Source organism: Prevotella ihumii, from assembly GCF_900155655.1.
Lineage (GTDB): Bacteria > Bacteroidota > Bacteroidia > Bacteroidales > Bacteroidaceae > Prevotella > Prevotella ihumii.
On the sequence record NZ_LT706987.1, the window covers coordinates 1,199,507 to 1,257,177 of the forward strand.

46 protein-coding genes (1 of these 46 cut by a window edge) are annotated in these 57,671 nt (G+C 39.3%); 30 read left to right on the plus strand and 16 right to left on the minus strand.

The genetic code is table 11. The features are described 5' to 3' along the window. Nucleotides 1–144 precede the first annotated feature (144 nt). The 16 genes from CZ367_RS05660 (at nt 145) to CZ367_RS05735 (ending at nt 21,423) form a co-directional block, all read left to right on the plus strand. The gene (locus tag CZ367_RS05660) at nt 145–765 is read left to right on the plus strand and encodes a sugar transferase (RefSeq protein ID WP_077195984.1); all 621 of its coding nucleotides are present in this window, start codon (nt 145–147) and stop codon (nt 763–765) included. Nucleotides 766–771: 6 nt separating this feature from the next. After that, entirely contained in the window at nt 772–3,399 is a 2,628-nt protein-coding gene (locus tag CZ367_RS05665; RefSeq protein WP_077195985.1) for an SLBB domain-containing protein, read from the plus strand. 40 nt (nt 3,400–3,439) lie between these two features. Further along, nucleotides 3,440–4,699 (plus strand): Wzz/FepE/Etk N-terminal domain-containing protein, encoded by a 1,260-nt coding sequence (locus CZ367_RS05670; protein ID WP_084793485.1) that lies wholly within the window; start codon nt 3,440–3,442, stop codon nt 4,697–4,699. 1 nt (nt 4,700) lies between these two features. Beyond that, nucleotides 4,701–5,663, plus strand: a complete 963-nt coding sequence (locus CZ367_RS05675) for a GumC domain-containing protein (protein ID WP_077195986.1) — start codon at nt 4,701–4,703, stop codon at nt 5,661–5,663. Then, a complete protein-coding gene (locus tag CZ367_RS05680; RefSeq protein WP_077195987.1) occupies nt 5,660–6,982 on the plus strand; it encodes a lipopolysaccharide biosynthesis protein in 1,323 nt (440 codons plus the stop codon). Before CZ367_RS05675 ends, CZ367_RS05680 begins: the two co-directional genes overlap by 4 nt. Before the next feature lies 1 nt (nt 6,983). Next, nucleotides 6,984–8,189 carry an O-antigen polymerase gene (locus tag CZ367_RS05685; RefSeq protein WP_077195988.1) on the plus strand — a complete coding sequence of 402 codons (1,206 nt, stop codon included), beginning with the start codon at nt 6,984–6,986 and terminating at the stop codon, nt 8,187–8,189. A gap of 22 nt (nt 8,190–8,211) precedes the next feature. Next, entirely contained in the window at nt 8,212–9,066 is an 855-nt protein-coding gene (locus CZ367_RS05690) for a glycosyltransferase family protein (protein WP_077195989.1), read from the plus strand. Next, a complete protein-coding gene (locus CZ367_RS05695; RefSeq protein WP_077195990.1) occupies nt 9,063–9,932 on the plus strand; it encodes a glycosyltransferase family 2 protein in 870 nt (289 codons plus the stop codon). Before CZ367_RS05690 ends, CZ367_RS05695 begins: the two co-directional genes overlap by 4 nt. Beyond that, complete coding sequence (locus CZ367_RS05700; RefSeq protein WP_084793486.1) at nt 9,904–10,749, plus strand: glycosyltransferase family 2 protein; 846 nt, start codon at nt 9,904–9,906, stop codon at nt 10,747–10,749. Before CZ367_RS05695 ends, CZ367_RS05700 begins: the two co-directional genes overlap by 29 nt. Then, nucleotides 10,736–11,533: a LicD family protein gene (locus CZ367_RS05705; protein ID WP_077195991.1), complete on the plus strand. Its 798-nt coding sequence runs from the start codon at nt 10,736–10,738 to the stop codon at nt 11,531–11,533. Before CZ367_RS05700 ends, CZ367_RS05705 begins: the two co-directional genes overlap by 14 nt. A 25-nt stretch (nt 11,534–11,558) precedes the next feature. Beyond that, on the plus strand, nt 11,559–13,373 hold the full coding sequence (locus CZ367_RS05710) for an aminotransferase class I/II-fold pyridoxal phosphate-dependent enzyme (protein ID WP_077195992.1): 1,815 nt from the start codon (nt 11,559–11,561) through the stop codon (nt 13,371–13,373). A gap of 74 nt (nt 13,374–13,447) precedes the next feature. Next, nucleotides 13,448–14,554 carry an MraY family glycosyltransferase gene (locus tag CZ367_RS05715; protein WP_077195993.1) on the plus strand — a complete coding sequence of 369 codons (1,107 nt, stop codon included), beginning with the start codon at nt 13,448–13,450 and terminating at the stop codon, nt 14,552–14,554. A gap of 167 nt (nt 14,555–14,721) precedes the next feature. Continuing rightward, nucleotides 14,722–17,178, plus strand: coding sequence for an endopeptidase La (lon, locus tag CZ367_RS05720; protein ID WP_077195994.1), 2,457 nt, complete (start codon nt 14,722–14,724; stop codon nt 17,176–17,178). Nucleotides 17,179–17,180: 2 nt separating this feature from the next. Continuing rightward, nucleotides 17,181–18,308 carry a tRNA guanosine(34) transglycosylase Tgt gene (gene tgt, locus CZ367_RS05725; protein WP_077195995.1) on the plus strand — a complete coding sequence of 376 codons (1,128 nt, stop codon included), beginning with the start codon at nt 17,181–17,183 and terminating at the stop codon, nt 18,306–18,308. A gap of 15 nt (nt 18,309–18,323) precedes the next feature. Further along, nucleotides 18,324–19,547, plus strand: a complete 1,224-nt coding sequence (locus tag CZ367_RS05730; protein WP_077195996.1) for an LptF/LptG family permease — start codon at nt 18,324–18,326, stop codon at nt 19,545–19,547. Between the two features lie 67 nt (nt 19,548–19,614). Continuing rightward, nucleotides 19,615–21,423 carry a DEAD/DEAH box helicase gene (locus CZ367_RS05735; RefSeq protein WP_077195997.1) on the plus strand — a complete coding sequence of 603 codons (1,809 nt, stop codon included), beginning with the start codon at nt 19,615–19,617 and terminating at the stop codon, nt 21,421–21,423. Nucleotides 21,424–21,639: 216 nt separating this feature from the next. Here the strand turns inward: CZ367_RS05735 and CZ367_RS05740 are convergent, their stop codons facing one another. The 13 genes from CZ367_RS05740 to gyrA all read right to left on the minus strand — a co-directional run bounded on the left by CZ367_RS05740 (nt 21,640) and on the right by gyrA (nt 39,394). Continuing rightward, a complete protein-coding gene (locus CZ367_RS05740; RefSeq protein ID WP_077195998.1) occupies nt 21,640–22,083 on the minus strand; it encodes an RpiB/LacA/LacB family sugar-phosphate isomerase in 444 nt (147 codons plus the stop codon). 59 nt (nt 22,084–22,142) lie between these two features. Then, complete coding sequence (locus CZ367_RS05745; protein WP_077195999.1) at nt 22,143–24,158, minus strand: transketolase family protein; 2,016 nt, start codon at nt 24,156–24,158, stop codon at nt 22,143–22,145. 246 nt (nt 24,159–24,404) lie between these two features. Beyond that, nucleotides 24,405–25,718 (minus strand): MFS transporter, encoded by a 1,314-nt coding sequence (locus CZ367_RS05750; RefSeq protein ID WP_077196000.1) that lies wholly within the window; start codon nt 25,716–25,718, stop codon nt 24,405–24,407. 573 nt (nt 25,719–26,291) lie between these two features. Further along, nucleotides 26,292–27,134: a hypothetical protein gene (locus tag CZ367_RS05755; protein ID WP_077196001.1), complete on the minus strand. Its 843-nt coding sequence runs from the start codon at nt 27,132–27,134 to the stop codon at nt 26,292–26,294. A 419-nt stretch (nt 27,135–27,553) separates the two neighbouring features. Then, nucleotides 27,554–28,144: an IMPACT family protein gene (locus tag CZ367_RS05760; protein WP_077196002.1), complete on the minus strand. Its 591-nt coding sequence runs from the start codon at nt 28,142–28,144 to the stop codon at nt 27,554–27,556. Between the two features lie 44 nt (nt 28,145–28,188). Further along, nucleotides 28,189–29,436, minus strand: coding sequence for a DUF1015 domain-containing protein (locus CZ367_RS05765; protein ID WP_077196003.1), 1,248 nt, complete (start codon nt 29,434–29,436; stop codon nt 28,189–28,191). A gap of 90 nt (nt 29,437–29,526) precedes the next feature. Further along, nucleotides 29,527–30,444 carry an NAD(P)-dependent oxidoreductase gene (locus CZ367_RS05770; protein WP_077196004.1) on the minus strand — a complete coding sequence of 306 codons (918 nt, stop codon included), beginning with the start codon at nt 30,442–30,444 and terminating at the stop codon, nt 29,527–29,529. A gap of 82 nt (nt 30,445–30,526) precedes the next feature. Next, a complete protein-coding gene (serC, locus tag CZ367_RS05775; protein WP_077196005.1) occupies nt 30,527–31,597 on the minus strand; it encodes a 3-phosphoserine/phosphohydroxythreonine transaminase in 1,071 nt (356 codons plus the stop codon). Nucleotides 31,598–31,804: 207 nt separating this feature from the next. After that, nucleotides 31,805–33,121, minus strand: a complete 1,317-nt coding sequence (locus CZ367_RS05780; protein WP_077196006.1) for a DEAD/DEAH box helicase — start codon at nt 33,119–33,121, stop codon at nt 31,805–31,807. Then, nucleotides 33,108–34,313, minus strand: a complete 1,206-nt coding sequence (locus tag CZ367_RS05785; RefSeq protein WP_394334157.1) for a tetratricopeptide repeat protein — start codon at nt 34,311–34,313, stop codon at nt 33,108–33,110. The genes CZ367_RS05780 and CZ367_RS05785 overlap by 14 nt, the downstream gene beginning before the upstream one ends. Continuing rightward, nucleotides 34,309–35,421, minus strand: a complete 1,113-nt coding sequence (locus tag CZ367_RS05790) for a tetratricopeptide repeat protein (protein WP_077196008.1) — start codon at nt 35,419–35,421, stop codon at nt 34,309–34,311. Before CZ367_RS05790 ends, CZ367_RS05785 begins: the two co-directional genes overlap by 5 nt. A 75-nt stretch (nt 35,422–35,496) precedes the next feature. Next, nucleotides 35,497–36,753 carry a hypothetical protein gene (locus CZ367_RS05795; protein WP_077196009.1) on the minus strand — a complete coding sequence of 419 codons (1,257 nt, stop codon included), beginning with the start codon at nt 36,751–36,753 and terminating at the stop codon, nt 35,497–35,499. Nucleotides 36,754–36,820: 67 nt separating this feature from the next. Then, nucleotides 36,821–39,394 carry a DNA gyrase subunit A gene (gyrA, locus tag CZ367_RS05800; protein WP_077196010.1) on the minus strand — a complete coding sequence of 858 codons (2,574 nt, stop codon included), beginning with the start codon at nt 39,392–39,394 and terminating at the stop codon, nt 36,821–36,823. Between the two features lie 807 nt (nt 39,395–40,201). On the opposite strand from gyrA, the gene CZ367_RS05805 reads away from it, so the two are divergent. Then, nucleotides 40,202–40,657: a NanQ anomerase/TabA/YiaL family protein gene (locus CZ367_RS05805; RefSeq protein ID WP_077196011.1), complete on the plus strand. Its 456-nt coding sequence runs from the start codon at nt 40,202–40,204 to the stop codon at nt 40,655–40,657. Between the two features lie 79 nt (nt 40,658–40,736). On the opposite strand, the gene udk is transcribed toward CZ367_RS05805, so the two are convergent. The 3 genes from udk to CZ367_RS05820 are packed head-to-tail and all read right to left on the minus strand — an operon-like array spanning nt 40,737 to nt 43,041. Then, nucleotides 40,737–41,372, minus strand: a complete 636-nt coding sequence (gene udk, locus CZ367_RS05810) for a uridine kinase (RefSeq protein WP_077196012.1) — start codon at nt 41,370–41,372, stop codon at nt 40,737–40,739. 31 nt (nt 41,373–41,403) lie between these two features. Then, a complete protein-coding gene (locus tag CZ367_RS05815) occupies nt 41,404–41,994 on the minus strand; it encodes a uracil-DNA glycosylase family protein (RefSeq protein ID WP_077196013.1) in 591 nt (196 codons plus the stop codon). Further along, nucleotides 41,995–43,041 (minus strand): endonuclease/exonuclease/phosphatase family protein, encoded by a 1,047-nt coding sequence (locus CZ367_RS05820; protein ID WP_077197377.1) that lies wholly within the window; start codon nt 43,039–43,041, stop codon nt 41,995–41,997. Between the two features lie 209 nt (nt 43,042–43,250). Here CZ367_RS05820 and CZ367_RS05825 point away from each other — a divergent pair, with 209 nt between their 5' ends. The 13 genes from CZ367_RS05825 to CZ367_RS05885 all read left to right on the plus strand — a co-directional run. Next, nucleotides 43,251–45,830, plus strand: coding sequence for a TonB-dependent receptor (locus CZ367_RS05825; protein WP_077196014.1), 2,580 nt, complete (start codon nt 43,251–43,253; stop codon nt 45,828–45,830). Nucleotides 45,831–45,846: 16 nt separating this feature from the next. Further along, a complete protein-coding gene (locus CZ367_RS05830; RefSeq protein WP_077196015.1) occupies nt 45,847–47,085 on the plus strand; it encodes a DUF5689 domain-containing protein in 1,239 nt (412 codons plus the stop codon). A gap of 25 nt (nt 47,086–47,110) precedes the next feature. Then, nucleotides 47,111–48,487, plus strand: coding sequence for a choice-of-anchor J domain-containing protein (locus CZ367_RS05835; RefSeq protein ID WP_077196016.1), 1,377 nt, complete (start codon nt 47,111–47,113; stop codon nt 48,485–48,487). A 140-nt stretch (nt 48,488–48,627) separates the two neighbouring features. Then, complete coding sequence (locus CZ367_RS05840; protein ID WP_077196017.1) at nt 48,628–48,879, plus strand: type B 50S ribosomal protein L31; 252 nt, start codon at nt 48,628–48,630, stop codon at nt 48,877–48,879. 357 nt (nt 48,880–49,236) lie between these two features. Next, nucleotides 49,237–50,169, plus strand: coding sequence for a DNA/RNA non-specific endonuclease (locus CZ367_RS05845; RefSeq protein WP_077196018.1), 933 nt, complete (start codon nt 49,237–49,239; stop codon nt 50,167–50,169). Nucleotides 50,170–50,753: 584 nt separating this feature from the next. Further along, nucleotides 50,754–51,266 (plus strand): hypothetical protein, encoded by a 513-nt coding sequence (locus tag CZ367_RS05850; RefSeq protein WP_144005942.1) that lies wholly within the window; start codon nt 50,754–50,756, stop codon nt 51,264–51,266. A 272-nt stretch (nt 51,267–51,538) separates the two neighbouring features. After that, the gene (gene rlmN, locus CZ367_RS05855; RefSeq protein ID WP_077197378.1) at nt 51,539–52,579 is read left to right on the plus strand and encodes a dual-specificity RNA methyltransferase RlmN; all 1,041 of its coding nucleotides are present in this window, start codon (nt 51,539–51,541) and stop codon (nt 52,577–52,579) included. After that, nucleotides 52,566–53,495 (plus strand): DUF4837 family protein, encoded by a 930-nt coding sequence (locus tag CZ367_RS05860; RefSeq protein WP_077196020.1) that lies wholly within the window; start codon nt 52,566–52,568, stop codon nt 53,493–53,495. Before rlmN ends, CZ367_RS05860 begins: the two co-directional genes overlap by 14 nt. A 105-nt stretch (nt 53,496–53,600) precedes the next feature. After that, entirely contained in the window at nt 53,601–54,710 is a 1,110-nt protein-coding gene (locus CZ367_RS05865; RefSeq protein WP_077196021.1) for a PdxA family dehydrogenase, read from the plus strand. Between the two features lie 12 nt (nt 54,711–54,722). Further along, nucleotides 54,723–55,718, plus strand: a complete 996-nt coding sequence (locus CZ367_RS05870; RefSeq protein ID WP_077196022.1) for a lysylphosphatidylglycerol synthase transmembrane domain-containing protein — start codon at nt 54,723–54,725, stop codon at nt 55,716–55,718. 62 nt (nt 55,719–55,780) lie between these two features. Further along, nucleotides 55,781–57,028, plus strand: coding sequence for a sigma-54 interaction domain-containing protein (locus CZ367_RS05875; RefSeq protein ID WP_077196023.1), 1,248 nt, complete (start codon nt 55,781–55,783; stop codon nt 57,026–57,028). Then, on the plus strand, nt 57,018–57,536 hold the full coding sequence (locus CZ367_RS05880) for an LptE family protein (protein ID WP_077196024.1): 519 nt from the start codon (nt 57,018–57,020) through the stop codon (nt 57,534–57,536). The genes CZ367_RS05875 and CZ367_RS05880 overlap by 11 nt, the downstream gene beginning before the upstream one ends. A gap of 72 nt (nt 57,537–57,608) precedes the next feature. Continuing rightward, nucleotides 57,609–57,671, plus strand: partial view of a tetratricopeptide repeat protein gene (locus CZ367_RS05885; protein WP_077196025.1) — the beginning only. It continues 705 nt past the right edge of the window; the window shows 63 of its 768 coding nt (coding positions 1–63); the start codon lies at nt 57,609–57,611; its stop codon lies off the right edge, out of view.

Genomic DNA, 57,671 nt, shown 5'->3' on the forward strand with positions numbered 1-57,671 from the left:
AAAAATATGATTATTTAATAAAAAAGCAGTATCTTTGCATACATTTTTAAAAAGTAGAGTAAATAATAAAAATGTTCTATTCACACAATAAATAAAAAGAAATAGAGTTATACATAAACAATTAAAAGAAACAGAATAAAACCAATGATACAAACCAACGTAAATGATGCTATGGGAAATGTCCAAAGATCCATAAAGCGTTCTTTAGATATTACTTTTTCATTCGTGGGATTGGTAGTCGCTGCCCCTCTGTATCTAATTATTGCTTTAATTATGAAGATGCAAGACAATGGCACGGTTTTTTTTAAACAAGAACGAATTGGATATAAAGGTCGCCCTTTCACTATCTATAAATTTAGAACTATGAGCAGTGTGGTTGAAGAAAATGGACCACAATTGATAGCCAATTGCAACAAGATAGGTTCGACAAAGTTTGAAAGATTTCTTAGAAATCATCACTTAGACGAGCTGCCTCAATTGTGGAATGTACTACGAGGCGATATGTCGTTTGTGGGTCCACGTCCTGAACGCAAATACTTTATCGACCAGATCATGCAACATACAGATAGGTATCCCATCATTTATAAAATGAGGCCTGGCGTAACATCTCAAGCAACGCTATACAATGGCTACACAGACACTATGGAAAAAATGCTTAACCGTTTGGAAATGGATATATACTATTTAGAACATAGAACGCTATGGCTCGATGCAAAAATTGTTGCAAAAACTTTTATATCAATTGTTAGTGGAAAGAAATTTTAAATAGAAATGAAAAAATACATTCTTACATTATTACTGTTGGTGAGCGCAATTGCGATACACGCACAGTCGGGTATGTCAGACTCTCAGGTTATGGAGTTTGTGGCTAAAGAACAGGCAAAAGGCACTTCGCAAGCTCAGATTGTAACCAAACTGATGCAAAATGGTGTAGATATAGCACAAATTAGACGCGTCAAAGAGAGTTACGAAAAGATGAAGAAAGGCAATTCATCGATGGGAAATGCTTCAAAAAAGGGAGGTTACAATGACCGCAGCCGTGTAAACAATGGTCAGAAACTCTCTGGAGAAAAGAAACGTAAGATAGCCGACAAAACATTGAAAGACTATGACGATGACAATGCTGAAGCTGAAAAATATTCAGACCAGCAACTTGACCGTTTCAACAATAGAAGGAATACATTCGATGAGGAAGATCCAGAGTTTCTAAGGATGCAAGACGAACTTGACGATTGGATGCCTCAAGATACTGCCGCTATGTATAAGCAGCTTGTAAAGAAGATGAAGCGTAAGAAGAAAAAGGTTTGGGGACGCGACATTTTCAGCAATCGCAATCTTTCGTTCGAACCTAATATGAATATGGCTTTGCCCGCAAACTACAGATTAGGTCCTGGCGATGCTGTATTTATTGATATTTATGGTGCGTCACAAAAGTCGTACGAAACGACAGTTGCTCCTGATGGTATTCTCACCATCGAAGGATTTGGACCTATTCAGGTAAGCGGACTCACTGTACATCAAGCGAATAATAAGATTAAAGCAAAGATAGGTAAACGTTATAGTAGCTCTTCTATTCGCTTATCAGTAGGACAGACTCATACCATTATGGTAAACGTTTTGGGCGAAGTAAAAACCCCTGGTACATACACGCTTTCAGCTTTTTCTACCGTATTCAACGCCTTGTATATGGCAGGTGGTATTGGAGAATTGGGAACATTGCGTAACATTAAAGTGTACCGCCACGGAAAATTGATAAGTACCGTCGATGTTTATGACTTTCTACGCAATGGTAAATTAAGCGGAAATGTGCGTCTAACAGATAATGATGTAATTGTTGTAGGCGCATACCAAGCACTCGTTCACGTTACAGGTAAAGTGAAGCGACCTATGTACTACGAAATGAAGTCGGGAGAAAGTTTGGCTTCACTCATCAAGTTTGCAGGTGGTTTCTCAGGAGATGCATATACCAAGACAGTGCGTGTAAACAGAAAGACAGGTCGCCAATACTCTATATATAATGTAAACGAGTTTGATATGAACCGCTTTGCACTTTCAGATGAAGACTCTATCAGCGTTGACTCGGTTATCCCACGATATGAAAATATGGTTGAGATAAAGGGTGCAGTGTTCCGTCCTGGTAAATATGAAGTAGGAGGACAAATTAATACTGTACGTGCCTTGGTTGAGGCTGCAGAAGGACTTACAGAAGTGGCTTTCGGACCTCACGCAGTTATGCATCGTATGAAGGCCGACCGTACTTTAGAAGCTATATCTGTAGATGTGGAAGGCATACTTTTAGGACGTGTGGCAGACATACCACTGCAAAATGAGGATGTACTCTTCATACCAACTCGAACTGATGTTCAAGAAGAGCGTATTCTAACGATACACGGAGAAGTGCAGTATCCTGGTAAATATAAATACGCTGATAATGAAACTTTGGAAGACTTCATCTTACAAGCTGGCGGCTTGAAAGAGCAGGCCTCTACAATACGTGTAGATGTATCACGTCGTATTGTTAACCCTCAAGCAACAGTTACCGATTCGATTATAGCACAAACCTTTACTTTTAGACTAAAAGATGGCTTTGTAATTGATGGAAAGCCCGGCTTCATATTAGCACCATTCGACCAAGTATTTGTGCGTAAAAGCCCTGGTACAACTCGCCAACAAAATGTTGACATTGAAGGCGAAGTGCTCTTTGCTGGTAGCTATTCGCTTACAGGACGCAACATGCGCCTCAGCGACATATTCAAAGCCGCTGGTGGTGCTACTGAATTGGCTTACTTACAAGGTGCACGCTTAGAACGTAGACCAAATAAAGCTGAAAAAGAACGTATAAAGGCGATATTCAAAATGCAAATAGATCAAGAAAACAAAAACCTTATCGACCTTGCAGCCAAGAGTAACAGTGGAGCTGGTATCCTACAAGCAGCACAAAAGACCCAAGACTCATTGGTAAGAAAATTCGAAATACCTGAAACTTATCCTGTAGGTATCGAACTTGATAAAGCTTTGGCAAATCTAGGAAGTGACGCTGACCTTATTCTGCGCGAGGGAGACCGAATTATTATTCCTGAATATAATGGAACTGTAAAAATCAATGGTGCAGTAATGCATCCTAACGCAGTAAGCTATCGCGAAGGCAAGAACGTAGAGTATTACATCGATCAAGCAGGTGGTTTCTCGTCTGACGCAAAGAAGAGTCGCACCTATATATTATATATGAATGGTACCTTGGCTAAGGTAGGGCACAACGCAAAGGTGAAACCCGGATGCGAAATCATAGTGCCAAGAAAGTCGCGCGCTAAGATGAGCCTTGCTGAACTCATGACTATTGGTTCAAGTGCATCAAGTATGGCCGCCGTGCTGGCTACACTTGCCAACATCTTGAAATAAGAAAAATAGGCGGTACAAATATTACGAGATAAAATAGATTATGCAAAAAAATATTTGGCAAATGCTAAAGTGGTTGAAAGATAAAACAACAAAAAAAGATAAAAATAATTTATCATCATCTGATAATAACAATGATGACAAATTAGAAAATAACGATAATATAGAAGATTCTCAAAACGAAACTGTTTGTGAAAATAAACAAGAAAAAGAGAAAGCAGAAGAATATACTGTAAGAAAGAAAAAGCACATAGAATTTGATTTATTTGGATTCTTTTTGGTTCTAAAGAAACGCTGGTGGGTAGTTGGAATCTTTACCTTAGTGTTTGGAACTTTTGGTGTTTGGGTTGCTTTTCAAATACCTCGCATTTATAAGGCAAACATTTTATTAGCCCCTGAAACGGCTAATAATAGTATGCTTTCAAACGTTTCTTCATTAGCAGCAATGGTTGGTCTTTATAATGATGCTAACCCAACGGGCGATGCAATTTATCCAGAAATTTATCCAGAGCTAATGAGTTCAAACGACTTTTTAGTTAATCTTTTTGACATAAAAGTTACAACACTCGACAAAAAGACCCAAACAACGTATTATGACTATCTTACCAACCATCAAGAAGAAACATGGTGGGGCAAAAAAATGAAAGTCTTTTCTGATTATATCAAAAAGAATTTCATGCAAAAAAATCAAATTACTCGTGGCGATTCTGTTCATGTAAACCCATTTGAACTGACAGAGAAACAGTCTTCAATAGTCAATTCAATGAAGGAAGACATTTTATGTTCAGTTGATAAAAAAACAAATATTATCAATATTGAAATTACAGCGCAAGACCCACTCGTAGCTGCAACAATGGCTGACTCTGTGAAAAATAAATTGCAAAAATCTATTACAAAGTATAAAACATCGAAAGCAAGAAACGATTTAAAATACATGGAGGGGCTTTTTGCAAGTGCAAAAGCTGATTACGAGAAAGCAAGAAGAAAATATGCAGCGTATTGCGATGCAAACCAAGAGGCTATATTAGAATCTATCCGTTCTGAACAAGAAAATTTAGAAAACGATATGCAGTTGAAGTATAACATTTACACGCAACTCGTACAACAATTGCAAATGGCAAGAGCAAAACTTCAAGAAAAAGTACCTGCCTTTACAGTTGTTCAATCGGCTTCTGTTCCTATAAAGCATAGCAATACACCAAAAATTTATATTTTAGCGGTCTTTTTATTCATTGGTTGGATTATTTGCTCTACGATCTTAATTATAAAATATAGAAAAGAGATTCTTATTATAAGAAGTTAAAATGACAAAGAAGAAAGGAGAAATTACTGTAAAAGAGATATGTGCCAAAAATAAATATAAATTTTTGGTATCAATCTTCATAGCTGTTATAGGAGCTTTTCTTTTCACTAATTCTATTCCAACACTCTATGATGCGCAAAAAAAGATTTCTATTGATGCCTCTGAAGATAAGGTTTTCAAAAGAGTAGATGCGCTTTCAATGGTTACGCAAAAGTTAGGACTCAAAGAAGGAAACGTAACAACTGAACCTATTATTTATAGAAAAATTTTAGAATCACCTTCTTTCCTTAATAGCCTTGCGGATATTACTATTTTTAAAAAAGGAGAAACATATTCAACACCATGGAGCGAATATCTACAAAAAGATTTTGTTCAACCATGGTGGAGCAAATATACTGGAAAGAAAAATATAAAAGAATTATTAAGAGAGAATGTAAAATGCGAAGTTAATTTGCATAATGGCATTATTACTTTGCAAACATCTGCACAAGAACCTTTTATCGCTTATCAACTTCTTGACTCTGTAGAACAACGATTGCAACAACATCTTACAAAATACTCCTTCGATAAGGCAAAAATTGATGTTGATAATAGAAAACAAGAATTGAATAACTCAAAAGAGCTATATGAAAAGGCGATGAGTAAATTGAATAAATTTCTTGATGCGAATAAAGATGTTGTCTTAGGTTCATTTAAAATAGAAGGAAGCGCATTACAAAAAGAAGCTGATAAAGCATTGGCTAAATACAATCAAGCCATTCAGCAATATCAAATGGCAAAAATGCGATTACAACGTACTAAACCATATTTCATAACATTGGTTTCAAGCGAAATACCAAAAACTCCATCGCACCCAAAACTGCTGATTAATATACTGATATGGGTATTTTATGCCGTATTAGGAACTTTCTGGTGGGTAATGATAGGATATAAAATGAAAATAAGAAAGGAAAGAGTACTATGAATTCTGAATTAAGGACATCACGTTTAAAAAAGAATATTCTCTTTTCATTTTTAATTAAAGGTTGGGCTGGCATCATACAATTGTTATTAGTCCCAATCACTTTATTTTGCTTGGGTAATTACGAAAATGGAATATGGATGACTATCAGTTCTATTCTTATTTGGATAGATTCGTTAGACATTGGATTGGGCAATGGATTGAGAAATACTTTATCTGCTCAAATTGCTAACAATGAAATAGAAAAAGCAAGGGAAAGTGTTTCCACTACTTTTTTTATGTTGGCTTTAATAATAATTCCAATTTGCATTCTATTAATACTTGCAATCAATTTCTTAGATGTTTATACATGGCTGAATATTGAGGAAAGCAAAGTTCCAAATCTTATTTCGGTACTCAGCTTCTCAATAGCAATTGTAAGTGCAACTTTCATCTTTAAATTTATAGGGAATGTTTATTTGGCATTGCAGCTCCCAGCAGTAAACAATCTTTTGGTTGTAAGTGGACAAACTTTAACTTTGATTGGAATTTATATGCTGAATATTTTGAATATACACTCGCTAATGTTGGTGGCTTTATGTTATACGGCAGCACCGTTGATTGTCTTTCTCATAGCCTACCCTATTACTTTTGGACGTTATTATCCAAATTTAAAACCCAATATTCAATACTTTAATAAATTTGCAATAGCGAATTTATTTAATATTGGCATAAAGTTTTTTATTTTACAAGTAGCAGGAGTTATCCTGTTTGCATCATCAAATGCCCTAATTTCATATTTTTTCACTCCAGAAAAAGTAACTCTTTATGGCATAGCATACAGATATTTTTCAATTACAATGCTCTTATTCACTGTTATAGCTGCACCTTTTTGGAGTGCAACAACAGACGCTTATACACGTAAAGATTTTGATTGGATAAAAAAATCGATGCGTAAACTACACTTTTTGCTCATCAGTTTATTCATCATACTTGCCTTTATGATTATTTTCTCTGACCCACTTTATCATCTTTGGGTTGGAAAGAGTATAAATATCTCATTAGAATTATCTGCTTCAATGGCACTCTATATGTTTATTATCATTTGCAGCCTTTGTTATTCTTACATTTTAAATGGAATAGGTGCTTTGAAAATTCAGCTCATTTTTACCATCGGAGCAGCTTTGGCATATTTTCCAATTGCATACGGACTTTCAAAATTACTTGGAGTATGCGGAATTGTTCTTGCATTATCGATAGTAAATTTACCTGGCGCAATTGCAAACAGAGTGCAATATAGTAAAATTATGAACGGAACAGCTAAAGGAATTTGGAGAAAATAAAATGGTAGAACTCACAATTATTTTTCTTGGATTACTCTTGTTGGCTTTTGGAGTATTGAAAATTGGCGATATTTTTTCACCATGGTTCATAACCACAGGCATTTGGTTCTTCATTGTCGTGTTCTTCCAAATTTCATCAGGATTACTTTATCCTTTACAAGACCGCTTTTACATTTGTTTATTACTTTGGGTTCCTATCATGTGTTTTACGGGAATCATAACTTATTATGCCTTACCGAGTGTAAAATCCGAAATAGAACCAATAAGGAATGAACTTGAAATACATAAAACTATTTTCTTGATATTCTTTATAATCTCTATGATTTGTACACCTTTGTACATTTATAAAATATATAAAGTGGTCATCATGTTCGGAACGCAAGACCTGTTATTTAATTTAAGAATTTTAGCAGGAGCAGAAGATGAAGACCCTTTAGCTAAGCTACTTAAATATATTAATGCAGTAAATCAAGCTCTTTATATTATAGCTATTTGGCGTTATCCAAAAATTAGCAAAACACAATTAACGCTTATAATTATAGCCAACTTTATGTGTGCCGTTGCTATTATGGAGAAAGGTGCTTTATTCTTTATGCTTTTTACAACGCTTTTTATTCTTTATCAAAAGGAAAAAATAAAGATGCGTTCTATTTTACTATGGGGAGTCGTTATAGTATTTGTTTTTTATGGTATAAATATCCTTCGTCGTTCTGAAGATGCAAAGCTATCTGATAATTCTACATTATTAGATTTTATAGCCATGTATATTCTTTCGCCACCCGTGGCTTTTGAGCAGGTACAAGAAAAATTAACACCTCAATTTGGTTCACGCACATTTGCTTTCTTTTATGCAGTTGCTTCCAAACTTGGCTTTGGAAAGTTTGTTATAGAACCCAAATTACAAGAATTTGTATATGTGCCTATCCAAACAAACGTTTACACTGTATTTCAACCTTTCTTCCAAGATTTTGGTTACAAAGGAGTTGCTTTCTTTGCCTCAATTTATGGTACTTTCACAGGTTGGTTGTACAAACAAGCAAAAAATGGAGGAGCCATTTCAAAATGTATGTACACATATATTGTCGAAATTTTAATACTGCAGTTTTTTCAAGAAAATCTCATATTAAGTCTTTCGCTACTCTTCCAATACTTGATAGTCTTTACATTTATCTTACAAAAGAAGATAAAATTTGTAGTAAGAGCGTAATCTTCAAAAGAATATTTACAAGATGAATATATTTGTCATAATCGTACTTTACAACCCAACTGAAGAAGATTTGCAACATACCAAACATATAGCAGAAATCGAAGCAGGATTTATTATAGATAATTCCGAAAAAGCATCACTTCCTAACAAAATAGGCAAGATGAGTTATATCTGTAATAAAAAGAATTTGGGCATTGCGGAGGCACAAAATATAGCATTACAAAAGATTATCTTAGAAGATTCCGAATCGTATGTTGTGTTTTTCGACCAAGATTCAAGGTTTATCCCAACCTATGCAAAAGATATTGTTGCCGAATACATCAAAATAAAAAAAGAAATTCCCAATTTAGGTTTATTGGGACCAACCGTATTGAATAAAGAAACAGGAAAAGAATATAAATCAGCATTCCATAATGATGCTGAAAATATAAATAATTTTATTCCTCGCCGTGATGTTATTTCTTCAGGAAGTTGTGTTGATATAAATACATTAAAAAAGGTTGGGTTAAACGATTCGGCACTCTTCATTGATTTTGTAGACTTTGAGTGGTGCTGGCGTGCCCAAAAATTAGGCTTTATTTGTGGCATAACCGCTAATATTTGCATTGAACATAAAGTTGGTTCTAATGAAATTTCAATTGGAAATCACCATGTTATCATATCTTCTCCCATTAGAGAATATTATTCTTACCGAAATTATCAATGGTTGGTAAGACGAAACTATGTGCCATTGCAATGGAAAATAGCGCAAGGAGTTAAGCAATTCTTACGTTTTCTCTATTTCCCATTTGTTGTAAAAAATGGTATAAAACATTGTAAATACATGATATTAGGCTTTAAAGATGGTATTTTAAACCGACAAAAAATTGCACAATGAAAATAGGAGCATTAGTAATACTTTATAATCCGACAGAAGAAAACATTACCAATATTGTCAATTGTTTAGAAAAACAAGTTGATAAAATATGTATGGTTGATAATTCTGACAAAGATAATTCTCATTTATTAAGTATAGATGAGAAGATTATTTATTTTCCATTATGCCAAAATGTAGGCATTGCAGGAGCCCAAAATAAAGGAATAAAATATTTCATCGAACACCATTTCGATTATATTATTTCATGCGACCAAGACACAACCATAGGACAAGATGTTGTTAAAAGATTATTATCAACCACTTTACAACTTAAAAGCCAAAATATCAATGTTGGAGCAGTTGCCCCTATTGGTATTGACCATAACACCCAAAAGCCATTAAGTTATTCAACACCAAAAATAAAAGATATAACCATTGGTAATTTAAACCTTATGGAAGTTTATCAGACGATGAACTCTATGTCGCTTATTAGTGTTGATTTATTTGAAAAAGTAGGACTAATGGACGAAACTTTATTCATAGATGGTGTTGATTGCGAATGGTGCTGGAGAGCCAAACATCTTTTGGACGCACGTTTCTTCTACGATTATAACATTAAGATGAACCACACTTTGGGCATATCTACAAAAAAAATAGGAGGACGAGAAATCCACATAACACCATCATTTAGAATGTACTATCAATATCGAAATTTTATATGGCTTGCGCAAAGGAACTACACACCCAAAAGGTGGATAATAAGAAATGGAATTAAATACATTTTTAAATTTTTTTATTATACAATAAAAAGTACTAACCGCCGTTCTTATATTAAGAACATTCTAAAAGGAATACGTGATGGAATATCAAGTCAAACAAAAAATTAAATTTTCTGTTTTAATGTCTGTCTATGCCAGGGAAAATCCAGAATGGTTGCGCCTTAGCTTAGATAGTGTATTTAATCAAACTCTTCCTCCTAATGAGGTTGTTCTTATAGAAGATGGACCTATTACGAAAGCACTTTCAGATGTTATAGAAGAGTTTAAATCCAAATACCATACACTTAAAGTTTTTCCACAAAAAGAAAACAAAGGTCTTGGGACAGCTCTTAATATTGGTTTGCAACATTGCTCCTACGAATTAGTAGCTCGTATGGACACAGACGACATTTGTCGTCCCAATAGATTTGAAAAACAAATAGAACTTTTTGAAAAAGATGCCGACTTAGATATTTGCAGTTCGCTAATAGATGAATTTGAAGGTAACATAAAAAATATTCGCTCTCAACGTCTATTACCTGAACATCATGAAGATATTATAAAATATGCCCACCAACGTTGTCCTGTAAACCACCCCACTGTAGTTTACAAAAAAAGCAAAGTTCTTGCAGCAGACGGCTATCAAGGTTTTCCCGAAGACTATATCTTATGGATAAACATGATTATGAATGGTTGTAAATTTTATAACTTGCAAGAAAGTTTGCTATGGTTTCGGTTTTCTTACGATGTTTATCGAAGAAGAGGCGGTTGGAAATATGCAAAAAACGATATAAAAGCACAATGGAATTTCTATAAAATGGGGTTCACTTCATTTTCAGAATTTCTCACAAATGCTATTATAAGAGGAATTGTCCGCTTAGTTCCCAATTCACTTCGAGTTTTTACTTACAAATACCTTTTAAGAAAAAAATATGACAGAACTTAGACATTTACAGTTGGTCATTTTGCATATAATGAAAGATATTGATGCGCTTTGTGCCAAAAACAATATCGAATATAGCTTAAACGGAGGCAGTGCTATCGGTGCTATACGTCATAAAGGTTTCATTCCATGGGACGACGATTTGGATATACAAATGACACCTACCAATTATAAGAAATTTATCAAAGTGTGTAGAGAGCAACTTGATAAAGAAAAATATTATTTTGCAGAAGGTACAGTGGATTGGCCACTCGATTTTTGCAAAATAAAACTACGTGGCACAAAGATGATTGAGACCGAAGGTTATGGTGGGAAAAAAAATGAATTAGGAATATTTGTTGATATTTTTCGTGTCGATGGTGCTGCTCCTACTAAATTAGGAAGATATTGGCAATATTTTTGTGCAAAATATAGAACAGCCTATCTTATTAATCAACGTGGATATAATTCTGCTTCTCTCCTAAAAAAGATAGTAATGTTCCTTTCTTTTCCACAAAAATTCAAGCCTATCCGCAATTTTTTCAAACATGAAAAAGAAAAATATGATGGCGAAGAAACTGGTTATTATGGACTTCTATCTGAATATACAAAAGTAAACCATTGCTTTTTTCCAAAACATATTTTTACGAATGGCACTATAAAAGTAGATTTTGAAGATACTAAATTGTCTATTTTAAAAGAATATGATGCTTATTTAAAGCAAGTTTTTGGCAATTATATGCAACTCCCTCCTTTAGAAAAACAAGTTTGTGAACATCACAACGGAGTAGATTTTGGTAAGTATTAAATAGCGGTAAAAGATTTCAAAGAAAATGCAAGCAATAATTTTAGCAGCAGGAATGGGTCGCCGTCTTGGCGAAATGACAAAAGAAAATACAAAATGTATGCTTTCTATTAATGGTAAACGTTTAATAGACAGAACATTGGAACAATTAGCAAATAATGGCATACAAAAAGTTATCATTGTTATTGGCTATGGTGCAAATAATCTTATCGAACATATTGGAAACCGATATGAAAAGTTTTTTGATATAGAATTTATAAACAATCCGATATTTGATAAAACAAACAACATCTATTCGCTTGCACTTGCAAAAGAAAAGATGATTGAAGACGATACCATTCTTCTTGAATCTGATTTAATATACGAAGAAAGTGTCTTGCAAATGGCTATTGAAAGCCCCTACCCTAACCTCGCATTGGTTTCTAAATGGGAATCATGGATGGACGGAACAGTTGTACAAATTGATGACCAATATAATATTATTAATTTCATCAATAAAAAGGCGTTCAGCTACAGAGACGCAGAAACTTATTACAAAACGGTCAATATCTACAAATTCAGCAAAGAATTTGCAAAACAAAAGTATATTCCTTTCTTAAATGCTTATTGTGAGGCACAAGGAAATAATGAATATTACGAACAAGTATTGCGTGTAATAGCATTTCTCAACTCTCAAGATGTAAAGGCATTACCTATTGGTAAAAAGAAATGGTACGAAATTGATGATATTCAAGATAAGGATATTGCAGAAACAATTTTTGCCAACAATGATGACGAACAACTTGCAAAAATGAATAAACGCTATGGTGGTTATTGGCGTTTTCCTCAATTATTAGATTACTGTTACCTGGTAAATCCTTACTTTCCACCTAAACGAATGCTGGAAGAAATGCGTGCCAACTTCGATATTCTTCTCACAGAATATCCTTCAGGAATGGGCGTAAACTCATTGTTGGCTAGCAAATATTTTGGCATAAACCAAGAAAACATTGTTGTCGGCAATGGTGCAGCCGAGCTAATTAAAAGTTTGTTAGAACATACAGAAGGAAAAATCGGAGTAGTATTCCCAACCTTTGAAGAATATCCTAATCGTTATCGAAAAGAAGACATTATAAGCTATGTCCCTACCAATAAGGATTTTGCTTACAATGCAGCCGAGCTTAAAGCTTTTTTTGCAAACAAGCCTATCAAAACGCTATTGCTCATCAATCCTGATAACCCATCAGGTAATTTTATCCCCAAAAGCGAGGTTTTAGAACTTGCTTTGTGGACAGCAGAACGAGGCATAAGATTTATTGTAGACGAATCGTTTGTTGATTTCTCCGATGACTTCCGCAACAATTCACTTCTTGATAACGCGACACTCAGCACATATAAGCATCTTTTTGTTATGAAAAGTATTTCAAAATCGTATGGTGTTCCAGGTTTGCGCTTAGGCATTTTGGCAAGTTCTGATACTCAAACCATCGATTACATAAAGAAAGATGTAAGTATATGGAATATCAATTCATTTGCTGAATTTTATATGCAAATCTTTAACAAATACAGCAGTGCCTATGATACTGCCTGCGAATGCTTCATTGCAGAACGAACTCGCTTTGCAAAACGATTGGGAGAAATAAATTGGCTTCGAGTAATTCCTTCGCAAGCCAACTATTTCCTCTGTGAAGTTAAAACGCCTCATACATCAGCCGAAATAACGAAACGACTTTTAAAAGAGCATTCTATACTTATCAAAGATTGTAATAGCAAGCAATCGTTAGAAAACAAAAATTTTATACGAATAGCGATTAGAAACGAAATAGATAACGAACAGCTTATTAAAGCTTTTAAACAGCTGTGAAATCTTAATAAATGTAAAAATACTTAAATTCGTATTTTTAGTAACTTTACAGACACATTTAAATAAAATAAGAAATGAAAATTCACATACTAATTAGTCTTTTAGCCTTTACTTTGAGTACCACATACGGCTTAATTTTTATCCCTCGCATCTTAAGATATTGCAAGGATAGAAAACTATACGATATACCTAATCAACGAAAAGTACATAAAAATCCCATTCCACGATTGGGTGGCATATCATTTTTGCCGAGTATGCTGATTGCTACGATTATAGCTTTATTGGCTTGGTCGTATACCAACGATGGAAAGAAAATAGAAATTAGCCCTTGGACTATCTATTTTGCTTTGGGATTGTTTATCATTTACGCCATAGGACTGATAGATGATGTTTTTGGAGTAAGTGCGAAAAAGAAGTTTTTAGTACAGATTTTTGTTTCATCGCTCCCTCCTATCGCTTGGCTTTATATCAATAATTTTTATGGTTTTCTGGGCATTGAGCAAGTTTCATTTTGGGTTGGTGCACCGCTAACGGTGTTTATTTTGGTTTTCATCATGAACGCTATCAATCTTATTGATGGCATTGATGGCTTATCAGCAGGACTTTCGCTCATTGCTCTCGTCGGTTTCTTCTATTGTTTTTTTAGTGAAGGCATTTGGATTTATAGCATTTTAATTGCTGGACTCATTGGTGTGCTTATTCCATTCCTTTATTATAATGTGTTTGGAGATGCAGAAAAAGGTCAAAAAATCTTTATGGGCGACTCTGGATCGTTAACCATCGGATATATACTTGGGGTATTATTAGTAAAATTTTGTATGGTAAACCCACATATTGCAGCATATCGCAAAGAATCTATTTTTCTCTCAATAACATTGTTAATCGTTCCTATATTTGATGTTTGCCGTGTTATCATTGTAAGACTTATACATAAGCAAGGCATTTTCAGACCTGACAAAAACCACATTCACCACAAGCTGATGCGTACAGGTATAAGCCAACATCAAGCCTTAATCTCCATATTGGCATTGGCTATGTTCTTTATAGGGTTTAATATGCTGTGTCTAAACATCTTAGACACCACCTTAACTATTCTAACAGACATCTGCATATATTCTATATTCAACATTTTTATTCTTAACTATTTCATAAGAAAAAATAAACAGGAACCATTTGTATAAACGATAAAGAGTAGTGCATACAAAGGGCTAAAAACCACACAAAATCATCAAAAAATAAGACTTCCCCATACTATTAGGTATTATTAAGAATTTCAAAATATATAATGTGGGGCTATTCCATATAATTTTCGTATTTTTGCACTTCAAAAGAAATTAGTGAAAACTTGATGAAACAAAATAATTCTATACAAATGTTTGCCGATTACGAGGGCGATTTACCCGAGATTGAAGTAAAAATTGATGGCGAAATACCTATATTTATAACTCGCAATCTTGTTATGTTTCCTGACATACTGATGCCCGTTTTGGTTGGCAGAAAGGCTACCTTGGCATTGGTAAAACATTTAGAGCAACATCCAGGGACGGTCTTTGCGGTAATGAGCCAAAAAGATGCAAACGTAGACGAGCCACAAGAAAAAGACTTGTATCACACAGGTATTTATGCACGTATGATGCGTGCCTTTGATATGCCTGGCACAGGCGAGAATAGAACCGCTATTTTGCAGGGTCTGGGTCGTTGCAAATTAGAGAAAATTACAAGCGAAACTCCATATATGATGGGGTTGACGCAGGCATTGCCTGATGAGGTGGCCGACAAGAACGATACTGAATTTATAACAGCTGTGAACGATATGAAGTTGACAGCAAAAGAATATATTCAAGGCAGCGACGAAATACCAGACGACTCGCAGTTTGCACTTGACAATATCAACAACCCCACTGTTTCGGTAAACTATATTTGTGGAAATATGCCTTTCAGCGTGGCTGACAAGATGCACCTCTTGGAAGAAGAATCGTTGAAAGACCGCTTGTTCAGATTGATGAAAATCTTGAACAGAGAGATACAATTCCAGCACCTTCGCCAAAATATCCGCTCTAAAACACGTGAGGACTTGGACGAGCAACAACGCGAATACTTCCTCCATCAGCAAATAAAAAATATACAAGAGGAGTTGGGTGATGGTGAATCAACACCCGAAAAGAAGGAGCTGAGCGAAAAAGCAGCCAATAAAAAATGGAGCGAAGAAACGGCTAAGATTTTCCAAAAAGAGTTGGACAAGCTAAAGACGCTCAACCCACAAAGTCCTGACTACAGCGTACAGGTGAACTATCTCCAAACGATGGTGAACCTGCCTTGGAACGAATACACCGAGGACGACTTGGATTTGAAGCGCGCCCAAAAGGTGCTCGATCGGGACCACTATGGTATGGAAAAGGTGAAGGAGCGCATTTTGGAATATATGGCAGTTTTAAAGCTGAAAGGCAGTATGAAGTCGCCTATTATTTGCCTGTATGGTCCTCCGGGTGTGGGCAAAACAAGTTTGGGTAAGAGTATTGCCGAATCAATGAAACGTAAGTATGTGCGTATGTCGTTGGGCGGATTGCACGACGAGTCTGAAATCCGCGGACATCGCCGCACCTACATCGGGGCTATGCCCGGACGCATCATTAAGAACATTCAGAAAGCAGGTTCGTCAAACCCTGTGTTTATCTTGGACGAAATTGACAAGGTGGCACAGAACACTGTACAAGGCGACCCATCATCGGCCTTACTTGAAGTACTCGATCCCGAACAGAACAATGCGTTCCACGACAACTATTTAGACTTGGATTACGACCTATCTAAGGTATTGTTTATCGCAACTGCAAACGACCTGAATACTATTCCTCGTCCTCTACTCGACCGTATGGAACTTATCGAAGTGTCGGGATATATCACCGAGGAGAAGATAGAAATAGCAAAGCGTCACCTCTTCCCTAAAGAGTTGGCTAACACAGGTCTTGACCTTTCTAACCCAAAGTTAAAGTTTACCAAGCCTGCATTGGAAGCCGTGATAGAAAACTATACACGCGAAAGCGGTGTGCGCCAATTAGAAAAGCAAATCAACAAGTCGTTGCGCAAGTTGGCGTTCAAACAAGCCATAGACGAGGGTCTACCTTACGAAAAGATTACACCTGTAGAATTGGAAGGACTTTTGGGAAAACCGCCTTTCTATCGTGACATTTATCAAGGCAACGACTATGCTGGTGTAGTTACAGGTTTGGCGTGGACAAGCGTAGGCGGTGAAATATTGTTCATCGAAGCTTCACTATCAAAGGGTAAATCTGGCAAACTCACACTAACAGGAAACTTGGGTGATGTGATGAAAGAGTCTGCCATCATTGCATTAGAATATGTGAAAGCACATATTGACAAACTGAAGGTGGATTATCGAATTTTCGACAATTGGAATTTACACATTCACGTACCCGAAGGAGCAACACCAAAGGACGGTCCGTCGGCAGGTATCACCATTGCAACAAGTATTGCATCGGCACTTACACAACGCAAGGTGCGTAAGAACACAGCAATGACGGGCGAGATAACACTGCGTGGAAAGGTGCTGCCTGTGGGAGGTATCAAAGAAAAGATATTGGCTGCAAAACGTGCAGGCATTACCGACATCGTGATGTGCAAAGAAAACCGCAAAGACATTGACGAGATACCAGAAAAGTATCGCAAAGGATTGGAATTCCACTATGTGGAGAACATTCAACAGGTGTGGGACTTTGCACTTACAGATGAGAAAGTAGAGAACGCAATAGATTTTACTATCGAAGAAGAAAACAATAAAAAGGATTAAGGATGACATTTGAACTTCAATGTACTGACCCTGCAAGTGATGCACGAACAGGTATTATTACAACCGATCACGGTCAGATAAAGACCCCTATATTTATGCCCGTAGGAACTGCAGGCACTGTAAAAGGGGTTCATTTCGCAGAACTTGTCAATCAGGTAAAGGCGCAAATCATTCTTGGTAATACGTATCACCTCTATCTCCGCCCAGGATTGGATGTACTGAAAAGTGCTGGTGGACTACACAAGTTTAATGGTTGGAACAGACCTATCTTGACAGACTCTGGTGGTTTTCAAGTGTTTTCTCTAACAGGTATTCGCAAACTCAAGGAAGAAGGTTGCGAATTTAGAAGTCATATTGATGGTTCTAAGCACATCTTTACGCCTGAAAACGTAATGGACACGGAGCGCATAATCGGTGCTGATATTATTATGGCATTCGACGAATGTCCCCCCGGTGATAGCGAATACGCCTATGCAAAACGTAGTTTGGGATTGACCCAACGTTGGTTAGACCGCTGTTTCAAACGCTTCAACGAGACCGAACCACTTTATGGCTATAACCAAAGTCTTTTCCCTATCGTTCAGGGTTGCACTTACAAGGATTTAAGACAGGAAGCAGCTAAATTTGTAGCAGACAAAGGGGCTGACGGAAATGCTATTGGTGGGCTTGCAGTGGGTGAGCCTACCGAAGTGATGTACGAAATGATTGAGGTGGTGAACGATATTCTTCCCAAAGACAAGCCACGCTACTTGATGGGGGTAGGAACGCCACAAAACATTCTTGAAGGTATAGAACGTGGGGTGGATATGTTCGATTGTGTTATGCCCACACGCAATGGTCGCAATGCTATGCTTTTCACCTATGAGGGTACAATGAATATGCGCAATAAGAAGTGGGAGAAAGATTTCTCGCCTGTTGACGCAGAGGGTTGCGAAATAGATGTGATTACTTCTAAAGCATATCTTCATCATTTGTTTAAGGCAAATGAATTGTTGGCATTACAAATAGCAAGTATCCACAATATAGCTTTCTATTTGCGTCTCGTTACAGATGCACGTGAGCATATTGAGAAAGGCGATTTCACGCAATGGAAGGCTTCTATCATCGAACAGTTAGGACGACGAATATAACCTGTGCGCACAAGAATGGGCAAACTACAAATATATAAACAGGCAGTGAAAGAGAAACTTCAGCGACTCAAGTTGCAGAAGTTTCTCGCTGTGCTTGTTCGTATATTTACTTGGGTTAGGCTAAATATTGGCGTCTTACACCCTAAACGTGCCGTCGGAACACTCGATTGGTACATTATCAAAAAGTTTATTGGAACTTACGTATTTTCAATTGTACTGATTATTTCTATCGCAATTGTATTCGACTTCAATGAGAATTTATCGAAACTAACACAATATCACGCTCCTTGGCACGCTATTGTGTTCGATTATTATCTCAATTTTGTTCCGTATTACTCCAACCTCTTCTCGCCACTCTTCGTTTTTATTGCCGTAATCTTCTTCACTTCAAAACTTGCAGGCAATTCCGAAATCATTTCAATGTTGGCAGCTGGAGTCTCTTTCAAGCGATTAATGCGCCCTTATATGGTGTCGTGTGTGCTTATTGCTGGCATAACTTACTATCTCAACAGCTTTGTAATACCTCACGGAACGGTTGATTTACAGAACTTTAAGTCGTTGTATCTCAACTCAAAGAAGAATACATCGGCAGAGAATGTTCAGTTGCATGTGGGCAAAGACACAGTGGCTTATATCCAGCATTATGATGACCAATTCAAAAGAGGTTATGGCTTCTCGTTGGATAGATTTGAGAACAAGAAATTGATAGACCACCTAACGGCAACAGAGGCACAGTATGACACCATTTCAGAGTCGAAATACCATTGGAAATTAAGCAATTGGAAGATTAGAAAACTGAAGGGATTGAAAGAGCATATTACCTCTGGGACAGAATTAGACACGGTGATAATGATGGAGCCAACCGACCTTGTGTACTCGAAAGGACAACAAGAAACGTTCACCTCGCCAGAGTTGCGTGATTATATTTCAAAACAAACAAGCCGAGGGTCGGGCAACGTGGTGCAATATGAGGTGGAATACCATAAGCGAATAGCAATGTCGTTCTCCTCATTTATCCTTACACTCATTGGATTATCACTCTCGTCACGCAAGCGAAAAGGAGGTATGGGGCTGTACCTTGGTATCGGACTGGCTTTAAGTTTTGGGTATATCCTCTTGCAAACGGTTTCTGCCACCTTTGCAATCAATGCCAATACCCCACCAATGTTAGCAGCGTGGATTCCTAACATTGTTTTTGCGGTCATAGCATACTTCTGTTATCGACAAGCACCTAATTAAATAATAAAAGTAAAACGAATAAAACAAACTTTCCCCTTTGGAAGAAAAGGGAGAAACAGATATAAATATGGAATTTGAAAGTTTAGATTTAAACGATGATGTATTGGATGCGCTCTATGATATGCGCTTTGAACAATGCACACCCGTTCAAGAAAATTGTATACCAGAGATATTAAAAGGCAACGACGTATTAGGCGTTGCACAAACAGGAACTGGAAAAACTGCTGCTTACCTTTTGCCAGTACTCTCTAAATTGGCTGATGGGGGTTATCCCGAAGATGCCATCAATTGTCTTATTATGTCGCCTACAAGAGAGTTAGCACAACAGATAGACCAAGCCATTCAGGGCTTTTCATACTACCTTAACAATGTTTCGTGTGTCGCTGTATATGGCGGTAATGATGGAAATCGTTACGACCAAGAAATAAAGAGTCTTTCGTTAGGGGCAGACTTGGTAATTGCTACCCCTGGTAGATTTATCTCGCACATCTCATTGGGCAATGTTGACCTCTCAAAGGTGAGCTTCTTCATTCTTGACGAGGCAGACCGTATGCTTGATATGGGATTTGCCGAAGATATAATGACCATTGTTAAGAAACTTCCTGCTTCGTGTCAGAAGATTATGTTCTCGGCAACAATGCCTTCAAAGATAGAACAATTGGCAAAGACCTTGCTACATAATCCTGCTGTTATCAAGTTGGCTGTAAGCAAACCTGCAGAGAAGATAAAGCAATTGGCGTACGTTTGTCACGAAACGCAGAAGTTAGGCATTATCAAAGATATTTTCAAAGCAGGAAATTTGCAACGTGTTATCATCTTCTCAGGCTCAAAGCAGAAGGTAAAACAGATAGCTATGTCGCTCAATCAGAAGCAAATTAATTGCGGACAGATGCACTCTGACCTTGATCAGGCAGGTCGTGACGAAATGATGTTTAAGTTTAAGAGCGGTCAGATAGATGTTCTTGTAGCAACAGACATTATCTCTCGTGGCATTGACATTGACGATATAACAATGGTAATCAATTATGATGTGCCTCACGATGCAGAAGATTACGTTCATCGCATTGGTCGTACAGCACGTGCCGATCGTGATGGTTCAGCCATTACCTTTGTAAACGAAGATGATATGTACTACTTCCAGCAGATAGAGAAGTTCTTAGACAAGGAAGTAGAGAAAGCTCCGCTACCCGAAGGATTGGGCGAAGTACCCGAATACGTGAGCAGTGAGCGCAACAGAAGAAGTAAGAATGCCAAAGCACGTCGTCGTAACGACCGTGACCAACAAAGCCATAAAGATAAAAAGGTACGCAACAGACGACAAACTAAACGTATAGAAAATACGGAAAGAGGACGCAAAGACACTCAAAATACAGAAAACATAGCTCCGAAAAATAAGGAAAACAACTCGAAAAACAAAGAGAAAAACGTTAAGAATAAGGAGAATAACAATCAGAAGAAAGAGAATAGTGTTGTCAAAAATAAGGAACAACACGCTAACAACAAACGTAATAATAAAGAGCAGAGCAAAGAAAGAACACAAAATAACGATAAAAAACACGATAATCCTCAAACTGCAAAGAAAGAAAAAGGTAATCGTGACGAGAAAGTGCTCGAACCATCAAAAAAGAACAACGCAGCTAAACAGCCAAATAGTATAAAGGCTGAAGCTCAACAGCAAAGTAATAATAAACAACCAGCTCAACCTAAAAAGAAGAAAAAGAAAAACAAAAAGAAGGTATTCGTACCGAAAGATTTAGGTAGAAGCACAAAATATGACATCAGAGAAGAACTCCCAACAAAGAAGAACAACGAAAATGGCTTAGAAAAGATTATCAAGAAACCATTAAAATGGTTAGGTAAAATGTTCGGGAAATAAATGCTTCAATACAATAAACGGAGTTTTTCAACACATAAAGGGAGGTTCTCAATGCGATAAACGAAACTTCAATGCAATAAAGAACCGCTATCGAAGATTAAATTATATCTTTGATAGCGGTTTTTAATTGGGCTTTCAAATTACCAACTTAGGAATAAGATAAATTATTTTTATCTTTATTGCGTCAATAATATTTGTCTACCAACTATGACAATATTATTCTTCAATGGCTATTTTCTTTACTCTGCGCTCGTGACGACCGCCTTCAAATGTTGCTTTAAAGAAAGCATCCATTATCTTTTCAGCTGTCTTATTGTCAACAAATCTACCTGGCATAACAAGAACGTTGGCATCATTGTGCTGACGCATAAGTTCTGCAACATCTCTGTTCCATGCCAAACCCGCTCTCACGCCTTGATGCTTGTTAAGAGTCATTATCATACCTTCACCGCTTCCGCAAATAGCGATAGCAGGGTAAACTTCCTCTTTACAGATAGCATCAGCCAATGGATGTGCATAGTCTGGGTAATCACAACTCAAATCGCTATTACAACCAAAATCTTTATAAGGGAGCTTGTGCTCTTCAAGATACTGAATAACAAACTGCTTTAATGGGAAACCAGCGTGATCGCAGGCTACTCCGACTGTTTTAATGTCCATAAGCGTTAATGTATTATGAACCAGCGAATTTTATAGGGTTCGCTGGCTCTGGTTAAACTTTATGCTAAAAATGCTTTTACTTGTTCATATACGTTCTGTGCTGTGAAGCCAAGCTTCTCATCAAGAACTGTGTAAGGTGCAGAGAAGCCGAAGCTATTAAGACCAAACACCTTGCCGTTAGCACCCACAAGACCTTCGAGGGTTACAGGCAAACCAGCTGTCATACCGAAAATCTTAGCACCCTTAGGCAATACACTTTCTTGATACTCAGCTGACTGACGACGGAAAAGACCTTCAGATGGGCAGCTTACAATACGCATCTTCACACCATCTTTTTCAAGAAGTTCAGCACCTGCAAGAAGTGTTGATACTTCTGAACCACTTGCAAGAAGAATTACATCATAATCCTTTGCGGTCTCTTTAACAACGTATGCACCCTTACGAGTATCTGCATAGTTGTTTCCTTCAGGAAGATTTTTAATATTTTGACGAGAAAGTATCAATGCTGTAGGCGTATCAACATTCTCCATAGCCATCTGCCAACAAATGGTTGTTTCCTCTACATCAGCAGGACGGAATACACGTACAGCGTCTTTGCTTGCGTGGTTTTGCAACTTCTCCATCAAACGGATTTGTGCTTCCTGCTCTACAGGTTCGTGTGTAGGACCATCTTCGCCTACACGGAAAGCGTCATGACTCCAAATAAACTTCACAGGAACTTGCATCAATGCAGCAAGACGCACAGCAGGTTTCATATAATCTGAGAAGACAAAGAATGTTCCCATTGCTGTTACAACACCTCCGTGAAGCATCATTCCGATACACATACAAGCCATTGTTAGCTCGCTAACACCTGCTTGGAAGAAAGCGCCACTGAAATCGTTACGCACGATACTCTTAGTTTTCTTCAAGAAACCATCGGTCTTATCCGAGTTAGAGAGGTCGGCAGAAGAGCAAATCATATTAGGTACTTGCTCTGCAAGAAGGCTCAAACAAGTGGCACTTGCTGCACGCGTAGCCGCATCAGCTTTCTGTGTGATGCCTGTCCAATCAATCTTTGGAGCTTTTCCGCTAAACCATTCTTCCATTTGTTTAGCTTTCTCAGGGTTTTCTTTTGCCCACTTTTCTTCTTCAGCGTGACGCTTTGCAACAATTGTCTCAAGCTCTTTAATGCGCTTAGCATACATTTCTTCAACTTCAGGGAAGATGACAAAAGGATTTTCTACATCACCACCGAGGTTGTTTATTGTATTCTTATAAGCATCGCCACCGAGTGGTGCGCCGTGTGTACGTATATCGTGTTCGTAGCTACTGCCATCGTTTTGCAACGCACCCTTACCCATTACGGTATTACCAATAATAAGTGTAGGACGTTCTTTCTCTGCGAGAGCAGCATCAAGAGCCTTACGTATGTCATCTACATCGTTACCATTGCAAGAGAGTACGTTCCACCCCCAAGCTTTATATTTTGCAGCAGTATCTTCGCTCATCACAACTCCACACTCTGTTGAAAGCTGAATATCGTTAGAGTCGTAGAACATAATGAGGTTGTTCAATCCCAAGTTGCCAGCAATACGACCAACACCTTGTGAAATCTCTTCTTGAATACCACCATCTGATATATATGCATAAATCTTGTGCTGCATTACCTCCTTACCTAAACGAGCTTCGAGGAATTTCTCTGCTACAGCAGCACCTGCAGCAAATGTATGACCTTGTCCCAACGGGCCAGATGTGTTTTCGATGCCACGTTCTACGTCACGTTCAGGGTGTCCTGGTGTAGGCGAACCCCACTGACGGAAGCTTTTCAACTCGTCAATAGTAAACTTGCCACAAAGTGCAAGTGCAGAGTAAAGCATAGGGGACATATGTCCTGGGTCTAAGAAGAACCTGTCGCGTCCAGCCCAAGTAGGTTGAGCAGGATCGAATACTAAATATTCAGAAAAGAGGACATTGATAAAATCAGCACCACCCATTGCGCCACCAGGGTGTCCAGACTTAGCTTTCTCTACCATAGATGCAGCTAAAATTCTGATATTGTCCGCTGCGCGGTTCATTGCTTTGTTGTCGTTCATATAAAATATATTAGATATTGATTTTTATTATAATTGCAAATATAATGAATAAATGGGACAATGCAAAATTATTATTACCTTTTTTAAGCCGTCACATTGAATTTTCTTGCTTTTTTTAGATAATTATTCGATAAATACCTATATTATGTTCGAATATCATCATATTATTGTATATTTCTCTTCGTTTTTGATAAAAAAATATAATAATTAGGCAATTCAGCATACCTGCCGAATTGCCTCACTATTTTAGTCTATCTTAATATCTTTATTCACATTCTTGCTGCCTATCATAGCATAAAAGCACATATAGGCTACACCTGCAAGTGGTACTATATAAGAGGTGAGATAACCAAACTTATCTGCCAAGACACTTTGGAAGAATGGTATAAGACCGCCACCAACAACCATCATCATAAAGATGCCCGAAGCTGCAGCTGTATATTTTCCTAATCCTTCGGTTGCAAGATTGAAAATACAAGGCCACATCACACTGGTACACAAACCGCACAAAACAAGCAGCAATGCACACACAGGAACTGTAACCATATTGAACGCTGAACCTGTAAATACAGGCATTGAAACCACAGTATCTTTACCCAAGATAATGGCAGAGGTAATAAGCAGCATTGCAACTGTTGTAGTGCAAAGCATCAAGGTTTTGCTCGAAATTTTATCAGCAACAAAGCCTGCAACGAAACGCCCAACGAGCATTAAGAACCAATAGGTAGCAGCCACCGAACCTGCAATAGCAGTAGCAGTAGCAACAGGCAATCCACCGCCAACATCTGTTATATCAGAGAGATAATAAATCAATGTACTTGGAATACCTACCTCAACACCTACATATATAAAGATAGCAACTACACCTAAAACAAAGTGACGGAAAGCCCAAGGAGAACGCTCGAATACAAGGTTTGCACCAGTTTTGCTGCTTCCGGGGTCGGAAATAGGAATAAAGCTAAGGACAACGAACGCCACAGCAAACACTGCCATAGCAAGATAGAGTACAGGATTGACATCGAGAATAGATGTGTTTCGTGTAACCTGTCCGATTAACGCTCCCACAAATAAAGGCGTCAATGTACCAGCCAATGAGTTTAACGTGCCACCAATCATATTCAACTGGTTGCCACGATTTCCACCACCACCAATAAGATTAAGCATTGGGTTAACAACTGTATTCAGCATACAAACACAAAAGCCCGAAACAAAAGCGCCAATGAGATAAATGATGAAGCCCGTAACACGTGCATCAACAAAAAAACCAGAACAAAACTGCGTAAATACACCTACAAAACCTACACCGATACCAATAAGTGCTGTGCGCTTATAGCCCACTCGGCTTAACATCTTTCCAGCAGGAATACCCATAAAAAGGTAGGCTAAGAAGTTCATCGCATTACCCAACATACCTACAGCATTGGCATTATCGCCCTCAAACGCATTTTTCCATATCACACCGATTGGCGCAGCAAGGTTTGTCACAAATGAAATCATTGCATAGAGAAACATCATCGTCATTATTGCAATGAAATTTCCGTTTTGTTTAGTACTACTCATTATTACATTTCTTTATAAAATAAACTTCTTATTCCGTGAATTATTGATTAGAAAGTTGAGAAACTTTGCTATTATCACTGAACACTCACATAATTATAAAGCAAAGTAAGCAAAAATAAATGAAAATAACAAACGAAAATCTTAAAATGATATTTAGATGCAAGTTAAAAAAAGTTTAACCCAAATCGGTCGTTAGACTTCTTCGAGATTTGCGAGCTTATTTTGAGCTATTTTTGGTTGTTTTTGAAGACGTTTAGCAAGCTAAACAACTGAAAAAACAAACGAAAGAGCCAAAATAAAGTGCAAAGACGAAGAAAAGCATAACATCTAAATGCTTTAAAAAGCCTTTGCGGGCTAACGAGCGATTTGGGTTTAAGAAGTATATCATAAAAAGAGAAACAGAACAAAAGTGAAACCACATTCCCCAAAAAAGAAGAAGAGGCTCTATATCACATAGAACCTCTTCGTCAGTGTTAATAACTCTCTAAATTGTTGTCTTAACACGGATGACTTTGCTTTTCCTTATCATCCTTACCTGTATATATATTGTGGTCAAAAATATCAACTAATAATTTATCTATGTCCACCAAATGGTGAATATTTCTTTGAACCACCGCCTTGATTAGCAGGGCGGAATGTGCGATTACTTCCTGATGGGGTAAACGATTTATTGGGTGCTGGACGTGTTGTGGAACCACCGAAAACTCTATCTCTGCTGAATGTACCACCCGTATTATTGCTACGGAAAGCATTAGCACCTCTACCTACCGTTGTACGTGTAGAACTGCGACGTGGAGCAAGATTTGCGCCACGGCTTTCGCCAAGTTCCCTACGCTGATTGCCAAACGAGCGCCGTTTACTATTGCTACGTGCAAAATCGTATCCGTTGCGATAATCGCCACGTTGAAACCCATCACGCATACCAAACTGACGACCATTATAAGCCGACTTATTGAACTTTCGATAGCTATACCAACTTCGTCCTCCATTCATTCGCCAACTATGCAAACCTCGATAAGCGGTATAGAAACTTGGAGTACCAAAATAGTAGTAGTCGCGACGAGGATAGCGTGAATAAATGCCAAAGTGCCAACTACCTGCATCCCACCATATAGGTTTATAGAAGTAGGTAGCTCTTACGTAAGAACGATACTGCCAATCAAAAAGAATATGGCCGAAGTCAATATTGCGATGTGTCCACAATTCTCCAGAGACATCATCAGCAGAATTAATACTCAATAAATAATCGAGATTAATTTCGTATGCAGCTTCGTATTGCTCTTCGGTCAAATTCAGCTCATAAGCCATTTTGTCGGTCAAGAACAAAGCTTGCGCCCGTGCTTGCTCAAAGCTCATCGATTTGGCTGATAATATCACCGTGAATAGCAATATAAGTGATAATATATATTTTTTCATTGTTAAACTCCCTTCATATTTAGTTGTGCGTGGCAAAGCCTATGTCTACGATGCAAAGGAACGAAGAATATAGCAGCAGACAAAAGGAAATCCCCTAACTTAAGGAGGAAATTCCCTATATCGCAACAAAATAGGATAATTTATGAAGACTTGAAAACATAAGAAATCCAAGAACAGAAAAAAAGAACAACATCATTAGAGGTATTAGTTACAAACAAAAACATTGTAAAAGATATATGTTTGACAAGGTAAAACATATATGTATTACAACACCAAAGTTGAACTTTGGGACTACCAAACATATATGTTTTGCATCATCAAACTTTATCTTAAGTTTTGGAAAAATAGAACAAAGAAGAATAGAACAATATTTTGTGGAATAAAAGAAGTAGAATAAAGTAAATAGAAGCGTGGCAAGATTACTCAAAAGAGAGCTTCTTGAGACGAGTTTCAAGCGCATCAGCAAGTGACTCACGAATAGCGAGAACTATTTCGCAAGTGTTATCAAAACTTTGCTCTACGATGCGTGGACTCATATCTTTAACTATCTTCATTACATCGTTCATCATCGGATAAGAAAAAGTGTAACGAACAATGCGCTCTACAAACTTCTCTTCTATTTCAGCGTGGGCTATACCGTCAGCAGCTGCCTCACGATAGGCAACAATAAGTCCGCTTGTTCCAAGATTTACGCCACCATAATAGCGGATTACGCAAATCAAAGTATCGGTAAGTTCGTTGCTAACAAGTTGACCAAGAATAGGCTTACCTGCTGTTGATGATGGTTCGCCATCATCGTTGGCACGAAACTCTTCGCCGTTAGCTCCTAAGCGATAGGCATAACAGCAATGGCGAGCATCATAATACTTCTTTTTATATTGTTTTACGATGGCTAACGCCTCATCAGAAGAGTCGATATGATGCACAAAGGCGAGGAATTTACTCCTCTTCTCGGAATAAAACCCCTCGCCTACTGTGTTTTTATGTACTGTTTTGTAGTTGTCTGACATTAAAATTAATTTGACTATAAATCAATATTAATTATGCCACAAACTTACGAAAGCTTGTGAATGATAAGACCTGAACGGAGTTTTGGCTCGAACCAGGTAGCCTTAGGAGGCATAATCTTACCACTGTCAGCAATGTCCATAATCTGCTGCATAGTAACTGGGTGAAGAGCCAAAGCCATCTTCATTTCGCCACTGTCAACACGCTTCTTGAGTTCTTCAAGACCACGGAGACCACCTACGAAGTCGATGCGGTCGCTTGAACGCAAGTCCTTGATTTCGAGAAGTTCATCAAGAATCAAACGGCTTGAAATATCAACATCGAGAACACCGATTGGGTCTGTGTTGTCGTATGTACCTTCCTTAGCTGTGAGTGCATACCATTCGCCTTCCAAGTAGAGTGAGAACTCGTGCAAAGCAGCTGGCTTATAGATTGCAGCACCCTTCTTTTCTACGATGAAGTTCTTACCCAATGCTTCGATGAATTGAGCTGGTGTCATACCATTCAAGTCCTTAACAACACGGTTGTAGTCGAGGATTGTCAATTCTGAAGCTTGGAAGCAAACTGCCATAAAATAGTTGTACTCCTCGTCACCCTTGTGATTTGGATTTGCTTTAGCCTTTTCGCCACCTACAAGACCAGCAGCTGCTGAACGGTGGTGACCATCTGCGATGTAGAGACTTGGCATTTTAGCAAACTCTTCTGTGATAGTCTTGATGTCCTTGTCGTCTGCAACTATCCAAAGCTGATGACGGAAACCATCGATAGGAGCGATGAAGTCGTATTCAGGAGCTGTAGCTGCATAACGAGTAGTGATTTCCTTCAAAGTAGCGTTGTCTGGGTAAGCGAAGAATACAGGCTCAATGTTAGCGTCGTTTACACGAACGTGCTTCATACGGTCTTCTTCCTTATCACGACGTGTAAGTTCGTGCTTCTTGATAACACCATCAACATAGTCCTGACAAGCAGCACCTACAACGATACCATACTGTGTCTTGCCGTTCATTGTCTGAGCGTAGATGTAGTATTGTTCCTTATCGTCTTGCTTCAACCAACCTTTGTCTTGGAACATCTTGAAGTTCTCAGCAGCCTTTTCGTAAACACGTGGGTCGTATTCACTTGTGCCTTCTGGGAAGTCGATTTCAGGCTTAATAATATGATAAAGACTCTTTTCGTTGCCCTTAGCTTCTTCACGAGCTTCTTCAGAGTTCAACACGTCATAAGGACGGCTTTCTACTTGTTCTACGAATTCCTTTGGAGGACGTACGCCTTTGAATGGTTTTACTATTGCCATAATTTATTGTAAAATAAAGAAAGGCAGACCATTAGGGCTTGTGCCTTGAGAGCATAATTCCTAATAATCTGCCTTATGATTTATATTTAATTATTTGTTAACTTGGAATTTGGTATCACCAGTTGCAAAGAAAGCATTGATTTGCTTAGCAGCTGCAATACCTGCATTGATGTTAGCTTCAGCTGTCTGAGCACCCATCTTCTTAGGTGTAGCGAAGTAACGACCTTCGAACTTAGCAAACTCTGCATCAGCGTCTGGCTTAATGTCAGAGATGTACTTAATATCTTCACGCTCTGCCATCAACTTAAGGAGTTCTTCCTCATTGATAACTTCCTTACGAGCAGTGTTGATAACGATACCACCCTTCTTCATCTTGTTTACAAGAGCGTAGTTGATGCTGTTCTTTGTTTCAGCAGTTGCAGGAATGTGGAGCGATACGATGTCGCAAGTCTCGAACAAAGCGTCCTGATTGTCAACAGCTGTAACACCTGCAGCTTCGATAGCTTCCTTTGGACAGAATGCATCGTAAGCATAAACGTCCATACCGAAGCCCTTAGCAATGCGAGCTACGTTGCGGCCAACGTTACCGAATGCGAGGATACCAAGCTTCTTGCCCATCAATTCAGAACCACTCTTGCCATTGTAGAAGTTACGAACGGCATAAACGAGCATACCCAAAACGAGCTCTGCTACTGCGTTAGAGTTTTGACCTGGAGTGTTTTCAGCAACTACATTGTGAGCTGTTGCAGCAGCACAGTCGATGTTATCGAAACCTGCACCTGCACGTACAACTATCTTCAAGTTCTTAGCTGCTTCAAAAACTTCTGCAGTTGCCTTGTCTGAACGAATGATAAGAGCGTCAGCATCCTTAACAGCGTCCAACAACTGTGCAGTTTCTGTATATTTTTCGAGAAGAGCGAGTTCGTGACCTGCACCTTCTACTTCTTTTCTGATACCTTCAACAGCTGCTGCTGCGAATGGCTTTTCTGTTGCGATTAATACCTTCATAGTAATAAATTTTTAAACGCAAATCACACGGATATAACCCCAAGGGAGTGCTATCCGTGTTATTTGCAATATTGTTTTTTAATTAGTGCTTAGCTTCAAATTCCTTCATTGTCTTAGCAAGTTCTTGGCAGCCTTCAACTGTCATAGCGTTGTAGCAGCTTGCACGGAAACCACCAACATCGCGGTGTCCCTTGATACCAACCATACCACGCTCTGTAGCGAACTTGAAGAACTCATCCTGAAGATCAGCGTACTCATCATTGAGAACAAAGCAGATGTTCATATATGAACGATCTTCTTCACACTTCACTGTACCACGGAACAACTTGTTGCGATCGATTTCACCGTAAACAATTTCAGCACGTTGCTTAGCAAGCTTCTCCATAGCTTCAACACCACCTTGAGCCTTAACCCAACGGAGGTTTTCCATAGCTGTGTAGATTGGCACTACAGGAGGAGTGTTGAACATAGAGCCCTTCTTCACGTGTGTGCGGTAATCCATCATTGTTGGGAGGTGACGCTCAACACGACCGAGAACTTCGTCCTTAACGATAACGAATGTTACACCAGCCATAGAGAGGTTCTTCTGTGCACCACCATAAATACAGTCGTACTTAGCAACATCTACTGGACGGCTGAAAATATCAGAAGACATATCACCAATCATACGTACAGGTACGTCCAAATCCTTGTGCAACTCTGTTCCGTAAATGGTATTGTTGGTTGTTACGTGCAAGTAATCCAAGTCTGTTGGAACTTCGAAGTTCTTAGGAATATAGCAGAAGTTGTCGTCTGCAGAAGTAGCAACTTCTACAACTTCACCAAATGCCTTAGCTTCCTTCATTGCCTTTGTAGCCCAAACACCTGTATTCAAGTAACCAGCCTTCTTTACCAAGAAGTTCATTGCAACACGGCAGAACTCGAGCGATGCACCACCACCCAAGAAAAGAACTGAATAGCCTTCAGGAACGTTCAATACTTCCTTAACCAAAGCCATAGCTTCATCTATAACTGGTTGGAAGTCCTTAGATCTATGGCTAATTTCAGCAATAGAAAGACCGATACCGTTAAAGTCTAAGATAGCACTTGCTGTTTTCTCGATTACTTCGCGTGGAAGTATACATGGACCAGCGCCAAAATTGTACTTCTTCATGATGTCATTTAATTTTTTAAAGTTGAACTTATGTATTATTGTTATTAAATTTCAAAAGGTGTGTAACCACTTAGTACACGATGCGAAATTAGCCATTTTATTTGGATTGAGCAAATATTTAAACATCTTTTTCAAAATAGTAATACCTACCGCAAAATAGCAAATATTTAGCGAAGTTTTAAAATAATCACCATTCTAACATAAATATCATCTTACTTCCTCAAACACGGTGCTAATTCCTTTTATTTTCTCTCCTTTAGTTACTTTCAATATGTAAGAAATTTTGTTTCGTGCCACAGCTACGTATGTAAAACGTGGCATCACATCTATCTTTCCTATCTCTGCTTGTTGCAAACCTGCTTTTTTACACAAAAAGCCTACTATATCGCCTTTCGACAGCTTATCTTTCTTGCCTTTTCCGATATATAGCGTAGCCATACGAGGTTGTACTACAGCTGGCAATTGTTCGGGTATTTGATAGTTGTCAACAGTTTCTTTTACGTATTCAGGGATATGTTCTTCTGGCCCTAATACGAAGTATGATTTTCCTTCCTTATCCCAACGTGCTGTGCGCCCTACCCTATGCACGTATTCGTCTTCGTTTTCGGGCAAATGATAATGCACAATGTTATCAATATCAGGAATATCTAAGCCGCGTGCACCCAAGTTTGTACTTACCAAAATATTGGCAGAACCATTTGAAAAACGATACAATGCAGCTTCGCGTTCCTTTTGTTCTAAGCCTCCGTGGAACATTGATAGCGTAAAGCCTTTACTTTTAAGATATTCAGCTGTACGTACAACAGATTCACGATAGTTCAAAAACACTATACTACTTGTATTCCCAATAGAAAGCAAAAGCTCAGAAAGCGTACTCAACTTATCCTTCTCGGGACTACGCACTTCATATAAATGAATTCTATCGGGTACTTGTTCTTCGTCTGAACGATAATCCACCTTTATGGTTCTACCCATATTGATGAATTTAGGAATAGAATCAGACTCTGTAGCCGACAATAGCACACGTCTTTCAACATTAGGCAAACTATTGGCCAACTTTTCCATTTCGGCTTGAAAGCCCATTTCCAAGCACTTGTCAAACTCATCTATTATCAACCATTTTACGGTATTTGCAAGAATATTTCCCTTATCAAGATGATCATTTAATCGCCCTGGTGTGGCAAAAACTATTTGTGGACGCACATCTCTTAGTGTTCTATGCTCGTCCATTGTTGGTCGACCACCATAAAGAGCCATTGCCCGAAGCCCGCATTTTAGGTCTTTTACGACATTAGCAGACTGTTGTGCCAACTCTCGCCCTGGAACGATTACAACGGCCTGCACCTCATCTGCCTCCACATTCAACAATTGAATAAGCGGTATCAAGTACGCATACGTCTTTCCTGAGCCTGTTGGAGACAATACAACAACATCTTTATTCGAACGCAAAACAGCTTCAGATGTAGCTTCTTGCATTGCATTGAGTTCTATCCCCAACCGTGTAAGTATATCATTTATTTCCATTTCGTATTCTATCTATTTCATCAAATTCTTTTCCCATATTCAAATTTAAGTAGATGGTATATAGCGGTGCCAACCACTTATCTTTGTTTTGGGGCGTCAATTCTTTGTACCGTTCAAGATAAGGCATTGCCTTCTCGTATAGCTTATGTATCTTAGCTATCTTTGCACGTGTTTGTTGCACCTTAGCCAATTCGATAGCTTGATCAAAGTAAGATATACCTATATTATAATAAGCCTCTGCAAAATTGGGCTTTTCTTTCAATATATCCTCACAAATCTTAATACTCTCGTCGTAACGTCCAAGATTTAATAAAGCTGTGCTCTTTGTAAAACGGAACATAATGCTTGTAGAATCGGCCTTTAAAGCTCTTTCCACTGTTTCCAATGCTTCCTCGTATCTTCCGTTTTTTGCATAATATTCTACCAATCGAGGGAAAAAGAAAGCAAAGTTAGGATACTCCTCAAACCCTTCTTTCAATGCGCTTATATATCTCGCTGTATCTTTGTTGATGAGGTAAGCTGTGGCTTCGTACTGTTTTACAAAGTGGTGCATAGACGTATCACGTTCGGCCAATTCAGCATACTTCATTATCTTTTTAGGTTCGTTCAGTTTATACCCAACATACATAGCCCAATAAGCAGCGTGTGGCATCAATGGGTCGTTCTTTTCATAATCGAATCCTTCAAACAAAGACGCCTTATCGCTAAGAATAAAACTATCGAAATATTCAAATGCTTTAGCATAATCTTTCTTCACCAAAAAGTAGTTTCCTCCATTAAATAAATTAGGACGAATAGCATTCAAATATTGGGCGTAACGCTCACGATACTTTGGCTTAATAGGTGTAGAAGTATAGAGTTTAGCATCAATAGAATCAAATCGCTCCATTGTTTCAAACATTCTCTTTGTTAGCGAAAAGAATGATGCAGTATCATACTTTTGCTTCAAATAAAGCTTTTCATTACCTTGCTCATATTGTTTCATCATCGCATCGCAAAGTACCACCCAAGCTTTCATATTGTATTGATGCGTTGTGTCACTCAGCAATTCACGCATCGATTTCTCTGCCTTTGGTAAATCTTTACCTGCTTTAACCAAGTCTCGCGCTGCTGAGATTTGCTTTTTCTGTGCCCACCCTAACAGAGCGAAAGCACACATTAGATATAATATAATGTAACGTTTCAATCTAATTCTTAAATTTATTGATTAGTAATTCTAATTCCTTTGCTTTTATTGTATCGCCCAACACTATATAATCCATATAAAGCGGTGTTACCCAGTCCACCTTATTGCGTCTTGGGTCTTTAGCTTTCACACGCTCCAAGTAGTTACGTGCATCGGCAAAGATAGTCATAAATTCGTTATCAGATGCCATTTCGCTTTTTTGTTTTCGTGCAAAGACATCATTGCGCACCAAGATACCTTTCATATTCATGCACACACCTATATTATATGCCACAGGAATACTGCTTGCATCAATCGCCTCAGCCACCTTATAAGCTTCTATGGCTTCGTCCCATCTTCCTGCTTGCGATGCAATTTCGCCTTTCAATATCCAAGGAACTATCGAATTTGTGTTATTTACCAACTGATAGTCCACAAAGTTTTCAAGATTAAACTTATGCGATGGATTTTGATAAAATTTCATAATCCACGAGAAGTATTTCTCATTCGCGGGTTGTGTTTCATACAATTTTGAAACAACAGCTATATACTTCAACGAGTCGTCAGCAGTAGTCATCTGTTCACGCATACACTCCGCTTTCACCTCCGCAGCTTGTTGTGAAGTTTCTTCATACTGCATAGCCAAGTCGGCATAGCGGTCGGCATTCTCAAAATTTCTTATTTTTAAATAGTTAAAAGCCAAATAGTAGGCTGCAATACCGCTTTCATCACTAATCTCCGATACCAATTTATGATTGCGTATTGTAAGATATAATTCTAATGCATCAAAACCCTCTTGCCGTGTATAGCTACTTTTTGTTAAAAACAAACCTGCATCTATCAACATTGGATAAAGTGTGTGGAGACGCAAAAAATTTTCTTCCTCAAACCTAACTTTTACTTTACCTTTACGATTAGGCATTCGGTCGTATTCGTCACATTTAATCGACCAATTTACCCCATTCACAACTGCACGGTAAATGGTGAGCGAATCCCTATTCGTATTTAAGCGTACTTTATTAAAAGCCGCCTCGGCTTGATGATTTAATTTATCTGCGTTCTGCGCATTATCCTGTGCCTGAATAGCAATAATGTGAAATAGAAAAACTATAAACCCTAAAAAAAACTTCCTCATTAGCAATTCTGCTTAGATAAAAATCCCCCTCTTTGACGGAAATTTAGCCAAAGAGGGGTAAAATAATCTCTATTATTAGTTCTGACCTGCGTCAGCAGCTGCAGCTGTTGTTTCAGGAGCATCAGCACCCTTAACAAAGTAGTAGCAACCATAAAGTGGATATGCCCAAAGGTTCTTGTTTTCCTTTGTAATATCCAACTTCTTAGCTGTTTCCAAGTAAGAGATAGCTTCGTTGTAAACCACATTGAACTGTTCTCTTGCTTCCTTTGTCAAGTTCTTCACTGCCATAACACGCTCTTGAGCCTTGTAGAACAAGCACTGACCAATAGAAGCATTGATAGCAATCTTTGCATTTTCGTCAGGAGCAATTGTCAAAGCCTTCTTCAAAGCATCAGCAGCTGCATCGTAGTTCTTCTTTTGACTCTCAAACTGACCTTTCATCACCAATGCGCCATAGCTATTAGGATTTTTTGCAAGCTGGTCTGCAATTACCTTTTCAGCCTTATCCATCATACCCAATGCGCTGTAAGTTGAGCTCAAAGAAGTAAGAATAGCTTCGTTTGATGGGTCTTCAGCATAGATAGCTTCGAGCTTCTTAGCATAAGCCAATGTATCTTCACGAGTCTGCAACTGTGAACCCAAGATAGCTAACTTCAAGTTTTGTGCATCCTTAGCACGTTCAGGGCTTTTCAAAGCATACTCAACAAACTTTTCTGCCTTTGGATACTCCTTAAATTGCAAAGCATAGATAGCTGCGAAGTAAGCTATTTCGTTCAAGTTCTGGTCTTTAGCTTTGTCAAAACTTGCAAACATAGGATAGTCAGCAGACTCTACGTATGTAGCCCAATACTTGTAAGCGTTTTGAATATCGTTTGCGCTCTGATAGAATACACCACCGTTAATCAAGTGACCACGAAGGTTGTACAACTGACCTACAACGTCAGCAAACTTAGGTTTTATTTTGCCCTTTCCGTTTGGCATATTGTCATACTTCACGAGTTCTGAACCTGCGCTGAATGCTTGTTCTACAGCTTGATAAAGTCCTTTTTCGTCAAATGGCTTTGAAGGTTCTTTACCCATTTGCTTTTGGGTTTCGTTTTCAAGCTGAATGCCCTGCTCATAGTTAACTTTCTTCATCGCCAACTCAAAAAGTCGGTTGTAAGCCTTTGCCTTTTCAGCGTTATTAGCAAGCTGAGATAGGTTTGACTGCAAAAGAGCTGAAGCCTCTGTGTAGTTTACAGCTTTCAAGATTGCCTTAAGCGGTTCGCTGTCGCCAGCAAATGCAGCCGATGTACTGAGTACCATCAATGCTGCGATAAACAATTTTTTCATTTTCAGTTATGTTTAAAATTTATAATCTACATTTTTTTAATTGCTGTCTTATGTAGTTAAAAACAATTTACTCAAACTCTACAGCTGGAGAGTTTTCTGCATTATTGCCTTCAGACTGATCGTCTTGTGGTTCATTGCCTTCGACATCGTCTGCTAATTCGTCTTCGTTCTCCTCCAAACTTGCTGCTTGAACCTTGCAAACCGATGCAATAACATCGTTCTTCTTAGCAAGATTGATGAGGCGAACACCTTGAGTAGCACGACCCATTACACGACATTCTGATACAGCCAAACGAATTACGATACCACTTTGATTGATAATCATAAGGTCGTTATCGTCTGTTACGTTCTTGATGGCAACCAATTTACCTGTCTTTTCAGTAATATTGAGGGTCTTCACACCCTTACCGCCACGATTGGTCAAGCGATAGTCTTCCACCAACGAGCGTTTTCCGTAGCCCTCTTCGGCAACAACCATAACTGTTTCGGTTGCAGCATCGTTTACAGCCACCATACCTACAACACCGTCTTCGCCATCGTCATCAAGACGCATACCACGAACACCCGTTGAAACACGTCCCATAGTACGAACTGCATCTTCGTGGAAACGACAAGCACGACCATTGCGATTGGCAATAATCAACTCGTTCTTACCATTGGTTAAACGAACATCTACTACCTCATCGCCTTCGTTAATATTGATAGCAATAACACCATTAGCACGTGGGCGAGAGTATGCACGGAGCGAAGTCTTCTTCACCAAACCTTGCTTAGTTACAAACACTACAAAGTGGCGATCGAGGAAGTCCTCATCTTCCAAGCCTTGAATACGGAGGAATGCATTTACGCTATCGTCAGGATCGAGTGCCAACATATTTTGTATAGCACGTCCCTTAGCGTTCTTGTCGCCTTCTGGTATATCGTAACACTTCATCCAGAAACAACGTCCCTTCTTTGTGAAGAACAACATTGTTTGGTGCATTGTAGCAGGATAGATAAACTCTGTAAAGTCTTTATCACGTGTGCGAGCCCCCTTAGAGCCTACGCCACCACGAGCCTGTTCCTTAAAGTCGGTCAACGGGGTGCGCTTAATATAGCCAAGGTGACTAATTGTAATTACAACAGGGTCGTTAGGATAGAAATCTTCTGCATTAAATTCGTGTTCGTCAGGAATAATTTCTGTACGGCGTTCATCACCATATTTCTCCTTCACCTCTTGCAATTCAGCCTTCATTACTTCCTTGCAACGCTCTGGATTATCAAGAATTTCCTGCAAATCTTTAATGGTCTGCATCAATTCTTCGTACTCTGCGTGCAACTGATCCATACGCAAACCCGTCAACTGTGAAAGGCGCATATCTACAATTGCCTTCGACTGCAATTCGTCAAGTTCGAAACGCTTTTCCAAGTTGGTTTGTGCTTCGGCAGGGGTCTTGCTTGCACGGATAATACGTACTACCTCGTCAATGTTATCGCAAGCTATGATAAGTCCTTCTAAGATGTGCGCACGTTCTTGTGCCTTACGCAAGTCGAACTGAGTACGACGAATGGTTACATCGTGACGATGCTCCACAAAATACTTGATGCACTCTTGAAGGCTAAGCAAGCGTGGACGACCATTAACCAAAGCAATGCAATTCACTGAGAATGAACTTTGCAAAGCTGTCATCTTAAACAACTTATTCAAGATGATATTGGCATTAGCATCGCGCTTTACATCTACCACGATACGCATACCCTGTCTACCTGTTTCATCGTTCACATTAGAAATACCCTCAAGGCGTCCTTCCTTTACAAGGTCTGCAATATATTCTATCAATTGTTGCTTGTTCACCCCATAAGGGATTTCGGTAACAACAATCTTATCGTGTGTTTCGCCACTTTCTATCTCAGCCCTCGCACGCATTACCACACGTCCACGACCTGTTTCGTAAGCGTCTTTCACACCTTGAAGGCCATATATATATGCACCTGTTGGGAAGTCGGGAGCAGGGATATACTGCATCAACTGTTCAACAGTGATTTCAGGATTGTCAATATAAGCACAACAACCATCAATTACTTCACTCAAATTGTGTGTAGGCATATTGGTAGCCATACCCACAGCAATACCATTACCACCATTTACCAAGAGGTTTGGAATTTTGGTAGGCATCACAGCAGGCTCTTTCAATGTATCATCGAAGTTGCTTACCATATCTACGGTTTCTTTCTCGATGTCGTCCATTACGTGCTCACCCATCTTAGCTAAGCGGCACTCGGTGTAACGCATCGCAGCTGGAGAGTCGCCATCAACCGAACCGAAGTTACCCTGACCGTCAACAAGCTTATAACGCATATTCCATTCCTGTCCCATACGCACCAATGCGCCATAAACAGAAGAGTCGCCGTGTGGGTGATACTTACCCAATACTTCACCAACGACACGTGCACACTTCTTATAAGGCTGGTTGCTAAAGTTACCAATACCACGCATACCGAAAAGAATACGGCGATGAACAGGTTTGAAACCATCACGAACATCAGGAAGCGCACGAGCCACGATTACCGACATAGAATAGTCGATATACGAGCTCTTCATCTCTTCCTCGATGTTGATTTTTAAGATACGGTCTTGATCAATTGTCTGATTTTCGTCCATTATATTTTGTATAATTTTAAATTTTCACCTCACTTACCCACAACCTAAAAACGCTTCAAAATTGCTTATAATGCCTTTTATTTTCGTTTTAAGCCGTTTTAAGGGTATTTCAAGGGTGTAAAATTACAAAATAAAATCCACAACCAAACAGCTTAAAACGAAAATATACACGTTTTTAAGGTTTATTATAGAGCACTTCTAAAATTAAAATAGAGATATACCATTCTTCCGCTCATATAACAAATAGCGTGCCAAAAAGTAAGTAAGGTAGTTGTGATTTAACATTTGGATTAGCAAAATAGAGATAGTTAATATTTCCAATATTTTACTCTAAATATCCAAATGTTGATATTTTAGAAATCAAAGTTCAACTTTAACAATGCAAGACATATATGTTTGAGGCGGTCAGAGTTGAACTTTCATCGTCTCAAAGTTCAACTTTGATGGCTTAAACATCATCAAAGGAGACTTTTCTTGTCCTACTATTCGTTTTTATAGTTTTATGTTTACGCTAATAGAAGTACTAACCTTTGCACATTTCGATAAATATTTCTATTTCTCGCTATATATCAAGCATTTACCCTTGCACACAAATTTAGCTGCTATTTGTGCAGAAAGGTACTATCGAACGTAAATACGAGAATTATAGAGGGTGAAATTAACATACCGAACAGCAAATGAGGAAAAGGAGAAGAAATAAGACGAAATATTCGTTGTACTAAAAAGAGGATAGTAAAACTAAAAGGTGTACCTTTGTAAAATAGAAAAGAGGGAACAAATATAGCGAATGTAAAATTATATAAAATTATGGTAATAGGAAACTTAGACGATGCTATGCGTTATTATGCTTTGCACCCACGTATGCGAGAGGTTTTTGAATACGTAGCACAGCATCAGTTTGATGAAGAAGAAAGTGGACGAATAGAGTTAGACGGAGCTAAGCTATTTATCAATTTAGATGAAGTGGAGTTAGAAGAAAAAGAGGCTCGCAAGATAGAGTTCCACAAGGCTTATATAGATGTACAAATACCCTTAAGTCAAGAAGAGGTGTTTGGTTGGTCGTCGCTCTCAACTTTGGGTATGCCCGACATAGCTTACGATGAGGGCAAGGATGTAGGCTTTTATTGCCAAGAGGCTGAAAAATATATAAGTGTAAAGCCTCAACAATTCATTGTATTCTTCCCCGAAGATGGTCACGCTCCACTTATAGGAAAAGGAAAGCAACGAAAACTAATTGCCAAAATCAAAATAGAGCAAGACTAAGGATAAACAAAAAAATAGCACGCTCTCTACAATGAAAATAGAAAGCGTGCTATTATAATAAGGTGAAAATTGGGACGTTTTACTTTCTCTCTATATTTGCTTCCAATCCTTCTATGTATTTACAAATTATGCCAATTCCCTTTTCGTTCTGTCCACCTTGAGGGATAATAAGGTCGGCAAAACGCTTTGTGGGCTCGATAAATTGTTCGTGCATAGGCTTCAGCACTTCCAAATATCTGTCTACAACCATTGAAACGGTGCGTCCACGTTCCACTATATCACGTTCTATATTGCGAATAAGACGCTCGTCAGAGTCGCAGTCGACAAATATTTTCAAGTCCATAATGTCACGCAACTTTTTATTGAGCAGCGTCATAATGCCTTCGATGATGATAACGGGCTTAGGTTCAACGTGAATAGTTTCGGGTAATCGGTTGCAAATGAGATAACTATAAGTGGGTTGCTCTATGGCTATACCATTGCGAAGGTCGTTCACTTGCTTGGTCAACAACTTCCAATCGAAAGCATCAGGGTGATCGAAGTTGATGGCACGGCGTTCCTCTTCGGTCATTTCCGTAGTATCGTTATAATACGAATCTAATGGCACTACTGCTACTTGATGAGGTGGAAGCGCAGCAGCCACTTTCTTTACCACTGTAGTCTTGCCCGAGCCTGTTCCGCCCGCTATACCTATTATAGTTACCTTATCGCTCATTTGCTTGCTTTATTTGGGTTTGAAGAAGGTATTAAACCTCGTCAATAATATTAATTTCGTGAAACATTTGCTTGTAGTATTCAGCCTTTTTCTCCACTTTCATTGGGTAAGCTCGGCTACTACTGGGTTGTCTATAAAGACGCAATACCCTACCTTCGAATTCGAACGTTGCATATTCGCCCATTTTAAGGTGGCGTGCATCTATGTTGTAATGGTCGGTAAAGACCTTAGTAGCCAATTGCCCTGCTGCTAATACAGCTTTGCAATGAGGCAAGGAGCGAAGCATACCATCTAAATCGGCAGGTTCTACTATTTCAAGGTCTTTATCTGAAGCCGTTCCCGTGGTACGACGGATACGCAAAGCTGTATCAAAGAGCGCTATACCTTTTTCTTTCAAGAAGGGCTTCAGCTTCTCTAAATGGTAAGTCTTGCGCTCTTGGTCTACAAAGTAAAACTTATCATTAAAGAAGATTAAACCAAAAATACGCCACATATCGTTCGTAAAATTGGGATAATACCACTCCATAGACCATCGCTTTGGTGCTGGCGGAAACGTACCAAGCATCAACAGCTTGGCATTTTCAGGCAACCAAGGTTCGAAAGGATGGGTTTCTATCTCCATTTATCGTTGTTCTTTAAGAAGATAGGTTACAACAGGAAGGTGGTCAGAGTAACCGTTGAGCCATACGCCACCTGCTGTGGTACGCTTGGTATTGCCTTTGTATTTGCCCGACTCTTGGAAGAGGTAATCGCGACGGAATATCTCGTGTTTCCAATACTTCAAAGAAGAAAAATCCTTAGCACCATTCTTGTTCAATAAGTTTGGAGTCATTACGATTTGGTCGAACAAGTTCCACTTACCTTGATATTGCAATGTGCCTTGTCCATTTTTAACAAGTGTGTTGTACCAAGGGTTATACATATCGCCTTCGCCTACCTCGTCAATGTTTGCCTTTGCAGAAAGACATTTCACCATACTTGCATTGGTTGGGTCGTCGTTCATATCGCCCATTACAAAGACCTTAACAGAAGGGTCTTCACGAAGGAGCGAATCTTTAAGTGCCTTCACTTGCTTGCCACCCAATTCACGATAGTAAGAACCTGCACCACGGCTTGGCCAGTGGCATACCACGATGGTAACGTGCTCGTTGGCTAAAGTTCCGCTTACGGTAAGGAAACCACGTGTGGCGTGCGACTTATCTTCTTCACGTTCGTAAACGTAAGGTACAAGTTTTGTATCACGTACGGTGAAAAGTTGAGGATTATAAAGCAAAGCGCAGTCGATGCCTCGCTTGTCTGGACCTTCTATGTGTACATACTTGTAACCACGAGCAGCAAGGGCGGGTTGTGCAACGAGGTCGTTCAAAACGTGGTCGTTTTCAACTTCTGCCAAGCCAATAACAGCACATCCAATATTAGGCAACACATCTGTACCCATCTCTGCCAATACACGTGACATATTCTTCAACTTGTTCTTATACTTCATTTCGTTCCACGTGTAAGAACCTGTTGGGGTAAACTCCTTATCGTTCTTACCTTCATCGTGGGTGTAATCGAACAAGTTTTCTTGATTGTAAAAGCCTACTGCATAAGCAGAATACTTCTTTTGAGCAGACAAAGCGTTGCTAAAAAGCAAGGCTGTAAAGAGAAAAAAAAGATACTTTTTCATTATAGTTTTTTGTTTATTATTATCCAGTTTTTTACCGTTAGTCACACTTTCCTAAAGCTTATAGATAAGTTATGATGGTGCAAATATCGTGAAATAATCCGAAAATAAAGCAAGATTAATGAAATTTATATCAATAAAAACTTTCTTTATTGAAATATATTTCGTTACTTTGCATTTATAAAGTGTAATTTAATATTAAATTTTTAACTATGCAGAATAAGCTGAAACTTGCTGTCTTAGCACTTTGTAGTTCTACAATGGTTATTGCGCAGAACACAAACACAGAGACAAAGCAGCAGGAACAAACGCCTAACGTGATAGACGAATCTGCCTTCACTATCACTGAGGCACAGTTAGGAGAGGATAACGACAGAAGTACAAATGTTACAATCCTAAATGCAAATAGCAATGTGTATGTCTCATCGGTAGGCTATCTCTATTCGCCTATGCGATACCGCTATCGTGCGTATAACGGGAAATATAACGAAGTTTATATTAATGGTGCGCCTGTAAACGATATGGAAAGCGGACAGTTTCGTTATTCGCTTGTAGGTGGATTGAACCAACAGACACGTAACGTAGACTTTGCTTTGCCTTTCGAGAACAACAACTTCTCTATGACAGGTATGGCTGGAAGTGGTAATTTCGACTTCCGCGCAGGTTCAATGCCTGGTGGACATCGCATCACACTTTCAGGTACAAATCGCAACTACACCATTCGTGGTATGTACACATACGGCAGTGGATTTAACAACAAAGGTTGGGCATTTGCAGCAAACCTAACTTACCGTTGGGCAAATCGTGGTTACGCTGAAGGAACATTCTACAATGCCTTGTCTTACTTCTTTGGTGTACAGAAGAAATGGAACAACGGACACTCGTTAAGCCTTTCTACTTGGGGTAACCCAACCGAGCGCTCATCGCAAGGAGCAAGTACCGATGAGGCTTATTGGTTGGCTAACGACCGCTATTACAATCCTTATTGGGGCTTTCAGAATGGTCATAAGCGCAACAGCCGTGTAGTAAACGACTTTGCTCCTGCAGCTATTATGACTTGGGATTGGGACATTAACAAGAAATTGAAGCTGACAACATCTCTATTTGGTAAATACTCTAAGTACAAGAGCACCAAGTTGAACTACAACAACAGCGATAATCCACAGCCAGACTATTGGAAGAATCTTCCAAGTAGCTATTATGATGTATGGAACGAAAACAATACTCGTTATCGCACAGCACAGGCTTTTGCTGATTGGAATACGGCTGTTCAGTGGTGGGGAAACAAGGAAAATCGCCAAATACAATGGGATAAGCTCTACTATGCGAACCGTCAAGCGGCTGCACAAGGTATGGATGCGCTCTACTATGTTCAGGCTAAGCACAATGATAACACCACTATAACATTGTCTTCAGCCCTTACCAATCATATTGACAAGAACAAGTTGTTCAACGTAGGCTTTATGCTTGGACAAAACTTTGGTCGCCATTATCAAACTATGGAAGACCTCTTGGGTGCAAAGAGTTTCCATAACATTAACACATACGCTATTGGTACATACGCTGCAAATGATCCTCGTATTCAGTACGACTTGAACACAATGGGCACACAAGGTTTAGGGGCATTGGTTTACGAAGGCGATAAGTTTGGTTTCGACTACAATTTGAATGTGCGTAATGCTAAAGTTTGGGCTAACTATGCTGAAACTTTCGGTAACCTACATTATATGTTTGCTGCCAAATTGGGTTACGACAATATGTACAGACACGGACATATGCGCAATGGTATGTTTGCAGACAACTCGTTTGGCAAGAGCCGCCACGCTGACTTCATTAGCGGTGGAGCTAAGTTTAATGGAACTATTACACTCGGAGGTGGCAATGTGGTTGCGCTTGGCTTAGGCTATGAGCATCGTGCACCACAGGTAAGCAATGCGTTTGTTTCACCTGAAATGAACAACGACTTCATTCAAAACTTGCGTAATGAACGTATCTTCTCAAGCCAACTTAGCTACCAATACTCAGGAAGTTGGCTTCGTGCAAACCTTAGCGCATACTACAATCATCTCACACACGTAACCGAATGGCAAAATTTCTACTTCGATGACGCCAACTCGTTTACTTATTTGAGTATGACCAATATGAAAAAAGACTACTATGGTGTAGAATTGGGTCTTGATTTCAAGATTACAAGTTTCCTCAACTTCAAGGCTTTGGGTACTTGGACAGAAGCTAAGAACATCAATAACGCCGACGCTGTATATATGAATTCTACAAAGAGTACATTTACAAAAGAGGTTGTTTACAATGAAGGAATGCACGAAAGTGGTACACCACTCTCAGCTTATAGCGGTATTTTAAGCTTCCATCAAAGCGGTTGGTTTATTGATTTGAGCGGAAACTATTACGACAGAATTTATCTCTCATATGCTCCAAGTCTCCGTTATGGCAGCACTTTGAAGACAATGGGTACAAAGTTTGGCGGTATAGACGCTGAAGGCAACTACACTCCATATGCACAAAGCGAAGGCAAAGGTGGCTTTATGCTTGACGCTTCTATCGGTAAGAACATTTACTTGAAACGTGGTAGCCTTTCTATCAACTTGATGTTGACCAACGTACTCAACAACCGTAACATCGTTACAGGTGGATACGAGCAAAGCCGAAGCAGCTACACTGTGAACTCAAGAACAGGTGAAGCGTCTGCACGCTCTTACGACTTCTATCGCAATCCTAAGAAGTACTATGCAAACGGCATCAATGGTATGCTCAATGTAGCTTATAAATTCTAAATCACGTACACAAAATATGAAGAATTTAAAATATATAATGATGGCAACCATCTGCGCCCTCTTTGCTTCGTGTATGGGCGACAGATATGCAGGAACTGACGAAAACGAGCCTGCGCCATACGGAAATAACAATTTAAAGGAAGAGAACGTCATCACGATAGCAGAGCTTAAAGACAAGTTTGCAACCGTTATCAACACCGATTATCGTAATGGTGTAAGCTATAAGCAAGTTACAGAAGACTTAAAGATAAAGGGTGTTGTAACCAGCTCAGATGTACAAGGCAATATCTATAATGAAATTGCTATACAGGACAAGACTGCTGCTATCATCATCTCGGTAGCACAAGGCGGTCTTTATGGTTATCTTCCTGTGGGCACAGAAATCCTTGTAGACCTAAAAGATCTCTATGTTGGGAACTATGGTTTACAAGCTCAGATAGGTGTACCATCGCAAAGTGCTAAGGGATCGACTTCGATTGGACGTATCAGCCGTGCAACTTGGGAAAAGCATTTCAAGATACTTTCATCAGGACACGCTGTTGAACCACAAGAGTTTGCAGTAGGTTCTACTCCTACAACTTGGGATTTAAGAAAAGATTGTGGCAAGTTGGGTATCATCAGAAACGTAACTTTTAAATCAAGTTCTAAGCCTGTTAATGGTACATTTGCAGATGCTTCAGGCAGCGCAGGTTCAATAGAATGGACCTTAGAAGAACAAGATGGCAGAAAGGTAGTAGTTTATAACAGCAATTTTGCCGACTTCGCAAATGCAAAAGTTCCAACAGGAAAGGTTGATATTATAGGTATTGTAAAGCGTTTCAACAACAAATGGGAATTTATTATCCGTACATTGGACGATGTAAAACCAGCCGTAAAGGCTAACCCTCTCGAAGGATTAGCAGGCACAGGCGAAGGAACACAAACCTCTCCATTTGATGTAACACGTGCATTGAGCCTTATCAACTCTGGCAAGGCTGATGGTGTAACAGAATACTATATAAAAGGCATCATCTCACAAATTGATGAAGTAGATGAAACTGGCAAGTACGGCAATGCTACTTATTACATCTCTGATAATGGCAAGACCGACAACCAGCTCCAAGTGTTCCGTGGTTACTATCTCAATGGCGACCATTTCACATCAAGAAGTCAGCTTGCTGAAGGAAAGAAAGTACTTATCGTGGGCAAACTCAAGCTCTATAATAACACTAATCCTGAAGTAGACAAGGGCAGCAAGATTATTACAATCAATTAATAACGAAAACTAAGAATAAACAGATATGAAGAAATTAATCAATTCAATATTTGTATTGGCAGTAGCAATATTCGGCTTTACAAGCTGTGAAGATGTACCAATGCCATACAATATGACCTTCGACGAGAATGGTAACAAGAGTAAAACACCCGACCTTATCGCAACAGGTACAGGTACGAAGGAAGACCCGTTTAACGTTGTAGCTGCACAAAACTATATTGCTAAAGGCGGTGATGCTACCAAAGAGGTATATGTAAAAGGTAAGTTTGTAAGCCTCAAGGAAATTGAGACTGCAACTTACGGCAACGCAAGCTATTACATTTCAGACGATGGCAAACCATCTAACCAGTTCCTTATCTATCGTGGTTACTTCTTGGGAGGCGAGAAATTCAAATCGAACGATCAACTTAAAGCAGGCGACGACCTCATCGTTTGTGGTAAGCTCATCAACTTTAATGGCACCAAGGAGATGGAGAAGAGCAATTACATCTACTCACTCAATGGTACAACTAAGGAGAAAGGTGGCAGCACAAGTGGTGGAACATCTACTGTAGCTCCAACAGGTGAAGGCACAGCAACATCGCCTTACAACGTAGCTAAGGCACAAGAAACCATCAAGACAGCAACCTTACCAACTGCAGAAGTATATGTTTCGGGTATCATCTCTGAAATCAAGAGCGTAGAAACAGAAAAATATGGTAGCGCAGAATACTACATTTCTGACGATGGCACAACCAACGGACAACTTTACGTATTCCACGGTAAATACTTAAACGGTAAAAAGTTTACATCAGCCGACCAAATCAAAAAAGGCGACAAGGTTATTGTAAAGGGTAAGTTGGACAACTATCAAGGCAAGTCTCCACAGATAGCATACGGCGCACTCGTTAGCATCAATAGCAATGGTGGTGGCACAGTTGCTCCTTCAAACGTAGGTCTTAACGTAACCTTCGATAAGAATATGGCAAACTTTACCATCGTCAACACCCAAGCCCTCCCAGCAGGTCTCGACCACGTATGGTACCACGATGCCAAGAACAAGCAAATGAAAGCTTCGGCATTCATCAAGCCTAACAATTTTGAAGCACACAGCCGCATCCTTTCACCTGTATTCAGCTTGAAGGGTTTGACTACAGCTACACTTACTTTCAACAATACTGTAAACTATCTCAAGACCTTGGCTTACACAGATGCGATTAAGGTTTTTGCATCAACCGATGCTACCAATTGGAAAGAACTTACCATCAATAACAAGGCAGCAGGTACAAACTGGACTTTTGTTGACTCAACTTGCGACTTGAAAGAATTTGCAGGTCAAGACAAAGTTTATCTTGCTTTCGAATACAATAGCACCTCGGCAGTAGCTCCAACTTGGGAGATTAAGAACGTTATTGTAAAGTAAAAAACTAACGTAAATATTTGGCAGGGTGCAGAATTATTCGTAATTTTGCACCCTGTTGGTAGGTATCTCTTAGGGTATTATACATAGGAGACACAACAAAAACGATATTTTAAATATTAACAAACATACAATTAAGTAAAATGAAACAAGGTATTCATCCAGAAAACTATCGCCCCGTCGTATTCAAAGATATGTCCAACGGCGATATGTTCCTTTCACAGTCTACTTGCAAAACTAACGACACAGTAGAGTTTGAAGGCGAAACTTACCCAGTGGTAAAAGTCGAAATCTCAAGCACCTCTCACCCATTCTATACAGGTAAGAGCAAGCTTGTGGATACAGCAGGTCGTGTTGACCGCTTCATGAACCGTTACGGTAAGTTGAAGAAGTAAAGACGATATACCCACAACATCATAAAGTGCGGTCAAGCGTAGTTGCATATGCGCTTGTCCGCACTTTTTTCATATAGCCAAAAGACTGCCTTTGGGGCAGAAAGACTAAATAACAACAACCCAAACGTGATTGTTGTCTATTCATTAAACCCAAATCGGTCATTAGCCCGCAAAGGCTTTTAAAAGCGTTTAGATGTTATGCTTTTCTTCGTCTTTGCACCTTATTTTGGTTCTTTTCGTTTGTTTTTCAGTTGTTTAGCTCGCTAAACGTCTTCAAAAACAACCAAAAATAGCTCAAAATAAGCGCGCAAATCTCGAAGAAGTCTAACGACCGATTTGGGTTAAAATCAGGATAATATGAAAATAAATAGATTAGCAGCAGCTTCAGTTGCCCTACTCTTCGCTACATCAGCAGCATTCATAGCTTGCAGCAAAGAGAACGAAGGCATAAACAACAAACAGGCCCAAGCACAAAACAATAGCAACTCTAACTTTAAGGAGACCAACCCAATAACTCATCGTGTAGAATTTCCACGTGTTAAGGGTGGGAAAAGCATCATCGTAACCCACACACTAAGCGACGGAGAAGTAAACTTCAGTTTAGAATGGGACGGAGAAAAGCGGTCGAACCGCTGGACTTGCTACCAACAATATGCAAGCAATAGCAAAACAAATACGGGTAGATGGCAAAACAAACAAAATCAATATCCGTCCGACCCTAAGATACCTTACACAATGGCTTTCAGTGATGACCATTTCTATGGTTCAGGTTACGACCACGGACACCTTTGCCCTTCTGCCGACCGATTGAACTCTAAAGAAGCCAACAGACAAACTTTCTTCATCAGCAATATGCAGCCACAACTGAAAAAATTCAACGGAAGCGATGCCAATGGAGGCATTTGGCTTACAATGGAGCACAAAATGCGAGCTGCACTCAATATCAACAGCAAGGACACAATGTTTGTTTGCCGTGGCGGAACTATCGATAAGGAAAACCAAATAAAAGAGCATCGCCGTGACGGGTTCATCGTACCTGGCTATTACTTCTCAACAGCCGTAATGAAATATTATGATGCTTATCGCAACAAGTGGGAATACAAAGCCATTGCCTTTTGGTTCGAACACAAAAACAACCAAGACAAGTCGCTCAAACCTTACGTAATAAGCATTGACGAATTGGAACAACTAACAGGTATCGACTTTTTCTGCAATCTGCCCGACGATATAGAAAACAAGATTGAGGCAGCCGACAAAGAAAGTATGATTAAGGTGTGGAACATTATATAATTATTGTTCTATTTTTCTTCACTCTACCTAACGTTTTTAAAACATCAATCTTTAAAAAGCAAAACATATATGTTTGGCGTTCCCAAAGTTCAACTTTGAGAGGGTAAAACATATATGTTTTAACGCTAAAAGATATATCTTTTACAACATCTTTATAACCTCCTTATTTACAAAGGGTTATAAAGACGTTTTTCGTATTTCTACCTTAATTCATATTTGGTCTATTCTTCCTTACATCATTTACCCAAAATCGGTCGTTAGACTTCTTCGAGATTTGCGAGCTTATTTTGAGCTATTTTTGGTTGTTTTTGAAGACGTTTAGCAAGCTAAACAACTGAAAAAAACAAACGAAAAGAGCCAAAATAAGGTGCAAAGACGAAGAAAAGCATAACAGCAAAACGCTTTAAAAAGCCTTTGCGGGCTAATGAGCGATTTGGGTTTACCCCACTTCACGTTTTGTCTCGTCTTTTCACCGAAGTTAATACCATAAAAACAACGCTCAAAAATATTTTTGTTGCATATAATTACAACAAAACAACCAACTTTTCGTTTATATATCATCAAACACTAATTCTTAACATAAAATGAAAAAACTATCATTATCCCTATTAGCCATCTTGATAATTGGCTTTGTTTTCGCAGCGTGTGACAGAGAACCAAAACTTACCCCTCAAGGAGAAAAAACTAAAGCATTGAACGATAAGTATCGCAATAAAATTGTAGGCAAATGGTATTATGAAGAACCAAATGACAACAAATATTTTGTTAAGATGTACAACTTCAAAGCCGATGGTAACTACGAATTTGAAGCAAGATGGTTCGCAAAAGATACCAAGACCGAAAACAAGAATGACACTCCACAACAATGGGTACAAACAAATGTATGCGAGAAGCACGGCAAATGGCAATTAAGATGGAATAAAGAGTATAATTGTCCAAGTTTAGAACTGAGAGATATTCAAGAAACAGGTGGCTCGGTGGTATTAATGACAATGTTTGAATATGTAAACGAAAACGAGTTGTGCATCGGGCCATTTGGCGATAAAGAGGCGGTATTGGACGTTTACACACACAACAAACCAAGTGTGTGGAAATAAGTTAGTTTAGGAGTTAGGAGGAGTTAAAAGCCAAAATGCTATATTGGGGTAGTTTTGTCAAATTAATCAATCAGGTCGGGACTTGTCGGACGAGTCAGACAAGTCAGACCTGTCCGACAAAACTATACCTCCTCATTATTACTCTTGCTAATTCTCACAAATCAAATGGGGTATTTTGGCTTTGACACCTCCTTTTGTTGTGAATTAAACCCAAGAAAAACACCAAAGTTACTTATTTTTGGCTATCTTTGCACCATATATACAAAATGAATATGGAAGCGGAAAAGAAATCGTTGATGGGAATGAACCTTATGGAACTGAAAGCAGTTGCCAAGGATTTAGGAATGCCTGCCTTTACAGGAGGTCAGATGGCTAAATGGCTCTATACACAGCACGTTACCTCTATTGACGAAATGACCAACATATCGAAAGCGAACAGAGAACGACTGAAGGAGGCGTACACCATAGGTTGCAAGGCGCATATTGATGCACAATACTCGAAGGACGGAACTATAAAGTATCTTTTCCCAACAGAGAACGGAAAGTTTGTTGAGTCGGTTTATATCCCCGATGAAGACCGTGCTACGCTTTGTGTATCGTCGCAAGTGGGCTGCAAGATGAATTGCTTGTTCTGCCAAACAGGTAAACAAGGATTTGAAGGAAGCCTCTCGGCAACCGACATTCTCAATCAGATATATTCGCTCCCCGAACGTGACAAACTTACCAATATCGTGTTTATGGGTCAGGGCGAACCAATGGACAACTACGAAAATGTGCTCCGCACCACACAGATAATGACTGCCGACTATGGTTATGCGTGGTCGCCAAAGCGTATTACAGTGAGTTCGATAGGCATAAAAACAAAACTGAAACGCTTTCTTGAAGAGAGCGATTGCCACGTGGCTATCAGTATGCACTCGCCTATTCCTGCAGAGCGAAAAGAGATAATGCCCGGCGAAAAGGCGATGTCGATTACCGAAATAGTAGACCTGCTTCGCAATTACGACTTCGCACACCAACGCCGTTTGTCGTTCGAATACATAGTGTTCAAGGGCGTAAACGACTCTGTAGAACACGCCAAGACCATAATCAACCTTGTAAAGGGTTTGGACTGCCGTTTCAATCTTATTCGTTTCCACACCATTCCTAACGTACCACTTCACGGAGTGGACGATAAGAAGATGGAAGAATTTAGAGACTATCTCACCTCGCACGGTGTGTTTACTACTATTCGTGCCAGCCGTGGACAAGACATTTTTGCAGCGTGCGGATTGCTTTCTACGGCTAAAAAGATAGCTGATGAAAGGGCTTAAAGGGGCGTTGTTTATCACCCTCATAGGACAATTGCTGTGTGTGGGCTGCAAAGAGAACGCACTCACACCAATGAGCTATGGGCACGCTTACGAAGCTATCGTGGTGGGTGATAAAGATAGTATGATTTATCAACTATTGTCCGAACCTATGGTAGGATTGCCACAAAGCGAGCCTACATTTGACGTAACGATGGTTTCGAAAGCTAACTTTAAAGCCGATAGCAGATTGGTACGCAATGTGGTGATAGTAGAAATTGACAAGCAAAAGCATAAGGCTGTGAATGTAAGTAGCAGACGCAATGTGTATGCTGCTCCACAGCTTATTCTCACCATAGATGCACCTTCTAAGGAGGCATTGCACAACTTCCTGATAAGCAATGGCAAAAAACTACGCAACTACCTTGTAAAAGAAGAGTTGCACCGAACACAAGTCCACTTGGCAAAGCATAGGAATGTGGAGGCTGAAGCAAAAATACGAAAGCTATTTGGCATAGATATACAAGTCCCCGTAGAGCTGCAGGCCAGCAAGGAAGGCAAAAACTTTCTTTGGCTCTCTAATAATGCAACATCGGGCGTTTCAAACCTCTGTTTGTACACCATCAACGAGGGAGATTTTCGCCAACAACGAGATAGCGTAATGCAACGAAACATCTTGGGTGAGCGCAATAATATGTACGTGCAGACAAGTGCTATCGTATCAACAAGCATCAATAAGGAAGTTTCGACTACCATTCGTGGACTTTGGGAAATGAAGAATGATGCTATGGGAGGACCATTCGTAGCATATATGCGAAAGCATAAACCGCTCTTGCAAAGGCACATACTTGTGGCAGAAGCCTTTGTATATGCACCCGAGAGCAAAAAACGCAACAAACTAAGGGCATTGGAAGCTGCGCTCTACACGTGGAAAGAGTAATATTTCTTATCACCCTAAGCCCCTCTTTAGCTCACTTGTCAGACCAGTCCGACCCGTCCGACTTGTCCGACAAAAAATAAATAAAGCAACAAAAAACAACATACAATGAACGAAAACAAAAAAATACGTGTAGCCATTACCCATGGCGACACCAACGGAATAGGATATGAACTGATATTTAAGACCTTTGCAGAGGAAACAATGTTCGACCTTTGCACACCTATTATATATGGTTCGCCAAAGGTAGCAGTTTACCACCGCAACGCATTGGATATAGAAGCCAACTTTACCATTATCAATAGCATTGATGAGGTAGAAGAAGGGCGAATAAACTTTATTCCTGTGTTCGATGAAGAAATAAAAGTAGACTTAGGTTATCCAACAGAAGAGTCGGGCAATGCAGGACTAAAAGCCATAAACCGAGCTTTGGAAGACTATCGTGCAGGCGGATTTGATGTATTGGTAACAGCTCCTATTGAGAACAATCCACAGTTTCACTTTAGCGGTCAGAGTCGATATATAGAAGACCATCTCTTAGCCGAAGAACAAGGACTATCTATGCTCATTAACGAGAAGATGCGCATAGCTCTCGTTACACGCAATTTGCCTTTGAAACAAGTAGTAGAATCGCTTTCGGTAGAGGACATAAAATCGAAGGGAATACAACTATGCAAGAGTATTCGCCGCGACTTCCGCATATCTAATCCACGCATTGCAGTGCTCGCCCTTAATCCAAAGGCTGGCGAAAATGGATTATTAGGTACAGAGGAACAAGACATTATCGCCCCTGCCATAGAGGCAATGGAGGCTGAAGGCGTACAGGCATTTGGACCATACGCTACAGATACATTCTTCGGGAGCAACGATTGGGAACAATTTGATGGTATTTTGGCAATGTACTACGACCAAGCGCTCACCCCTTTCCGTGCAATGACCATCGAAGCAGGCGTAAACTATTTAGCAGGGTTGCCATTGGTTCGCACAGCACCACAAACAACCGATACTTACCGAGGTGCTGGGCGAGGTGAGGTGGACGAAATGCCTATGCGCCACGCCATCTACTTGGCAATAGACGTGTTCCGCAATCGCATTACTTACGATGAACCAATGGAAAACCCATTGCAAAAGTTGTACAAAGAGCATCGTGACGACAGCGAAAAGGTGCGTTTCTCTATCCCCAAACGCCGTGAAGATAGAGCACCCAAGGGAGAATAACCAAATAAGCGAATGAAAAAGAAACACCAAAATATATTCTTTGTATTGGGGGTAGTACTATTGGCACTGATGGCAACCCAATTAAACTTTGCTGAAGTATGGGCAAATCTTCAGCGAGCAGGCTATTGGTTCTTTGCCGTTGTGGGCTTATGGTTCTTCCTCTATATGTTCAACACAGCTTCGTGGTACATCATCATAAAGAGTCAGGAAAAGACAGATGCAGACAAGAAGCACATATCCTTTTGGTGGCTCTATAAACTTAGTGTGTCTGGGTTTGCGCTCAACTATGCCACACCAGGAGGACTGATGGGGGGCGAGCCTTATCGCATAATGGAGCTAAGTCCACGCATTGGGGTGGAACGTGCTACATCATCGGTTCTGCTCTTCGTTATGACCCACATTTTCAGTCACTTTTGGTTTTGGTTATTTTCTATTCCTCTCTTTATTCTAACACAGCACGTCAGTGTTTTTATGGCAATTATGCTCTCCGTAGCTACCTGTGTGCTATTGTTGGCTATATGGTTTTTTCTTTCAGGGTATAAAAAAGGATTGGCAGTACGTGCAATGAAGCTTTTAGGATATATCCCTGGCGTACGCAATTGGGCTAAACGCTATATAGAAACCCACAAAGAACAATTAGAGAATATTGACAAACAAATAGCAGCCTTGCACAGTCAAGACCGTAAAACATTCTTTTCGGTAGTATTTATAGAGTGGCTTTGCCGTGTGTGCAGCGCATTAGAGGTGTTCTTCATCTTATTGGTATTAATGCCTTCGGTGAATTACCTGAACTGTATATTAATTATATCGTTCACTACCCTCTTTGCCAATATGCTTTTCTTTATGCCTTTGCAGTTGGGCGGTCGTGAAGGAGGCTTCCTTATGTCTATCACAGGATTAGGACTTACCACCAATGCAGGTATCTTTGTTGCTCTCTTGGTGCGAGTTCGCGAACTCATTTGGACAGCAATCGGTTTGCTCTTGATAAAGGTTTCGAGAAAGGAATAATTTGTTAAACTCTGCCAAAATAGCAGACAAATAGAAATAAATAGGTAAATTTGTCAGCAGAAATGAATAGTACAGAACTTCAACGCATAAAGCAACGTTACAATATAGTGGGCAATTGCGATGCACTTAATCGTGCATTAGATATTGCTTTACAGGTAGCTCCTACCGATCTTTCAGTACTCATAATTGGCGAAAGCGGTGTGGGTAAGGAAATTATACCACGTGTTATTCACGATAATTCTCCACGAAAGAGAGAAAAATACTTTGCTATCAATTGCGGTTCTATACCTGAAGGAACTATTGATAGCGAACTATTTGGGCACGAAAAAGGGGCATTTACAGGTGCAATAGGCGAAAGTGCTGGCTACTTCGGAACGGCAGATAAGGGTACAATCTTTTTAGATGAGGTGGGCGAACTGCCTATGGCTACCCAAGCTAAATTGCTCCGTGTGTTAGAGACAGGCGAATATATTAGAGTTGGTGGACAAGAAGTTCGCAAAACCGATGTGCGTATCGTGGCAGCAACCAATGTAAATATGCGCAAGGCAATAAGCGAAGGAAAATTTCGTGAAGACCTCTTCTATCGTCTCAATACCATTCCTATACAGATGCCTCCGTTGCGCGACCGTGGCGAAGACATTATTCTCTTGTTCCGTCTCTTTGCATTGCAAATGGCTGAAAAATACCATCTCCCAAAGGTTGTACTTACAGACGATGCGAAACAAATAATGCTCCATTACAAGTGGCCAGGTAACGTTCGCCAACTAAAGAACATCACAGAGCAGATGTCGGTATTGAGCGAACAACGTGAGATAACGGCCGAGATGCTTTCACAATTCATTCCACACGACCCAGACACCACTCAGCTGGCCATTATTCCAAGCGGTGGCAACCATAGTTATGAAAGCGAACGCGACCTATTGTACAAGATTTTATACGAATTGCGTGGCAATGTAAGCGATTTGCGCCGTGATTTGAATACTGTCAGAAAACAATTAGAAGAAACTCGTGCACTCAATGGAGCAAGAGGTTTTGAACCCTTACCAAAGGAAACAAGCGACACTTTGCCCGTGCCAACAAAGTCGGCTATCGCTCCAATACCTACACCCGAAAGCCATATAGAGTTTGCCGAGGCAGAAGAAATATCAGAATTTGAGACCTTAAACCTAAGCGATATTGGTCGCCAAATGGTGGAAAAGGCTTTAGAGCGCAATCACGGCAATCGTAAAAAGGCAGCATTAGAGTTAGGAATTAGCGACAGAACACTTTACAGACGAATTAAACAATATGGATTAGACAATGAAAAGTAAATTAAAATATATACACCTTATATATATCATGTCGCTTTTGTGCCTTGTTTCGTGCGCTGTAAGCTACAAATTTAATGGTGCAAGCATTGATTATACCAAGATAAAAACCATTCAGATAGCTGAATTTCCTATCCGCTCAGCATACGTTTGGGGACCAATGGGGCCGATGTTCAACAATGCAATGAAAGACATCTTTGCACGCAACACTCGATTGCAACAAGTAAAACGTAATGGAGATATGAAGATAGAAGGCGAAATTACGCAATATCAACAACGCAATAAGAGTGTTTCAAGCGAAGGATATTCAGCTCAAACAGAACTCTCGATGACAATTATGGTACGTTTCACAAATAATAAAAACCATAACGAAGACTTCGAACGCCAATTCACAGCTAATGCAACATACGATACAACACAGAGTTTAAACTCTGTTCAAGAGAAGTTGGTGGAACAAATGATAAAGGACCTTACCGAACAAGTATTCAATGCTACTGTGGCAAATTGGTAAAAAGAGCACAATATAAAGCATTAGAAAGCAATAAAAACAATTCGAAACACGCATTTGCACAACAAGAAAGATATGGATATAGCCCATTATTTTCAACACCCCGAAGACCTAAACAAGGAGACTCTATACGACCTC

Coding starts and splice junctions, on each gene's coding strand:
- CZ367_RS05660 (WP_077195984.1), top strand. CDS start 145: ATGATACAAACCAACGTAAATGATGCTATGGGAAATGTCCAAAGATCC.
- CZ367_RS05665 (WP_077195985.1), top strand. CDS start 772: ATGAAAAAATACATTCTTACATTATTACTGTTGGTGAGCGCAATTGCG.
- CZ367_RS05670 (WP_084793485.1), top strand. CDS start 3,440: ATGCAAAAAAATATTTGGCAAATGCTAAAGTGGTTGAAAGATAAAACA.
- CZ367_RS05675 (WP_077195986.1), top strand. CDS start 4,701: ATGACAAAGAAGAAAGGAGAAATTACTGTAAAAGAGATATGTGCCAAA.
- CZ367_RS05680 (WP_077195987.1), top strand. CDS start 5,660: ATGAATTCTGAATTAAGGACATCACGTTTAAAAAAGAATATTCTCTTT.
- CZ367_RS05685 (WP_077195988.1), top strand. CDS start 6,984: ATGGTAGAACTCACAATTATTTTTCTTGGATTACTCTTGTTGGCTTTT.
- CZ367_RS05690 (WP_077195989.1), top strand. CDS start 8,212: ATGAATATATTTGTCATAATCGTACTTTACAACCCAACTGAAGAAGAT.
- CZ367_RS05695 (WP_077195990.1), top strand. CDS start 9,063: ATGAAAATAGGAGCATTAGTAATACTTTATAATCCGACAGAAGAAAAC.
- CZ367_RS05700 (WP_084793486.1), top strand. CDS start 9,904: ATGGAATATCAAGTCAAACAAAAAATTAAATTTTCTGTTTTAATGTCT.
- CZ367_RS05705 (WP_077195991.1), top strand. CDS start 10,736: ATGACAGAACTTAGACATTTACAGTTGGTCATTTTGCATATAATGAAA.
- CZ367_RS05710 (WP_077195992.1), top strand. CDS start 11,559: ATGCAAGCAATAATTTTAGCAGCAGGAATGGGTCGCCGTCTTGGCGAA.
- CZ367_RS05715 (WP_077195993.1), top strand. CDS start 13,448: ATGAAAATTCACATACTAATTAGTCTTTTAGCCTTTACTTTGAGTACC.
- lon (WP_077195994.1), top strand. CDS start 14,722: ATGAAACAAAATAATTCTATACAAATGTTTGCCGATTACGAGGGCGAT.
- tgt (WP_077195995.1), top strand. CDS start 17,181: ATGACATTTGAACTTCAATGTACTGACCCTGCAAGTGATGCACGAACA.
- CZ367_RS05730 (WP_077195996.1), top strand. CDS start 18,324: ATGGGCAAACTACAAATATATAAACAGGCAGTGAAAGAGAAACTTCAG.
- CZ367_RS05735 (WP_077195997.1), top strand. CDS start 19,615: ATGGAATTTGAAAGTTTAGATTTAAACGATGATGTATTGGATGCGCTC.
- CZ367_RS05740 (WP_077195998.1), bottom strand. CDS start 22,083: ATGGACATTAAAACAGTCGGAGTAGCCTGCGATCACGCTGGTTTCCCA.
- CZ367_RS05745 (WP_077195999.1), bottom strand. CDS start 24,158: ATGAACGACAACAAAGCAATGAACCGCGCAGCGGACAATATCAGAATT.
- CZ367_RS05750 (WP_077196000.1), bottom strand. CDS start 25,718: ATGAGTAGTACTAAACAAAACGGAAATTTCATTGCAATAATGACGATG.
- CZ367_RS05755 (WP_077196001.1), bottom strand. CDS start 27,134: ATGAAAAAATATATATTATCACTTATATTGCTATTCACGGTGATATTA.
- CZ367_RS05760 (WP_077196002.1), bottom strand. CDS start 28,144: ATGTCAGACAACTACAAAACAGTACATAAAAACACAGTAGGCGAGGGG.
- CZ367_RS05765 (WP_077196003.1), bottom strand. CDS start 29,436: ATGGCAATAGTAAAACCATTCAAAGGCGTACGTCCTCCAAAGGAATTC.
- CZ367_RS05770 (WP_077196004.1), bottom strand. CDS start 30,444: ATGAAGGTATTAATCGCAACAGAAAAGCCATTCGCAGCAGCAGCTGTT.
- serC (WP_077196005.1), bottom strand. CDS start 31,597: ATGAAGAAGTACAATTTTGGCGCTGGTCCATGTATACTTCCACGCGAA.
- CZ367_RS05780 (WP_077196006.1), bottom strand. CDS start 33,121: ATGGAAATAAATGATATACTTACACGGTTGGGGATAGAACTCAATGCA.
- CZ367_RS05790 (WP_077196008.1), bottom strand. CDS start 35,421: ATGAGGAAGTTTTTTTTAGGGTTTATAGTTTTTCTATTTCACATTATT.
- CZ367_RS05795 (WP_077196009.1), bottom strand. CDS start 36,753: ATGAAAAAATTGTTTATCGCAGCATTGATGGTACTCAGTACATCGGCT.
- gyrA (WP_077196010.1), bottom strand. CDS start 39,394: ATGGACGAAAATCAGACAATTGATCAAGACCGTATCTTAAAAATCAAC.
- CZ367_RS05805 (WP_077196011.1), top strand. CDS start 40,202: ATGGTAATAGGAAACTTAGACGATGCTATGCGTTATTATGCTTTGCAC.
- udk (WP_077196012.1), bottom strand. CDS start 41,372: ATGAGCGATAAGGTAACTATAATAGGTATAGCGGGCGGAACAGGCTCG.
- CZ367_RS05815 (WP_077196013.1), bottom strand. CDS start 41,994: ATGGAGATAGAAACCCATCCTTTCGAACCTTGGTTGCCTGAAAATGCC.
- CZ367_RS05820 (WP_077197377.1), bottom strand. CDS start 43,041: ATGAAAAAGTATCTTTTTTTTCTCTTTACAGCCTTGCTTTTTAGCAAC.
- CZ367_RS05825 (WP_077196014.1), top strand. CDS start 43,251: ATGCAGAATAAGCTGAAACTTGCTGTCTTAGCACTTTGTAGTTCTACA.
- CZ367_RS05830 (WP_077196015.1), top strand. CDS start 45,847: ATGAAGAATTTAAAATATATAATGATGGCAACCATCTGCGCCCTCTTT.
- CZ367_RS05835 (WP_077196016.1), top strand. CDS start 47,111: ATGAAGAAATTAATCAATTCAATATTTGTATTGGCAGTAGCAATATTC.
- CZ367_RS05840 (WP_077196017.1), top strand. CDS start 48,628: ATGAAACAAGGTATTCATCCAGAAAACTATCGCCCCGTCGTATTCAAA.
- CZ367_RS05845 (WP_077196018.1), top strand. CDS start 49,237: ATGAAAATAAATAGATTAGCAGCAGCTTCAGTTGCCCTACTCTTCGCT.
- CZ367_RS05850 (WP_144005942.1), top strand. CDS start 50,754: ATGAAAAAACTATCATTATCCCTATTAGCCATCTTGATAATTGGCTTT.
- rlmN (WP_077197378.1), top strand. CDS start 51,539: ATGGAAGCGGAAAAGAAATCGTTGATGGGAATGAACCTTATGGAACTG.
- CZ367_RS05860 (WP_077196020.1), top strand. CDS start 52,566: ATGAAAGGGCTTAAAGGGGCGTTGTTTATCACCCTCATAGGACAATTG.
- CZ367_RS05865 (WP_077196021.1), top strand. CDS start 53,601: ATGAACGAAAACAAAAAAATACGTGTAGCCATTACCCATGGCGACACC.
- CZ367_RS05870 (WP_077196022.1), top strand. CDS start 54,723: ATGAAAAAGAAACACCAAAATATATTCTTTGTATTGGGGGTAGTACTA.
- CZ367_RS05875 (WP_077196023.1), top strand. CDS start 55,781: ATGAATAGTACAGAACTTCAACGCATAAAGCAACGTTACAATATAGTG.
- CZ367_RS05880 (WP_077196024.1), top strand. CDS start 57,018: ATGAAAAGTAAATTAAAATATATACACCTTATATATATCATGTCGCTT.